Annotated in this window: 52 protein-coding genes (1 of these 52 running past the window's edge); 6 read left to right on the top strand and 46 right to left on the bottom strand. The window is 43.7% G+C overall.

The window, feature by feature from the left end:
- From DOT_RS16780 to speD, 28 genes are all read right to left on the bottom strand, one after another.
- A protein-coding gene (locus DOT_RS16780) for an AsnC family transcriptional regulator (protein WP_009621209.1) crosses the window boundary here: on the bottom strand, positions 1–899 show its 5' portion. Its footprint begins 124 nt before the window's first position; 899 of the gene's 1,023 nt are visible here — the first part of the coding sequence; its start codon is at positions 897–899; its stop codon lies beyond the left edge, outside the window.
- A 1-nt stretch (position 900) separates the two neighbouring features.
- Positions 901–1,896 (bottom strand): putative heme d1 biosynthesis radical SAM protein NirJ2, encoded by a 996-nt coding sequence (gene nirJ2 / locus DOT_RS16775; protein WP_009621208.1) that lies wholly within the window; start codon positions 1,894–1,896, stop codon positions 901–903.
- Complete coding sequence (hemB, locus tag DOT_RS16770) at positions 1,893–2,876, bottom strand: porphobilinogen synthase (protein ID WP_040412556.1); 984 nt, start codon at positions 2,874–2,876, stop codon at positions 1,893–1,895. Before hemB ends, nirJ2 begins: the two co-directional genes overlap by 4 nt.
- Positions 2,877–2,901: 25 nt before the next feature.
- Entirely contained in the window at positions 2,902–4,077 is a 1,176-nt protein-coding gene (gene nirJ1, locus DOT_RS16765; RefSeq protein WP_009621206.1) for a putative heme d1 biosynthesis radical SAM protein NirJ1, read from the bottom strand.
- Positions 4,074–5,588, bottom strand: a complete 1,515-nt coding sequence (gene cobA / locus DOT_RS16760) for a uroporphyrinogen-III C-methyltransferase (protein ID WP_009621205.1) — start codon at positions 5,586–5,588, stop codon at positions 4,074–4,076. Before cobA ends, nirJ1 begins: the two co-directional genes overlap by 4 nt.
- Before the next feature lie 311 nt (positions 5,589–5,899).
- Positions 5,900–6,100, bottom strand: coding sequence for a hypothetical protein (locus DOT_RS29815; RefSeq protein WP_139024235.1), 201 nt, complete (start codon positions 6,098–6,100; stop codon positions 5,900–5,902).
- Between the two features lie 9 nt (positions 6,101–6,109).
- Entirely contained in the window at positions 6,110–7,024 is a 915-nt protein-coding gene (hemC, locus tag DOT_RS16755) for a hydroxymethylbilane synthase (RefSeq protein ID WP_009621204.1), read from the bottom strand.
- Positions 7,021–8,361, bottom strand: coding sequence for a glutamyl-tRNA reductase (gene hemA, locus DOT_RS16750; RefSeq protein ID WP_009621203.1), 1,341 nt, complete (start codon positions 8,359–8,361; stop codon positions 7,021–7,023). The genes hemC and hemA overlap by 4 nt, the downstream gene beginning before the upstream one ends.
- On the bottom strand, positions 8,337–8,975 hold the full coding sequence (locus DOT_RS16745) for a bifunctional precorrin-2 dehydrogenase/sirohydrochlorin ferrochelatase (protein WP_009621202.1): 639 nt from the start codon (positions 8,973–8,975) through the stop codon (positions 8,337–8,339). The genes hemA and DOT_RS16745 overlap by 25 nt, the downstream gene beginning before the upstream one ends.
- A 130-nt stretch (positions 8,976–9,105) precedes the next feature.
- Positions 9,106–9,957 (bottom strand): c-type cytochrome biogenesis protein CcsB, encoded by an 852-nt coding sequence (gene ccsB, locus DOT_RS16740; RefSeq protein WP_009621201.1) that lies wholly within the window; start codon positions 9,955–9,957, stop codon positions 9,106–9,108.
- A 15-nt stretch (positions 9,958–9,972) separates the two neighbouring features.
- The gene (locus DOT_RS16735; RefSeq protein WP_040412553.1) at positions 9,973–11,286 is read right to left on the bottom strand and encodes a cytochrome c biogenesis protein ResB; all 1,314 of its coding nucleotides are present in this window, start codon (positions 11,284–11,286) and stop codon (positions 9,973–9,975) included.
- A gap of 93 nt (positions 11,287–11,379) precedes the next feature.
- Positions 11,380–11,970, bottom strand: a complete 591-nt coding sequence (locus DOT_RS16730) for a TetR/AcrR family transcriptional regulator (RefSeq protein ID WP_009621199.1) — start codon at positions 11,968–11,970, stop codon at positions 11,380–11,382.
- A gap of 297 nt (positions 11,971–12,267) precedes the next feature.
- Positions 12,268–14,064, bottom strand: a complete 1,797-nt coding sequence (locus DOT_RS16725; RefSeq protein WP_009621198.1) for an Ig-like domain-containing protein — start codon at positions 14,062–14,064, stop codon at positions 12,268–12,270.
- A 64-nt stretch (positions 14,065–14,128) separates the two neighbouring features.
- Positions 14,129–15,412 carry a cytochrome c3 family protein gene (locus DOT_RS16720; RefSeq protein ID WP_009621197.1) on the bottom strand — a complete coding sequence of 428 codons (1,284 nt, stop codon included), beginning with the start codon at positions 15,410–15,412 and terminating at the stop codon, positions 14,129–14,131.
- Between the two features lie 144 nt (positions 15,413–15,556).
- The gene (locus DOT_RS16715; protein ID WP_009621196.1) at positions 15,557–16,588 is read right to left on the bottom strand and encodes a 6-bladed beta-propeller; all 1,032 of its coding nucleotides are present in this window, start codon (positions 16,586–16,588) and stop codon (positions 15,557–15,559) included.
- Between the two features lie 228 nt (positions 16,589–16,816).
- A complete protein-coding gene (locus tag DOT_RS16710) occupies positions 16,817–18,556 on the bottom strand; it encodes a cytochrome c3 family protein (RefSeq protein WP_009621195.1) in 1,740 nt (579 codons plus the stop codon).
- A gap of 113 nt (positions 18,557–18,669) precedes the next feature.
- On the bottom strand, positions 18,670–19,653 hold the full coding sequence (locus DOT_RS16705) for a 6-bladed beta-propeller (RefSeq protein WP_139024234.1): 984 nt from the start codon (positions 19,651–19,653) through the stop codon (positions 18,670–18,672).
- An 18-nt stretch (positions 19,654–19,671) separates the two neighbouring features.
- Positions 19,672–20,376 (bottom strand): tetratricopeptide repeat protein, encoded by a 705-nt coding sequence (locus DOT_RS16700; RefSeq protein ID WP_009621193.1) that lies wholly within the window; start codon positions 20,374–20,376, stop codon positions 19,672–19,674.
- Between the two features lie 33 nt (positions 20,377–20,409).
- Positions 20,410–21,624: a NapC/NirT family cytochrome c gene (locus DOT_RS16695; protein WP_009621192.1), complete on the bottom strand. Its 1,215-nt coding sequence runs from the start codon at positions 21,622–21,624 to the stop codon at positions 20,410–20,412.
- 187 nt (positions 21,625–21,811) lie between these two features.
- Positions 21,812–23,065 carry a NapC/NirT family cytochrome c gene (locus tag DOT_RS16690; protein WP_009621191.1) on the bottom strand — a complete coding sequence of 418 codons (1,254 nt, stop codon included), beginning with the start codon at positions 23,063–23,065 and terminating at the stop codon, positions 21,812–21,814.
- 223 nt (positions 23,066–23,288) lie between these two features.
- Complete coding sequence (locus tag DOT_RS16685) at positions 23,289–24,257, bottom strand: polyprenyl synthetase family protein (RefSeq protein ID WP_009621190.1); 969 nt, start codon at positions 24,255–24,257, stop codon at positions 23,289–23,291.
- A gap of 7 nt (positions 24,258–24,264) precedes the next feature.
- Positions 24,265–24,627, bottom strand: a complete 363-nt coding sequence (locus DOT_RS16680) for a twin-arginine translocase TatA/TatE family subunit (RefSeq protein ID WP_009621189.1) — start codon at positions 24,625–24,627, stop codon at positions 24,265–24,267.
- Between the two features lie 13 nt (positions 24,628–24,640).
- A complete protein-coding gene (gene tatC / locus DOT_RS16675; RefSeq protein ID WP_040412548.1) occupies positions 24,641–25,405 on the bottom strand; it encodes a twin-arginine translocase subunit TatC in 765 nt (254 codons plus the stop codon).
- A gap of 4 nt (positions 25,406–25,409) precedes the next feature.
- Complete coding sequence (gene mqnC / locus DOT_RS16670) at positions 25,410–26,492, bottom strand: cyclic dehypoxanthinyl futalosine synthase (RefSeq protein WP_009621187.1); 1,083 nt, start codon at positions 26,490–26,492, stop codon at positions 25,410–25,412.
- Between the two features lie 156 nt (positions 26,493–26,648).
- Entirely contained in the window at positions 26,649–27,326 is a 678-nt protein-coding gene (locus DOT_RS16665) for an FO synthase (protein WP_009621186.1), read from the bottom strand.
- 22 nt (positions 27,327–27,348) lie between these two features.
- Positions 27,349–28,200, bottom strand: a complete 852-nt coding sequence (locus tag DOT_RS16660; RefSeq protein WP_009621185.1) for a UbiA-like polyprenyltransferase — start codon at positions 28,198–28,200, stop codon at positions 27,349–27,351.
- Positions 28,201–28,221: 21 nt separating this feature from the next.
- Positions 28,222–29,019: a polyprenyl synthetase family protein gene (locus DOT_RS16655; RefSeq protein ID WP_242833857.1), complete on the bottom strand. Its 798-nt coding sequence runs from the start codon at positions 29,017–29,019 to the stop codon at positions 28,222–28,224.
- A 224-nt stretch (positions 29,020–29,243) separates the two neighbouring features.
- Positions 29,244–29,621, bottom strand: a complete 378-nt coding sequence (speD, locus tag DOT_RS16650) for an adenosylmethionine decarboxylase (RefSeq protein WP_009621183.1) — start codon at positions 29,619–29,621, stop codon at positions 29,244–29,246.
- Between the two features lie 584 nt (positions 29,622–30,205).
- Here speD and DOT_RS16645 point away from each other — a divergent pair.
- The 5 genes from DOT_RS16645 (at position 30,206) to DOT_RS16625 (ending at position 35,717) form a co-directional block, all read left to right on the top strand.
- Positions 30,206–32,182: a heterodisulfide reductase-related iron-sulfur binding cluster gene (locus DOT_RS16645; RefSeq protein ID WP_040412542.1), complete on the top strand. Its 1,977-nt coding sequence runs from the start codon at positions 30,206–30,208 to the stop codon at positions 32,180–32,182.
- A gap of 117 nt (positions 32,183–32,299) precedes the next feature.
- Positions 32,300–33,220 carry a helix-turn-helix transcriptional regulator gene (locus tag DOT_RS16640; RefSeq protein WP_009621181.1) on the top strand — a complete coding sequence of 307 codons (921 nt, stop codon included), beginning with the start codon at positions 32,300–32,302 and terminating at the stop codon, positions 33,218–33,220.
- A gap of 92 nt (positions 33,221–33,312) precedes the next feature.
- A complete protein-coding gene (locus DOT_RS16635; RefSeq protein WP_009621180.1) occupies positions 33,313–34,221 on the top strand; it encodes a substrate-binding domain-containing protein in 909 nt (302 codons plus the stop codon).
- Positions 34,222–34,270: 49 nt separating this feature from the next.
- Positions 34,271–34,972, top strand: coding sequence for an ABC transporter permease (locus tag DOT_RS16630; protein ID WP_009621179.1), 702 nt, complete (start codon positions 34,271–34,273; stop codon positions 34,970–34,972).
- A gap of 1 nt (position 34,973) precedes the next feature.
- A complete protein-coding gene (locus tag DOT_RS16625; RefSeq protein ID WP_009621178.1) occupies positions 34,974–35,717 on the top strand; it encodes an ATP-binding cassette domain-containing protein in 744 nt (247 codons plus the stop codon).
- A 178-nt stretch (positions 35,718–35,895) separates the two neighbouring features.
- On the opposite strand, the gene DOT_RS16620 is transcribed toward DOT_RS16625, so the two are convergent.
- From DOT_RS16620 to DOT_RS16565, 13 genes are all read right to left on the bottom strand, one after another.
- The gene (locus DOT_RS16620; RefSeq protein ID WP_009621177.1) at positions 35,896–37,059 is read right to left on the bottom strand and encodes an iron-containing alcohol dehydrogenase; all 1,164 of its coding nucleotides are present in this window, start codon (positions 37,057–37,059) and stop codon (positions 35,896–35,898) included.
- A 504-nt stretch (positions 37,060–37,563) separates the two neighbouring features.
- A complete protein-coding gene (locus DOT_RS16615) occupies positions 37,564–37,836 on the bottom strand; it encodes a nickel-binding protein (protein WP_009621175.1) in 273 nt (90 codons plus the stop codon).
- 463 nt (positions 37,837–38,299) lie between these two features.
- Positions 38,300–38,920, bottom strand: a complete 621-nt coding sequence (cobC, locus tag DOT_RS16610) for an alpha-ribazole phosphatase (RefSeq protein ID WP_009621174.1) — start codon at positions 38,918–38,920, stop codon at positions 38,300–38,302.
- Between the two features lie 12 nt (positions 38,921–38,932).
- Positions 38,933–40,045, bottom strand: coding sequence for an XdhC/CoxI family protein (locus tag DOT_RS16605; protein WP_009621173.1), 1,113 nt, complete (start codon positions 40,043–40,045; stop codon positions 38,933–38,935).
- Positions 40,045–41,199 (bottom strand): DVU_1551 family NTP transferase, encoded by a 1,155-nt coding sequence (locus tag DOT_RS16600; RefSeq protein WP_009621172.1) that lies wholly within the window; start codon positions 41,197–41,199, stop codon positions 40,045–40,047. The genes DOT_RS16605 and DOT_RS16600 overlap by 1 nt, the downstream gene beginning before the upstream one ends.
- 1 nt (position 41,200) lies before the next feature.
- Entirely contained in the window at positions 41,201–42,544 is a 1,344-nt protein-coding gene (locus DOT_RS16595; RefSeq protein WP_009621171.1) for a DVU_1553 family AMP-dependent CoA ligase, read from the bottom strand.
- 3 nt (positions 42,545–42,547) lie between these two features.
- The gene (gene trsS / locus DOT_RS16590) at positions 42,548–43,882 is read right to left on the bottom strand and encodes a radical SAM (seleno)protein TrsS (RefSeq protein WP_009621170.1); all 1,335 of its coding nucleotides are present in this window, start codon (positions 43,880–43,882) and stop codon (positions 42,548–42,550) included.
- 23 nt (positions 43,883–43,905) lie between these two features.
- Positions 43,906–44,637 carry a DVU_1556 family methyltransferase gene (gene trsM / locus DOT_RS16585; protein WP_139024233.1) on the bottom strand — a complete coding sequence of 244 codons (732 nt, stop codon included), beginning with the start codon at positions 44,635–44,637 and terminating at the stop codon, positions 43,906–43,908.
- Between the two features lie 84 nt (positions 44,638–44,721).
- Complete coding sequence (locus tag DOT_RS16580; RefSeq protein WP_009621168.1) at positions 44,722–45,168, bottom strand: DVU_1555 family C-GCAxxG-C-C protein; 447 nt, start codon at positions 45,166–45,168, stop codon at positions 44,722–44,724.
- 12 nt (positions 45,169–45,180) lie between these two features.
- On the bottom strand, positions 45,181–45,393 hold the full coding sequence (locus tag DOT_RS16575) for a DVU_1557 family redox protein (RefSeq protein ID WP_040412538.1): 213 nt from the start codon (positions 45,391–45,393) through the stop codon (positions 45,181–45,183).
- A complete protein-coding gene (locus DOT_RS16570) occupies positions 45,386–47,782 on the bottom strand; it encodes a pyridine nucleotide-disulfide oxidoreductase/dicluster-binding protein (protein ID WP_009621166.1) in 2,397 nt (798 codons plus the stop codon). The genes DOT_RS16575 and DOT_RS16570 overlap by 8 nt, the downstream gene beginning before the upstream one ends.
- A 74-nt stretch (positions 47,783–47,856) precedes the next feature.
- Positions 47,857–48,135, bottom strand: coding sequence for a hypothetical protein (locus DOT_RS30600; protein ID WP_157998479.1), 279 nt, complete (start codon positions 48,133–48,135; stop codon positions 47,857–47,859).
- A 143-nt stretch (positions 48,136–48,278) separates the two neighbouring features.
- Positions 48,279–50,999, bottom strand: a complete 2,721-nt coding sequence (locus DOT_RS16565; protein WP_009621164.1) for a molybdopterin-dependent aldehyde oxidoreductase — start codon at positions 50,997–50,999, stop codon at positions 48,279–48,281.
- A 501-nt stretch (positions 51,000–51,500) separates the two neighbouring features.
- Between DOT_RS16565 and DOT_RS16560 the strand changes: the two genes are divergently transcribed.
- On the top strand, positions 51,501–52,523 hold the full coding sequence (locus tag DOT_RS16560; protein WP_009621163.1) for a molybdopterin-binding protein: 1,023 nt from the start codon (positions 51,501–51,503) through the stop codon (positions 52,521–52,523).
- Between the two features lie 93 nt (positions 52,524–52,616).
- Here DOT_RS16560 and DOT_RS16555 read toward each other — a convergent pair whose 3' ends face one another.
- The 5 genes from DOT_RS16555 to DOT_RS16535 all read right to left on the bottom strand — a co-directional run.
- Entirely contained in the window at positions 52,617–54,524 is a 1,908-nt protein-coding gene (locus DOT_RS16555) for a molybdopterin biosynthesis protein (RefSeq protein ID WP_009621162.1), read from the bottom strand.
- 86 nt (positions 54,525–54,610) lie between these two features.
- Complete coding sequence (glp, locus tag DOT_RS16550) at positions 54,611–55,852, bottom strand: gephyrin-like molybdotransferase Glp (protein ID WP_009621161.1); 1,242 nt, start codon at positions 55,850–55,852, stop codon at positions 54,611–54,613.
- A 32-nt stretch (positions 55,853–55,884) separates the two neighbouring features.
- A complete protein-coding gene (locus DOT_RS16545; RefSeq protein WP_009621160.1) occupies positions 55,885–56,571 on the bottom strand; it encodes a HesA/MoeB/ThiF family protein in 687 nt (228 codons plus the stop codon).
- Positions 56,572–56,814, bottom strand: a complete 243-nt coding sequence (locus tag DOT_RS16540) for a MoaD/ThiS family protein (RefSeq protein WP_083824147.1) — start codon at positions 56,812–56,814, stop codon at positions 56,572–56,574.
- 97 nt (positions 56,815–56,911) lie between these two features.
- On the bottom strand, positions 56,912–57,671 hold a 760-nt coding region (locus DOT_RS16535), incomplete at its 5' end, for an aldehyde ferredoxin oxidoreductase family protein (protein WP_009621157.1).

Genomic DNA, 57,671 nt, shown 5'->3' with positions numbered 1-57,671 from the left:
TCCTCCGCGGTACGGCCATGGATCATAGTAAAGAGGTTGTACTGCCAATCGGGAAGGGTGGGTCGTTGGTAACAGTGACTAACTTCCTTAAATCGGGCCATAATTTCTCCTACCTCAGCTGCCCGTTCCGGATCGACCTGCCAAACCCCCATGGCATTAGCCACAAAGCCTGCTTTCTGATGGCGTAAAACTGCACCAAAACGGCGAGTTACTTCCGCATTTAGGAGATGATTGGCACAAGAAATCACTTTATCAACTGGCCACTGGAGGTTCTCGGCCAGTATGGTGAAAGGAGTTGGGGAATCCGGCAGATTCCCCTGGAGCACACGAATCAAGGCAATGTCTTCGTTCGTTAAATCATAAGAAGAGACGTTCTCCTTTTGTGCGCCCCGTAGATTACTCTCTCCGAGGGTATCTATTCCTTCTTCAGAAAGAGATTCTTCATCAGATAGATCGAAATCGAAATTGACATTTATTTTAAAAAGTCGAGTTGCTGGAAGACTAAAGACGTCCGCCACTCCTATGACTTCACGAATGTGTTGAAGGATATTCTCGACAACAGTCTGCGAACGGGCAATAAGGGTAAACCAGACATTATATTCGTGGTTTCGAATATAATTGTGAGTCACTCCTGGGATACCCTCGAGCAGTTTAGCTAAGATGGAAATCTTTTCTTCGGGAACTTTGCCTGCACATAGAGTACTATAGTATCCTAAACGTCGAGAATCAAAGACACCGCCCAGACGGCGAATGATTCCCTCTTGTCGAAGACGTTGAATCCGTCTAAAGGCATCGTCCTCCGTTGTTCCTACTGCTTCGCCCAGAATTTGATAAGGATGAACAGCAATCGGAAAACGATCTTGGATGGCATTCAGCAGGGCACGATCAATTGAATCCATTCTAAACCCCCTTCCTTCCGTGGTATAAGCACCACGGCTCCTCCGCCATGTAATCCCCTTCATTGTAGTAGGCAGCACGTGCACGACAACCTCCACAGGCGCGCTTATACTCACACGTTCCGCACCCATCCTTATAATCGAGTGTTCGCAGGGTATTAAAAACTTCATGATTACGCCAAATTTCATCAAACGGTGTCTTTCGAACATCCCCTAATGGTATATTTAAATACGCACAGGGTTGGACTTGCCCTTTCGGTCCGATGATGCAGTAGTGGGTTCCCGCTAAACAACCGCGACTATAGCGCATATTGATACCCATTTGTTTAGCAATACGCATAAACTGAGGGGCACAAGTTGGCTTGAGTTCAATATCGACAGTTTGTTGTTTTTTCATAATTCGAGTCAAGATATCCTCATAAGCCTCTGCTTTAAGGGTCTCTTCCTCTATCGAAACTGCCCGGCCAGTAGGAACGAGGAAAAAGAAATGGTGGGCAACCGCACCCATCTCGACTGCAAAATCCGTAATAGCTTCCACTTCGTCCGCATTCCAATCCATGATTGTCGTGTGAATTTGAAAGGGAAGTCCGACTTCGCGACAAATTTTCATTCCCCGTACGGCCCCATCCCAGGCGCCGGGAAATTTGCGGAATTCATCGTGCTTTTCCTTGTCGAGAGAATCCAAGGAAATACCCATTCCCATGGTGCCAGCCTCTTTAAGTTGCTGTGCTAATTCTAAGGTGAGCAGAGTACCATTGGTTCCAAAAACAGGCCGTAAACCTAGAAAGGTTGCATGTGCCACCAATTCTACGATATCCGTCCTCATCAAGGGCTCTCCCCCACTGAAGATCATGATTTTAAAACCTGCTTTAGCAATCTGCTCTAGTAACGTTTTTGCTTCGGCTGTACTAAGTTCGTCTTCGGCTTTGCACCCGGCCTCACGGTAGCAATGATCACAAAACATATTACAGGCGTTTGTCGTATTCCAGGAAACTATCATACTTGTCCCCCCTCTCTGAGCCAGCGCGCTACATCCAAGGCATGATAGGTGATCAGCAGGTCTGCGCCCGCACGTTTCATACTCACTAGGGCTTCCATGACAATACGCTGCTCATCAATCCAACCATTTGCTGCAGCTGCTTTTACCATCGAATACTCACCACTAACGTTATACGCAACAACGGGCACTCCAAATTTTTCTTTCGTGCGATAGGTAATATCGCCATAAGCCAAGGCTGGCTTCACGATAATTAAGTCGGCTCCCTCTTCAATATCCAGCGCCGTTTCCAGCATGGCTTCGTTCCCATTCGCCGGGTCCATCTGATACGTTCTACGATCGCCAAACTGAGGAGTCGACCCCGCTGCTTCACGGAACGGGCCGTAAAATCCGGAGGCTACTTTGGCAGAATAGGCCATAATCGGGATATGAGAGAAGCCTTCTTCATCTAATGCTTCCCTGATCGCCGCAACTCTCCCATCCATCATGTCTGACGGTGCGACCATATCCGCACCGGCACGCGCATGAGAAACAGCAGTCTGGGCAAGTAAATCAAGCGTTGGGTCGTTCAGAATTTGCCCATTCTCAATCAAACCACAATGCCCGTGGTCGGTATATTCACACAGACAGACATCAGTGATGACATAAAGTTGCGGGAATTGTTTTTTAGCCAGACGCACGGCTTCTTGCACAATCCCATGCTCATGATAAGCACCTGCCCCGACGCTATCTTTGCTCTCAGGAATTCCAAATAACAAAATTGCAGGAATCCCTAATTCTACGACCTGTTGAAGTTGCAAGATAAATTCATCCAGAGAAAAGTTGTAAACGCCAGGCATAGAAGAAATCTCGATCTTCTTTTTTTCTCCTGGCATAACAATCATTGGGTAAATTAACTCCTCAACTCTGACATGGTTTTCCCGGACCATGCTCCTAATAATTTCATTGGCCCGTAAACGGCGCGGGCGCCTTTTAAGTTCCATTATATCAACCTCCAATACTATATTCCTATTTCAAGCCTATCTCTTCATCGGTTAAATAACAGGCCGGGTCTGATTCCCAGAAATCCCCGGTGACTGCTTCCGCACGAGTCCGGAAATTTCCGTTACACATATCCAGGTATTGACAGGCAGCACAACGTCCTTTGAGCAAGGCCTTGCGGTCTTTGAGTCCTGCCAGGGTTGGATGTGACAGATCAGTCCAGATCTCGGCTATTTTTCGTTCGCGGACATTTCCAAATGAGATATGCTGAGTGAATTGGTCAGGATGCACGTCTCCCATTGGGTCAACTTCTCCAAAGGCAATACCTGAACGGTTTCCGCCGTTTAAACCAATGAGACCCTTGATTCGTTCAGCTCTAGCAGGATCTTCTTTTAACGCCTGCAAGTACATATACACGCCATCGCAATGATTATCGACTGTCAAGATTTCCTTTTTCAAGCCTCGTGCTTCAAAATCCCGAGTTCGGCGAATAATCGTATCCATCGCCTGACGGGACTCTTCCGGCGTCACATCCTCGGCAATCATTTGGTTGCCACGACCCGAATAGACCAAGTGGTAGAAGCAAACACGATCGATATTTTCCGCTTCAATAAAATCAAAGATTTTATCTAATTCTTTGATATTGTGATGATTAATTGTAAAACGAAGTCCAACTCTTTGATCTACAGCTACACAATTTTGAATTCCATGCATCGCCGCCTGAAAGGCTCCCTCTTTACCCCGAAACTTGTCATTGACATCTTCAAGACCATCGAGTGAGATTCCAACATAGGACACTCCAATTTCTTTAAGACGCTTGGCCACTTCAGGGGTAATCAATGTGCCATTCGTGGAAAGTGTAACCCGTAACCCTTTGGAGATTGCGTATTCTGCTAATTCGAAAAAATCGGGACGGATTAACGGTTCCCCACCAGAGAAAAGTAGCACAGGAGATTTAAAATCAGCTAAATCATCAATGAAGTGCTTTGCTTCTTCGGTGGTCATTTCTCCTTGATATTTTTGAGAATCCGACTCCATATAACAGTGGGCACATTTCAAGTTGCACGTCTTAGTCGAATTCCATACGACAACGGGCCCAGAATCAACGGTTGTTCCATTTCGAGCACCATGAGACCCTTTGTTATAACGTAGGGAATCTCCAAAATAGTCTGTATCGAATAAAAGCTTGGTTACACTGATCATGTTTTATTTCCCTCCAGTAATGTTTCTACCAATCCACTAATAGTATACTGCGCTGCTTCTTTGTAAATCGTGAAACCAAGTTCTTGAGCTGTGGTACTCGTGATCGGTCCAATAGAATAGAGCGAAACATTGTCTACTAAAGAAACATCTCCATCGATTAAGGCGAAAAAATTACGCACTGTTGAAGAACTTGTGAAGGTGACTGAATGGAACTCTTTATTTCGGAGCATGCTTTTCAATTCGTCACGGTTTGCTCCACCAATGACCGTTTTATAGACCGGCACATCCCAGACATCCACACCCATGGCTTCAAGAGCTTTTGGTAAGACATCTCTTGCTTCTTCAGCCCTTGCCAGTAATGCTTTCTGACCAGATGATATACGACTTGACAAACCTTCAACGATTTTCTCCGCCCGAAATTCTTCTGGTACATAGGCAACACGTAGTCCTCTTTGCTCAATGGCCACTTTCGTAGCAGGGCCAATGGCAACAATCTCAAGGCCAACCAGATCTCGAACATCTCGTTTTTGCCGCTTTAGTTCCGCAAAAAAGGCTTCGACCCCGTTGACACTGGTAAAGATCAGCCATTGGAATTCTTTAAGATTGTCTAAGGCTTTATGCAAATAAGAGTTGTCCGAGGGAGGGGCAATTTCAATCATCGGAAATTCCCAAGCTTCCCCTCCTAAAGCTTCAATAGCCTGAGACAATTCACTCGCTTGATGACGTGCGCGGGTTACAACGATTCGTTGTCCGAACAGGGGTTTCTTTTCAAACCACTGGAGTTTTTCCCGCATTGTGACAACTTCACCGACAATAATAATGGAAGGGTTCGTAAAGCCCTGTTCTTTTACCTCTGTGGCAATAGTGTCCAGCTGCCCTACGAGCGTACGTTGCTCTGGCCGAGTTCCCCATTGGATGATTCCAACTGGGGTTGTGGGCTTTTTGCCATTTTCCATTAGTTTCCGAGCGATTATCGGAAGATTTTCCATTCCCATCAGGAAAACAAGCGTCCCGTGCGATTGCGCCAGGTGATCCCAGTGAATGGTTGTTTCATTTTTGGTCGGGTCTTCATGGCCAGTGATGACGGCAAACGAAGTTGTAAAATCTCGATGCGTTACTGGAATACCTGCATAAGCAGGAACGGCGATCGCGGAGGTAATGCCTGGTACGACCTCAAACTGAATACCTGCCTTGAGCAACTCTTCTGCTTCTTCGCCACCTCGACCAAATACAAAAGGGTCTCCTCCTTTTAGGCGAGTCACAATTTTTCCTTCTAGACTTTTATCCACGAGGACTTGATTTATTTCCTCTTGTCTAAGGGTGTGACGGTCCGGTGATTTTCCCACATAGATCAGTTCGCAATCCGGACGGGCTAACTTTAGAAGACGCCGCGAAGCTAAGCGGTCATAAACCAAGACATCTGCTTTGGCAATACATTCCGAACCCTTGATGGTTATTAACTTTGGATCTCCTGGACCAGCACCCACTAAATATACATATCCCTTAGTCAAACTGAACACTCCTATCCAATCATCTCACCATGCTTTATTATATATATTTGCCTGAAATATCTTAAAATGGCGAACCCTCTCTGATGGTGTGGCTCATCAAACTCTGTTCAACCGGTGCTTGCATTAACGTGGCGGAACACGTTGTGTTCCCTCGTCCTCCAAGACAGCTCTCCTGCTACTCCCTTGCCGTCTACGATGATGTTCTTACCTTGAACGAAAGTTTGTTATTTATGCAACCAAGAACCGTTCCCGCTTGCATACGCTTGCACGCCCGTTCCCTCGTTCTCACGTTCTAAGCCCAGGACGCAGTGTCACACAGGCGTGACGTCTTTACGTAAACAGAATAGCAAACTCAGTGAAAGCGACCGACCCAAAACTCGGGGCAGCGCACAAGGACGTGCGCTGCCGCCAATGCGCCAAGGACGGCGCATTTGGCGGGTACCCCGCTCCCCAGAGACAGGAGCTTGAACTGTTAGTTTGCTCTGCGTCGTAAGCACCGAACGCTGTGTCACACAAGTCCCCTATCGTATTTCTGCTAGTATGTCGTTGGCCCCTAGGGCAATCAGACGACCTGCAGCATCATGGCCCACTTCATCAGGATCGACACCTTTGGCTTCCGCTTTGATCAAGCGCTCCCCGTCTAAGCTTGCCACCATCCCTCGCAGAATAATCTGGCCTTCCATAACTTGTGCTAAAGCTCCAATGGGGACTTGACAGCCACCCTCAAGTTTGCGCATTAATGCACGCTCGGCACATACCGCTTGTTCTGTATCACTATGATTCAAGTGCGATAACAGCTCATGGATGTCCGAACGATTTTCACCAATTTCTATAGCTATTGACCCTTGGCCAACTGCCGAAAGCATCATGTCTTCAGACAGGATTTGAGTGATTCGTTCTTCCCAACCCAGCCGTTTCACACCGGCTGCGGCAAGAACAATTCCCTCCATGTCGGACTCAAGCAACTTTTTCCAACGCGTTTGAAGATTCCCGCGCAGATCCATAAAGTTAAGATCCGGTCGATAGTGTTTTAGTTGCGATTTCCGGCGCAGGCTACTTGTACCGATGATCGACCCTGAAGGCAATTCCTCAAGACGGATTCCACTTTTACTTAAATAAACGTCCCTTGGTTCCTCCCGTTCACAATAAGCACTTATCATTAACCCTGTTGGTAATAAGGTTGGCATATCTTTAAGGCTATGAACAGCCATGTCAAGTTCATTATTTATAAGTCCGTGTTCCAGTTCCTTAGTAAATAAACCTTTATCTCCAATTCTAGAAAGGGGAACATCTAAAATCTTATCCCCTTTGGTTTTCATAGGGACAAGTTCAAACTTAAGTTGCGGATAAAACATAGTTAGTTGACTTTGTACCCACTCGGCTTGCCACATTGCTAATTGGCTGTCCCGAGTTCCAATACGGATATTATTCTTCATTCTGCCCTCCTATGATGGTGCACTTGCCCCGAAGTTTCATTGACTTTCAAAATATGTCCTTTAGCCTCTTCTCCAACATCCAAATCAAACAGGTTTTGCAAGATTTCAGTGTAGAGATGGCCTTGGCTTGTATTGGCATACTCTTTGAGGTTCGTAATGGGTAAATGCAAGAGATGGTTAACGATGGAATTAGCCATTGAGGAAACGATTTTTTCTTGATTCGGTGTCAACCCTCTTAAACGCTCGAGTGCACGATTAAGCAGCGCATCTTTTATCGTTTTCCCTTTTTCTTGTAAAGCTAAAATTGTTGGGACAACCGATAAGGAATTATGCCATTTGAGGAACAGGAGCATTTCTTCTTCAACTATCTTTTCTGCGTTGGCAGCTGCTACTTCACGTTCTTGATGATGGCGGTCAACAACCCCGCGCAAATCATCAATATCGAATAACGTTATGTGAGGAATCCCCCCCACATCCGGGTGAATATCACGCGGTACCGCAATATCAATGAGCAGCATTGGACATCCCTTTCGCTTGGTCATGATCTCCTGCATGCGTTCCGGTAGGAGGACAAAATGGGTCGAAGCCGTTGCCGAAATTACAATATCCACTTCCTCAAGGTGCTGATCCATATCATCAAAACGTACTGCTTGTCCAGAACATTCCTCTGCCAATTTAACGGCTTTTTCATAAGAGCGGTTAGACACCAAGACAGTTGTAGCCCCTGCGGCAACCAAGTGTTTAGCGGTCAGGGTGCTCATTTCTCCGGCGCCCATAATTAAAATTCCTTTGCCACGGAGTTCGCCAAAATGTTGTTTAGCAAGTTCTACCGCCGTATAACTAATGGAAACAGGGTGCTGGTCAATCAATGTATCCGTGCGTACGCGTTTACCCACCGCTAAAGCCGTCTGAAAAAGCACATTGATTGTCTTGTTCGTGACCTCTGCGTCATTCGCTTGTTGATAAGCATTACCAACCTGTCCAAGGATTTGAGTCTCGCCCCGAACCATTGAATCTAAGCCAGAAACTACACGAAACAAGTGACGCACAGCTTCATATAGGGTATGAACATGCAAGTACTGTTCAAATGCTTTTTCTTCGACTCTATGGTGGTTAGCGAGAAAATCCTTAATAGAACGAATCCCAATTTCAACATCTGTTGTTGCCGCATAAACCTCAGTTCGGTTACAGGTGCTAAGAATCACAACTCCTTCGAGTCCCGGATAACTTTTAAGTTCTCTTAAAATATGGGGCATTTGGGAGGGATGAAAGCTCATTTTTTCTCGAATTTCGACTGGCGCACTTCGATGATTTAATCCAATAGCGACAGGAAACACTTCTCAACCACTCCTTCTGCTTCAGTTAATTGCTGGTTCTTGATGAGTTTCCTCACTTCGCCGTCTGTGGCCCTACCCCAAAAGATACTTCTTTTTTCAGGCGACAAGCTAAACTTAGCTTTATTTCGCCAAGTTTTCAGTAGAGTAAGATATTCTGCCATTTCTTGGCCATATTGAGCTTGCAGCTCTGCGCGGACTTGCCTGGCTACAATGGGACTGCTGCCTCCAGTGGATACAGCAATTTTCAAATCGCCTTGTTCCATGATCGACGGAACAATAAAACTACATTTTTCAGGATCATCAACGACATTGACTGGTCGATGGAGGGCTTTAGCATCGCTGGACACTTTAGCATTAACTTCCTCTTTTTCAGTACATGAAAAAACTAAGATAGCCTCTTGAATATCATCTATCGAGTATTCCTTTTCTGACCAAAGACAAGAATTATCATTGATCAGTGCCTTCAATTCCGGAATGAGCTGTGGGGAGACAATATGAACTTTGGCCCCATGATCCATGAGGGTCTGAACTTTTCTTAAAGCTATACTTCCACCCCCAACAACCAAAACTGGCTGAGCTTCTACATCCATAAATAAGGGATAATACTTTGGCATGAAAAATAGTCACCTTCTCTAACTTTCATACTTGTTCGACTCATTATTCTAACATTTTCCCTATTATAATTAAAATATCTACCTGGTTATAAATTAATAAATAAATACTACCTGTTCTGCCAAATTTAAATTATTGGGCGTATGAGTGTAATCCTGGTAAGAAGTAGTTAACTCCAAAGAACGTAAATAATACTGCTGCGAAACCAAAGACAGCCATCCACGCAGCTCTTTTTCCTTTCCAGCCATACATCAACCGAGCATGCAAGTAACCTGCATAAATAATCCAGGTGATCAAAGACCAGGTTTCTTTGGGGTCCCAAGACCAGTAGGTTCCCCAAGCATAATTTGCCCATATTGCGCCGGTAATAATGCAGAGCGTCAAAAGCGGGAAGGCAAATCCAACAACTTTATAGGCCAGTTCATCTAGTATTTCTAACGCAGGGAAACGCGAGACAATCCCCTGCGGGCTGGCTTTTTTTCCGGTGTCTTCTTTACTAAGTTTAAGCAGATACATAATCCCCAACCCGAAAGATACAGCAAAGGCACCGTAGGCAAACATTGCCGTGATCACATGAAATGTGAGCCATTGGCTCTTCAGTGCTGGAGGCACGGCTTGAGCAATTCTTTCTTCAGGCCCCATACTCATAATAATGAACATCAAAAGCAGGAAAGGAATAGGCATAACAAAGGCGCCAAGGGACCTGAGTTTATAGCGAAATTCAGCGTACAGATAAACAGCCATAATTCCCAAACAAAACGTCAAGAGGAATTCATAGCCATTGGAAAGTGGCGGATGACCTGACGTGATCATCCTAAGGATGATGGCAACAGTGCTGGCGATTACTGCAATGATCGTAAGAGACGTTGCTAAACGCCCAACAAATTCTTTTTTAGTGCCTAACCAAACCCAGTACAACACCATACATAAGGTACAAGCCATTACTAAAATATAAAACATACTTGTTTCGAGGCTCTCTAACATACCGTACCCTCCTCGTTATCTCAACATTTTTGTGACAGAACTAACAAATTGTTCTAAAGCTTCGCGGGTACTAACTGTCGCCTTACCAGATAAAACTCCCACTGTTAAGGTTCCTTTTATTTCGTTTTCGGATTGAAGAATCCCCGAAAGAACCACGGGTTGCCAGTAAAAGGAAAGCAGTAATCCTCCCAGCAACAGCCCACAACCTAGCCAAATAACAGCAACACCCGGATCCTTCTTGACTTGTAACCCGGTAAATCCGGCTAAACCATTAAACGTTAATTTATATTTTCCTTGCACATCGACCGTTTGCCCGGACGAAAGCTTTCCAGATTGGATCGGGTCTGCTCCGCTACCTTTATATATTTGAAAAAGAACGTCTGCCTTTTGTGAAGACGAACTCGGATCAATTGCGGTTACGAGATATAGGTCAGTTCCTGGCGCCTGATAATAACCCTGTCCCTGATCCTGTAAAATGACCGGAGTTTTTTGACCATTCATATCTGCCGTAAAGCTGGCACCATTGGCAAAATTCGCTTGATAGAAGGTAACTCCCTTATAAGCAAAGGGATGGTTCACCGACAAGGTCTTTCTTGCCACTTCTTGTCCATTTTCTAGAATGCTCATATCCGTATACCAATTATCGCGTTCACCGTTAGGCAACATCCGATCCTCAGCAGAATTAATGCGAACACTAAATGTATCTGTGACCTGCCCCTTGGATAGCTGAATTGCTTGAATCGAGAGAGTATTACCAGCCCCCGCCATGAAGTATCCTTTAAATCCTAAGATAGAACCTAACAAGGCTCCAATGACTAAAACTACAAACGAAAGATGGGTGATGAACGATCCCCAGTTCCCTAAGCGACGTTTTACGGCAATGAAACTCCAAGAATTGCCTTGGTCGTTAAGCGTCAAACGATATCCTTTTTGTTTTAAGACTTCCTGGACCGATTCCCGCAATGGGACCAACTCACCTTGAACCACTTTTCTCGTTTTTTGCGGAACTCGGGCCAGATTAGATGGCGGCGTTAGTTTAAACGTCCGACGATAAATACCACCCAGTCGCTGAAGACTACACACAATGAGATTGATACATAAAAAGCCCAACAACAAGCGAAACCAAAAGGTATTATAAAGATGTGTAAACCCCATCGTTTGCCATAGTTGGCCCACAGCTTTAGCTTTTTCAGGATCTTGCTCGGTCTGGGGTATTAATGTTCCTATTCCTGCGACAAAAGCAATAATGCCCAACAAGGCTAGCCCGAGCTTCATTGAACTAAAGGCTCCCCAGAGCCGGTCTGTTAAACTCTTCGAATCTTCAACCATCATTTGCCCTCCTAAGTCTAAGACCTATCGTTGTATTATTTGCACAACTTTATCGTTATATGCGATATTCAATCAATACCCTTAACTAGCCTCTTACTTCTTAATAACACCTTCTAAGAGTAAAGAAAGTTTATGATTGATATTTTCCATAAAGGGAAGTTCCAGGTTACTGCCCATTGTAGACTGAAGAATTCCTGAAAACATCTCATTAATTATAGAAGGGGGGATGTCTCGCCTGAGCTCATTATTAGCTTGTCCTTCTAAGATGATACTGGATAGGATCTCTTTAAATCTAAGACCATGAGGTGCCTTTCTATCAACATTTTCACTATTTCGGTAAAAGTTCATATATAAACCTATTAGTGGCTGGTTTTCTTCATAGGTTTTTCCTACGACTTGTAGCATTTGGGATATTTTTTTGGTTGCGTTAGCACCTGAAGTATAAATATCTTCAAGGGTTTGTTGAGCATTGGCAACTCTTTCAGCAAGGCAGTATTTCAGAATCGCTTCCTTGGACTCGAAGTAATTATAAAAAGTACCCGTTCCAAGGTCTGCTTCCTCCATTATCTCTGCTACAGTCGTTTCATTTAGTCCTTTTTTGTAAAATAATTTTAAAGACATTTCAGAGATAGTCTTTTTGGTCTTTAATTTTTTCCTCTCACGTCTACTAATTTCTTGCTGCATTTTACCACCACCCGAAGATTTTTTTCTCCCAAGAATATGAACGAACTCAAATACTGAATATGTTCATTTTTATTATATTTACAAGTACTGAGAGTGTCAATGACAACAGCCCCATGAATGCATTCATTTTAATAATTTATTCATTAATTTTAAAGACATATAGAAAGAGGCTACACTTTGGTAAGGGTAGTCCTCTTAAAAAATCAGAACTGACTCATTGAAAAAATCGCTGTTTTCAACAGCTTTGCCCTAAAAGCTAAATTTTTCTTATAAAACACATGTGACAGAGCAACTATCTCACGCTCCAGAATCATAAATTGGCTCGTTTACAGGTTCAGGTATGTGACAAGACGTTGTACATGAGACATGCTGCCACAGACCAGTCTCTGCGCCACTATCAATGTCTGTAATCTTGTTGTTTTCACCAACTAAAGGATTATTATCATTGGTAGAGCCGACCAACCCTTTCCTGAAATATCCATGGGATACTAATACATGACATGAAGAACAATCAAGTCCCACATGCCCTCCAGAACTGCCTGAAAAGTTATGGAGATTTGGTTGCAAAGCGTTCGAGAAACCAGAAGAGGTATTATCTGATTGACTCGGAGTTCCATATTGGGTTGAGGCATGACATTTAAAACACAACTCATTGCCTGGACTTAATGTAATATTACCAGTTGTGAGTGTATGAGGGTCATGACAATTGGCACACTCAGCCTGGTGGCGATACGTTTGTGAAAAGTCAATCTTGACAGTTGTATGGCAACTCAAACATTGATTATTAGCTGATTGGACGTTCAAATTTGGATTAGCTGAACTGTGTGAGGCATGACAAGTACTGCAATCAATTCCCTGATCATAATGAATTGATGACTTAAAAGCAGATTTATCCCATCCCTTGGAATCCTTTGAGTTATGGCAGACGATACAGAAGTCGACCCCTTGATAAGCGGTCGTCGTGCCGTCTGAAGCACGAAGTAAGTTTGGATAATCCTCTCCCTGCTTATTTTGATCACCATGCGGATTATGGCAATCTGTACACTGCAGTGTACTTGGAACGTTAGGGTTTCCGGTATCCATAATCGGATGATAACTTTGAGTCTTGCTGAGCGACTCTATGGATGGATTCATTATTTGCCTGATGTTAGTACTGCTTCCAGAACCATCATGACAGGTATAACATACTTGGGTCTGGGTACTTTTGTTTAGAAGTCCCTTGCCTTCAGCTGTGTGGGTTTGATGACAAGATTTGCAGGCAGCACTATTGGCGATGTAGTTACCATGCGGACTAAAATAAGGGGTCGTACCGGTTGTGAATGACCAATTGAAATCCTGGGCTAGCGGTATTTCATTTCCATTTATATCTTTATTTGTTTCTTTAACATCTTTGGTAATCATCACTTGATAGTTTTCATTGGGTTTTAGATTTGTCGTTGGTGTAAATTTAGCCGTTCGAGTTTGTAGGTCATATGAAATGCTTTGTGCAGCTACTGGATTGCCCACTGAATCTTTAAGGACAAAGGTAGAATTATTAATAGTTCTTGAGTCCATATCATGATTAAAACTAGCTTGAATGAGCTTGCTCAAGCTAACCATAGAATCCCCAGGCAATGGCGTCGTCAAAATAACGGAAGGAACTACAGCTTGCGGAGAATCAGCCGTTTTAAAGGACCAAGTATAATCTTGAACCAAAGGAGTATTATTACTATCCTGTACACCCGTTGTTAGAATGACCTGATAATCTGTCGATAACTTGAGTGGAGCTGCTGGAATCAGCACAGCTATAGGATTCGACGGGTTAGTATTCGTAGGGTTTGTAGCCTCATAGTGAATACTTAATAGATTAACTTGTTGTGTAGAATTTTTAACTGTTAACTTGCAATTTGCCGGTGTAAAGGTTGCTGGATCCATGGCCAGGTCAAACGTAACATAAATAGCGCTCTCAGGGTCTACCTGCGTTTGTCCAGAGGCTGGGAGAGTGGAGATTACGGTTGCTGTTCCCGATGTCGCATAGACAGGAGAAGGAGAGTTAATTAGAATAATTATTAGAGTTGTAATTAAGGTAATGCTAAAATAATTTTTAGCGCTCACTTCATTCCCCCCTCTCACTAACAGGGCCAGTATTTTTGCTTCATAATTGCTCTTATAATAATCCTCATTTTTTATGGCAGTCTTCACACACCTTCATGCCATCCATTCTTTTTAAATCAGTTGATACGGTCGTTTGAAGGCTTGTTCCATCACCTGTCACTACGGTAGAAACATTAGCATCTTTAACCGTTGAACCATGGGAATAGTGGCAAGTAAGACACGTCATTTTATCCGTATTGTCCCTGGCTGTTCCTTCCAGAGGCAGCGTTGTCGTTAAAGATTTATCAGCTGGTGCAATATTTACAGGATGGCGATACACTCCGGGCGTACTATACTGTGATGCGGTCGGTGCCGCTGGGCCACTCCCACCAGCTCCAGCAGCGGCAGTATAGTCAGAGTGACAACTCTGGCAAAGACTTTCTATCCCGGAGATATACACTGGAGTCTCACCTGAACTTGGATCGTTAGCCTTGGCGCCCGCAACCACACTAACATTGACTGGAGTCAAGATATTCGGCGCACTAGGAACAGAAATAGTATTTCTCAGCATGCGGTAGTTACCCGTAGCATGCCCACTGTGGCAAGTTGTACAACCCATAGGTTGACTGGCGTTCATCCCACCCGGTGCTGAAACAGCCGTAGTCTCATCGACGTTATGGGTAGATGTCGTTGACCCACCTGCCCAAACATCTCCATCAATTCCATTATGCCCAAACGATCCACCTAAAGAACGTGCAACACCATCTGCAGTCTTAGTATAGCCATTGACCACATCATATTTGGAATTTGTTAACCCCTCATGGCAAGTAAGACATAAGGCTGATGCCGTCGGCACATTGAGGAGTTGTTCTGTTTTTCCATTGTGCGTAATATGACACGTCTTACAGAGATTCGTATTACTCATATAGTTGTCATGAACATTAATGTCCGGAGGGAAGACATTAACCGGCCTGCTATAAGCGCTGATTGTAGTAGTTTCTCCCACGGTCTCTTTGCTCCGGAGGCGATATATGATGTTAGTATAATTCGGCACCCCTTGACCAACATTATTATCTGTCCAGTTTGCTGCAGTAATATTAGCCAACAACACAAACGTTAATCCACCGTCGGTACTCTTTTCAATATCGTAGCTAATAACTCCACCGTTGACTGGCGACACCGCTGGCCAAGCTAGTGAGATCCGACTCGTATTAAGCGGCTGGTTTTCCGGTGCCGCAATGTCGACTGAGACATTGTTGATGCCTTGTAAAACATCGGCTCTAACTACTTGATTGGACCAAGAGGAAGACAGACATATAAAAACAGCAAAAAAGAGAATTCCCAGACAGAGCTTTGAAAAGATACCCATTATTTACCACGACCTTTTTGAATAAATAATGCCCTTTGGACGCATGCGTTCTTCTTTCACTCAAAAGCCAATAGATAACCTGTTACAATAACCTGTTACAATACTCTGTTCAAAATTTATGAAAGAGGCGTAGGTTTTCTATCCTTAGTAGCCGAAAACCTGCACCCGGTTATTTTCTCGATCAGTTATATAAATTCTTCCGTCAGTATCAACGCATAGTCCATTAGGGAAGTTAAACTGCCCGTTACCACTGCCCATCCCACCGAAGGTCCATAACTCAGAACCAGTCTCATCATAAGCTCTAACACTATGCATAAAAACATCGACAACCAAAACAAAACCTGAATCGGTGACTGCCAAACCTCTTGGCAAAGCCAGCGGACCATTTTTCCCTTGTGATCCAGTAATCTTAGACAAAAAATGTCCTTGCTGATCAAAGATCTGAATCCGGCCGTTATTAGAGTCTGACACATAAACCGTGTCATTTTTCCCTACGTATAAGGCATTAGGATATTGAAATTTACCGGCTGTCGTCCCTGCTCCACCAAAATATCGCAGAATTTTTCCGCTAGTATCCATGACTAACACCACCTGATTGCCCACATCCGCCACATACATAAGGTTATTAGCCCCGACCTGAACTGCTGTCGGACGAATAATTTCACCCTGTTTACCAGTCGTTAATTGCAACCTTTGCTTATTTAGCAGCGGCTTCTGCTCATTACCTTTAGCATCAAAAACAAAGAGTTCCATTAAGTTGGAATCAGCAACATATAGCATATTATTACTGAAAGTGAGTGCAAAGGGATAATTCAACTTCCCATATCCCCAAGTAGCGACCCATTTACCATTACGGCTATAGACCTGTACCTGCGAGTGTCCAGTATCCGCTACAAAGACACGGTCAGCGGAAACTGCGACAGCTAACGGACCCTTGAGTGAATTGCCCGAATTGGCGGGATTGTATGAATTATTTCTTCCATCAATCGTATATAGGTAATGAGGTAGACCAGCTTTTACAGTTTCAGCAGTTAAGGGAGCAACCGGGAAGCGAGAATGAACTTTCCACCAGTATCCTCCGATTCCGATAACAACCAACAATATTAAAACAGCAATTAAGCGGTATTTCTTAGAAAAAAATTTCCGTGTGAATCGGGCGAATCGTGAAAAAGCCATATCTTTAACCTTCTTCCCCAGTACAAGGCGGACAATTTTTCTTAAGCGGTCCGCGTGTATCTGGTGTACTTTCAGATTAGTTTATCCATTACATAACCCCTCCATGTAATTATTTAACCGAATAAGAGGTCTGCCTCAAATCTAGTTAGGGGGTTTTTAGAGAAACCACCTGCACTAGGCAGGTGGTTTCTGTTGGTTTAGACGTTTATTTCTACTTCTTGGTTATAATTATTTAGTACCGTAAGGGAGAGTAGTTGCATTAGGATCTACCCAACCAGTAGGAAGGTTTGTACCACCAGTGCTATACTCAGTAGAAGCATTAACACCGGAGCTGACGCCTCCTTGTACCCATTCGTTGTTGATAAAGTCTCCGGAGTGGGAGCTGGTATGGCACTTCCAGCAAACTGACATGTTCGTGTAACGTTTGAGAGCTGAAGATGGGTTCACATCGAGCATGTAGTTTGTTGCGGCTGCCACATCACCGGCAAATTGTCCTCCTGGCGCACTCAATGTTGCAACTGATTGATCTTTGGAATCGAGCATTACAGTAGCGTCTGTACCATGAGCGAAGTGACACTTCAAGCAGGTATAGGTGTCGCTAGTTGTGGTGTGACGGAATGCTTGAGACCATACACCTGTTTGAGTTCCGGATTTAGCAAGGTAATCCGTGTGGCAAGCGGCACAGAAATTAGCAATTTGCGCACCATACCCAGCCTTAGCGTAGCTATTGATATCGACTTGTTTAACTGGTATACCATTAAAGTTTCCTTCATCAATTGAGCTGAAGTCAAATTTAACAACGACTGCTCGAGAAATGTCTACTGTTGCAACTTTAGTAAGACCGGTTGCAAGACCGTCTTTAGCATATGCATATCCAAGCTTAAGGATTAGATCAGTGCTTGTGGTGGGGTTTGGAGAGTATGAAAGTTTCGCTTTGCTAGTATCATAGAAGTTGGTAAATGTTGTATACTTACCACTACCCGCGGAGTCATTAATCCATGGAGTTATATCACGAACCCAAGTTGTACCACTTTTTTTCATCAAAACAATAACTGGAACGCTTGAAGCTTCCTGGGAAACAGGATTTGCTCCCAAAGAAGCATCTCCGGCCGTCGTTCTATAGGCAATGACGTCAACGGGTACGGCAGTAGTCGCTGGCAAAGTAGTGTATACTGTTCCCCCAACTAATTTCAGACCACCGCTTTTTACCGGAACATTGCCAGTAGACGGAGTTCCGTCTGCATTTAAATAAGTTCCAACTGTTTTTTCGAAATACATATCAGTGCTACCGATACCGTTCGGGTTGTAGTTAAGCAAACGATCACTGTATGAACCGTGTGGAGAATGGCAGCTTGCACAGTTGAATTCTGAGTTCCAGCCTGTTCCTCCATCGACATTTGCGCTTGTATCCTGATGGTTACCACCAGGCGCCGCTTTGGTTTCCATAGCACCTGTCGATAAATGCATTGATGCGTTTCCGGCCTTGTTGCCACCAAAGGTTCCAGCTGTAGAACCATCAAAAACGTTTAAGACGCCAAGTGTACCATCATGACAGGCAATACAGGTATCATACACACCATCTTTAAAGAGTAAGTTATCTCCTGCCGCGGTGTGTGTTTGGTGACAGCTTGCACAGGAGTCAGTGTTGTTTTGGTACTCCCCGTGAACTCTCTCATTAGGTTTGACTTTAGCTACTGAAGTGGCTGTTGTACTATCATTAGTTCCTACACCTACCCCAGTTTGGTTGGCATTAAATAGACCATTGTCATGAGCGGCGTCTGTCGTGGAAATAGTAGTTGTGAGATCATTTCCCGGTACCTGATCACCAACAGGATATTGAATAGGATAAGTTCCTCCAGCGGTGTTAGTGCCATCACCACTAGTATTGGCTGCGAAAGCTACGCCTACTATGGATAATGATAATACCATAGTGAGCCCAAGTACGGAGCCTAAAAATCTTTTCTTCATCTAATCTGTTACCCTCCTTCTTTTTGCGCAGAACAATTTCCTTCTTCCTATATGCCTTATCTAGCCTTGCCTATAGGACCCCCCCTCTCGATAATCCCATTGATGAATCCATATTACTTATACACAGCTACTCTCTGGTTCGAGGAATCGGTAATGTAGACGTTGTCGTTTTCGTCTACAAAGAGTCCGTTCGGCAGAGAAAACTGTGTATTGGATTCCCCGTTGCCACCAAAAGTAAAAAGTTTCTTGTCAGACTTGTCACTAATATCAAACCCATAGACAAAATGGGTAAGATTACTTACAACGTAGAGGATACCTCGGGAGTCAATCCCAATCCCTCGGGGGTTCACGAATATAGAATCACCAACGCCATTTGCAGACCCGTTAATGGCGCGTACATATTTGTAATCTTTGTCAAAGACCTGTACTCTTTGATTGCCAGTATCCACTACATACAGGTTGCCGTCTTTATCGACCGTAAGCGCGTTTGGTGCCTGAAACTGCCCTGCTTTCTGGCCTAGCCCTCCAATTTCCTTGAGAAGCTTTCCTTCTAGATCGAAGACAAGCACTTTACTTTTCTTGATATCTGTAACATAAAGTTTGTCACCGAAAATCCTCAGACTACCAGGTGCTTCGATGATCTTTTCATTGGGACCCTTCTCAGCAAAATACTTTATAAATTTCCCTTTGCTATCAAATACGGAGATACAACCATTGTAGAGATCGGAAACATAAACTTGGCCTTGTTTATCCCCAGCAATCCCATAAGGAAATTTAAATTCTCCTTTTCCTGTCCCTTCTTTGCCAAATTTGAAGAAAGGTGTTCCCCCTAGGTCAAAGACCTGAACTCGTTTATTATTAGTGTCTGTTACATAGATAAATTGGTCTATTACAGCAACATCCATGGGTTTGTTGAGGGCGTCGTCACCGAAACCGCCGTAGATCATCTCGCTAAAGACTGGTTGAGCCTTACTATTGACCACCTTCTGAACCTGCGCCGATAAGTTGGTGTCTTTCCATAGGAAGAAATAGCAAAACACTGTGGTTACTAGAACAAATGTTGCTAACATACTAAAATACACTTTATTTTTTTTCATTATCTCACTCCATCCCTATTACTTGAGACGCTCTAAAGCTGCGATGGCGGGTTTGTAAAGTGGATCGTACGAGAGAACTTGTTTGTAGATCTGGGTAGCTTCATCTTTTTGCCCTTGAGCTTCTGCTACCATACCAATCTCATAGATAATATCGGTATTTGCCGGCATCAGCTTATTAGCTTGACTTAACGAATCTGTCGCTTCTTTATACATTTTCAGGTTTCGATAGACTATCCCCTTTTGGAAAGGCACCTTGTAGTCCCGAGGTGAAAGTTCACCTGCTTTACTTAACTTTTGTAAGGCCTCGTTGTATCTTTTTTCTTTAATCAAAACCAAGCTTAAGTTGTAATAGGCATCGAAATCCTTAGGATCAATAACTAATACTTGGTTAAATTCTTGAATCGCCTGACCATCGTTTCCCTTAAGGAAGTAGGTGTATCCGAGATTTACTCTTGCTTCGGTGTTATTAGGTTCCGTCTGCACTTTTTGTTTGTAAAATTCCAACTGGGCATTGACTCTCTTCATGTCAAGATCGCTCCAGAAGAAATATTTTCCGACACCGTACCATCCTCCTACACTTACTACCAGAGTTAAGAGAATTAAAATTGCGCTGGTCAAAGGTGTGAAGCTATCCTTTCGAGATTTAGGAGACTTAATAGAAGGCGGCTGTTGTACCCTGATGGTTCCAACTTTATTATTTAAAACCAAGTTATTTTCAATCATTTTGATTCCTCCCAATTTTTAAAAGGTTCAATTTTATTTTTTACTTGATGAATGACATTTCCCGCACGTATTTTCGCTGTGACAGGTATAACAGAACTCAGTTACTTGCGGTTTTTCCGGTAAGGGAACTGGATGGCTCCGTTGCCAGGGAATTTTATTGTGAATCGACGGGTGACAGGAAGCACAAGTAACCTTCGTTACCGGGGAATCCCCTCGTGGATTGTTGTCATGACAGGTAAAACACCTATCTTTATTTTGCTCCGCCAAACCCCCATGAGTCTGCTTGAAATCTTCTATATGACTTGGAGGACGTTTTTGGTGACAATCCTTACAGAACGTGTTAGCTTTGGCATAGTCACTTGCTGATATGATCGACGACTTTCCATTGTCCTTAGCAAGAAACTGTTGAAAAGCACCATCATTCTCTTTGGAAACTGCTACTGGCTCCTTACTCATATAGGAGTGACATGAATCGCAACTCTTAATATCCTTGCTTGCCAGTTCTCCATGTCCCCCGTTAATAAAGGTTTCAGCCTTATGCGAACTCGGGGTCATCGAGGTTGTGTGACAAGCACTACAATTTAAGGGTTCGTTTCGTACTTTATGGCAATTTATACAGACATCCATGTTCGGTCGAATACTTGACACATCTGACATGAAGTTTTTTCCTGTTGATTCGTCCCATTTTCCGTAATCTGTTACGAAGGTCGCCCGTTTCTCTGCTATATTTCCATGAGCAACCCCAGTATGGCATTCAGTACAACTGACCCCCGCTTGGGTGTGGTTGCTATGCGGGATAATAAGATCTCCGGAAGGAGTCACCTTCCGTGTATTCATGTCATGACATTGAGTACATGTTGCATCTGGGATCGGTGTTGTCGATGTAATCGCAATCCCATAATTACCCGTAAGAGTGGCAAACAGCTCCTCTACGGTAATAAGCTTATACTTGACTTTGGTCATGATACCCGGCTCAACATGGCAGGCAACGCATTCTAACTGACTGTGCGATGAAGCTTGCAAGGTATAAAATTCAGGTTTCATTAGATGACACGATGAACAATAAGAAGTCTCGGATGTCTTCTGAAATGTTCCCCAGAAGAGGGCTGCTAAGCCAACTAGTATAAAAAGAACAATTAGTAAAAATTTCTTCTTGGTTTTAAACAATTTGACGCTTATAACGCAGCCCTCCTCTCCACTATTACTGGGGTATATAACATTACTCCGGTCAATCCTGGTTAAATTCATGACGCATTGTTGCAAACTTCACAATCTGGTGCGCAAAAAACGTTTCGTAGTACAGGAGAAAATATGGCAGTGTAAGCAGACCTCACTACGAACCGGATATCTGATCTCTACCGGTAGAAGATAGCCTCTTACACTGCTCATTAATAATCTTTAGTGGGTTTTAACCTATTAACGTTATAATCCAACTTTAGTTGACCTTATTGTTTTTGAACCAGTGACATTGATTACAGTTAACCGGGTTAGGACTAGAAAGCGCTTGTCCTGGAAGCTGGTTTTGTGGTGATTGAGGCTGAGGGGTTGGCTTGTCAATATCATGACAAGTTAGACAACCGTCAGATCCTTTAGACTGTATGACCACAGGATGGGCCGGCAACCATTCTTCTTTGCCGGCTAAGTGCCCTTCAGGCCGCTTGGCATGACAATCTGCGCAAAATGTGTTGCTACGAGCATAATCTTGTACCTTGGTATTCTTGGTAACCAGAACACGCTCTTTTTCCCGTGAATGGCAGGATGCACAATAAGTGACATCTTGGCTGGCAGTAATTCCGTGAGTTGTTTTCCAATCGTCCTTTTGATGAGAATCAGGGGTCTTGATTGCTGTGTGACACGCACTGCAATTCATGGGAGGGTGCAATCCGCTGATATTGGTGGGCGTTACGGATTGGGCGGGCTCAGAAAGCTTACCGGTAGCATTGGCTGCCACTTGTTTCAGTTGTCCCTGTTCCTCCGCTCGCTGCTTTTCCGTCTGCCCTTGGCCTTGGTTCTCTAACCAGGGCTTCTTCCCTTCGTTTACTTGTTCGTGACAGTTAAGGCATACTTCCATTGCCAGTTTTGTATCATCAAAGGTGCTTACTGTTTCGGCTTTAGTTGCCGTCCAAGTCGAATCATCTTTTTTCGCCGTTAAACCCCGTTCGACAACATAACCGTGAACCACACCAGCGTGACAGGCTACACAAGCAATCCCTTGTTGGAGATGTTTGTCATGAGGAATGATGATATCCCCCGATGCCGTCACTTTACGCGCAGTACTATGACATTCTTCGCACACTTCATTTTTTATCGGGTCAGGCATAACGATTGTTTCTGGGATTTTCCCCGTAAGATGTAAATATAATTGTTTAAGCGAACTCATCTTATGCGTAACCAAACTCACGGCACCCGGTTCTATGTGACAAGTGACACATGCAATCTTAGAATGAGAACTGGTTTCCCAAGTAGCGTATTCTGGGGACATTTCATGGCAGCTGCTACAGAATTGTGGCGTCGATGTTACCTTTAAAGCCACCCCAGTTAGCAGAGAAATCGCTACAACACCGCCTAAACCGACTAACAACAGTTGTTTGCGGTTAAAGCTTAACAACTTCTTCTTGCTGCCGGTAATAAAGCGCCCTACCTTAGCGAACGATTGTTTGACCCTGCTCCCCATTCTCTTGAAAATCATTAGGTTGACCTCCGTCTTTTAGGCGTTAATTCGATATTATTCGACATAATAACATATATATTTCATAAATATCACAAATTATTCACAAATTCGACTTCATTTTAACATAAGTCATTTGATTTGAATATAGTTTCATTTACCCAATATATGGAACAAAAAAAGGAACCTGTAATTCATGTAATTACAAGGTTCCTTTTAATTGTCTAAATCTTCAAATGGGAACTTAAAACTTTCGAACTCTAATAAACTCAGCTAACTCTTCTAAAGCTTTACGAGTTGGAACCAAGGGGAGTTCCTGAAGATGTTTTTTAGCTTTCTTCACATATAAGTCGACCAGATTCATAGATTCATCGATAGCTCCGGTGCTCTTGATAAGTTCAATAGTCTCGGACACTTCATCATTCGTTTTTTCCATTTTTCCTAGCAATACCTTTAAGCGAGAGGGCTCCTGTGATAATTGAAGGGCTAGAATCATGGGTAACGTCATAATACCTTGGCGCAAATCTCCCCCGATCGGTTTTCCGAATTCAGAAGCCTTGGCCGTTATATCCAAAACATCATCGACAATCTGGAAGGCCATTCCCAGTGAATGCCCATATGCACCCAATGCCCAAACCTGACGCTGAGGAGCTCCCGTAACCAAAGCCCCTATTCTGCAACAAGCAGAGATCAACAAGGCAGTTTTACGTTTTATACGGTAGTAATACTGCTTTAGATTTTGTTCTACATCGAAGGAGGATTTAATCTGCTGAATTTCTCCCTGGCACATTTCAACACTAATTTCTGCTAAGATACGCGAAACTTCTGGATGATCTATCTTAGCTATAAGTACCAATGATTTAGCAAATAAATAGTCTCCCGTCTCCACGGAAACTATATTACCCCAGTTAGCCTTAACCGTTGGACGCCCTCTTCTAGTCATTGATGCATCCACGACATCATCATGGACTAGTGAAGACATATGAATGAGCTCTAAGGCCATAGCCACGGGCATCAACTTTTCCAAGGAATAACCGTAGAACTTTCCAGCTAAGAGCGTAAATGCCGGACGCAATCGTTTCCCCCCGGCAGTCAATAAATGGACAGCCGAATCATGGAGAATTGGGTAATCCGTCTCCACGAATTTTGTCAGTTCCTTTTCAACCCGTTGTAGATCTGAATTTATCTGATTGAAGAGCCAGAGTTGTTTCAAAAGCGGTTCACCTGCTTGCACCCTTTTCTTCATAAGATACCATATCTAATGGTAGTTCCGCCAGTGGATCATCCGGTTTTTCGTCCTCATACGTCAACAATTTCTCGTCATTACTAATATCTTCCGCTTCTTTTGGTAGTATGACTGTTTCCTGCTCAGAAGTTTTTGACGAAATCGTCTGTTCAAATGCTTTATTTAGAACATTTGCTGGGGTATCTAAAGAACTTTGAAACTCTTTAGTTAACTCATTAGTTGCTTTGCGAATTTCAAAAACTACTTTACCCAACGTCCGAGCGATATCCGGCAGATCCTCCGGCCCAAATAAAATAAGAGCAATAACCAAAATTAAGATGATTTCTGTCAAACCCATGTCTTCGCCCCCCTTATTTCAACGCTAGGTCAGTTTCTCTTCTCCGAGCGACCAGATACCCCAGCCAAATGCTAATTTCATAGAGGAGATACATTGGTCCAGCCATGAGGAGTTGGGTAGGCAAATCTGGTGTCGGGGAAACCACGGCAGCCATAATGATGATCGCTAATACCGCCCAACGCCTTTTTTTGGCTAAGGTCTTGGGGGACAATATTCCTATGCGAATTAAGATCAACAAAACTATTGGTAGTTGAAATACCAATCCAAACGTTACGAGAAAGGTTAGAAGAAAACTTAAGTAAGACGTTTTCGTCACAAATGGCGTCGATTGAACACCCCCGCCACCTGCAAACATTAAAAACTTAATTCCGACAGGAAGTACCAGGTAAAAACATAAAGCAGCCCCGCCAATAAAGAGAAGTACCGAGCTAGGAACAATAATATATAAATACTTCCGTTCATTTTGCTTCAATGCTGGTAGCACAAAACTCCATATCTGCCACATAATGATCGGAAGCGAAAGCGCAACACCAATAAACAGAGAGACTTTCAGCTTGACCAACATTGGTTCCATTGGAGTTGTAGTGATGAAATTAATAGTTTTTAACTGGGTCACTGGACGTGCTAAATAGGCGAAAGCTTGATCACTAATGAACCATCCAATAATGGTTCCAAGCGCAATAGAATAAGCTGCTATAACTAGTACTTTGCGTAGGGCTTTAATATGTTCCATTAACGGCAAATTGCCCTCATCGAGCTGTCGCTTACGCCTGCGCATTCACCTACACTTCCTTCCCGTACTCCTTTAACCACTCATAGTGCGTATTGCGTTGGACAGCCTGATAACCGGCATCGTCAATACAACGTATAATTTCTTGTAACGGGACACGCGTTTGCACACCAGCAGCCCGAACTACATTTTCTTCTAACATAGTGCTCCCGAAATCATTAGCCCCAAAACGCAAAGCCACCTGTGCCATTTTTGCCCCTTGAGTAACCCAGGATGCTTGGATATTGGGCACATTATCGAGCATCAGACGTGCTACAGCGAGAGTTCGCAGGTACTCAACCCCTGTACTTCCCTCTCCTCCAAGTTCTGTGTTCGTTGGTGCGAAACTCCAAGGGATGAAAGCTGTAAATCCACTCGTTTGATCCTGGGCCTCACGCACACGAATCATGTGCAGAACCCGTTCTTCAAACGTCTCCACATGCCCAAACATCATTGTCGCGGTGGATTTCATACCTAACTTATGTGCTGTGGTCATAACGTCCATCCATTGTTGCCAACTTATTTTATTGGGGCTAATTAGATGACGTACACGATCATCGAGGATTTCAGCCCCTCCTCCAGGAATAGAATCTAAGCCTGCATCTCTGAGGCGACGAATGACTTCCTCAAGACTCAGCTGGGATTTGTTCGCTAGATCCCATATTTCTGGAGGACTAAAGGAGTGAACGTGGATGCTGTAATGGGCTTTAATATCGCGCAGGAGATTCTCAAAGTATACTAGATCCAAATCAGGATGCAATCCCCCTTGAATCAAGAGCTGAGTTCCCCCTACCGAAATTGTTTCTTCAATCTTAGCATGTAATTCATCGCTTGACAAAATATATCCCTCTGGATCTTCGGGCTTACAGTAAAAGGCACAAAACTTACATTGACATGAACAAACATTGGTATAGTTAATATTCCGGTCAATCACAAACGTGACGACTTTTTCCGGGTGCATCTGACCTCGAACGAGATCCGCTCCTTGGCCTAAAGAAAGAAGATCGGCATCTTGTAATAGTTTTACCCCATCCGCGAGGGATAAACGTTCGCCGGATAACCGTCGCTCGATGATCTTCAAGGTATCTGGTTGCATATACTTCTCCCCTTCCTGTACTATCAGAAAGTATAAACTTGCGTTATATACTTTCTAAGCATAAGGGCAACTAGGCAGCCGCCTTCGCCAAAGGCTGCAAGATGGCTAATACGTGCGAAGTCAGTGACTTCGGGCGCCAGCCAAGTTTTCTTTATCCTAATGAGTTCTAAGGACACGATAGAGAATATCTCGTTCCACCGCATCTCGTCCGGCTGTTTTAATCATGTGGATCAAGGCCCGTTTACTCATTCCTAAATTCGTTTCAGCCTCGGCTGAGGAAACAATTGCTTCCTCCACAACGATACCATCTAAATCATCCACCCCAAAAGCCTGCGAAACTTGAGCTAATTTGGGGCCGAGCATCATCCAAAACGCTTTAATATGATCAAAATTATCGAGAAGAATCCGTGAAAGTGCAAACATTTTCAGGTCTTCAAATCCCGTTGTATTTTTCACACCCATTATTCCCTCAAATTGCGTGTTCTTGGGGTCACAGGGAAGTGGAATGAACGCTAGAAACTCGCTTTTCCTGTCCTGAAGCGCTCGTAGCTGTATCAAATGGTCAATTCGGTCCTCGGGCCTTGCAACGTGCCCGTAGATCATCGTCGCGTTTAAGCGATCAGTACAAACATTTGTATGGTTAATAGGATTATTGACCATGAAATAGGTATTGTTGCCGTTTTTTCGTTCACGGACAACATTAGCCATATACCCAAGGGCCAAGAGGTCTTGACTGTTCATCATGCGAACACCGGCGTCAAAACCTAATCGTTCGTCATTTTCTACTTTCTCCACTAGGTCACTGAGTTCGCTTTGAGCAAACAGTGCGTGCATAATGTCCCCCTCCTCCACTTTATCATAATAAGACTAAATCCAAGACGGAAAATACAAATAGTAAGATACTCAGATACCCATTAAGGTCGAAAAAGGCAACGCCAATCTTAGAAAAGTCATCGGCAGTGACTAGGCGATGCTGGCGAAAGAGTAAGGCAATGGCAATGGCAACACCAACATAAAAAAGCCAACTCATAGACATAACCACTCCAACGGCAATAAAGAACAGCGGTGCGAGTATATGCAGAAACGACGAAATTTCCAAACCTCTTTGCACCCCAAAAATTGCTGGAATCGAGTGCAGCCCTTCTTTGCGGTCGAATTCTACATCTTGGCAAGCATAAACGACATCAAAACCTGCAACCCAAGTCATGACCCCAAAACCTAAAAGAATAGGTGCTAAAGCCCAATGACCTGTTACTCCGATCCAGGCCCCTGCCGGGGCCAAGCCCAAGGAAATCCCTAAGGTAAGATGGCATGCCCATGTAAACCGTTTGGTATACGAATATAAAACAAGGAAGAAAACGGCAATTGGCATTAACCACAAAGCCAAAAAATTGAGTTTGTACGCCGAATAGCCAAGTAACAGAAAAGAAAGGACCGTGTAAAGGTAAACTTCATTCACCTTAAGCTGGCCTGCCGGCAGTGCCCTTTGAGCCGTCCGAGGGTTACGCGCATCAATATGCCGATCAATCAATCGGTTCAAAGACATTGCCGCTGTCCTGGCTCCTATCATGGCTAAGGTAATCCAGAAAAGTTTCGATCCTGATGGAACACCATTTGATGCTAAGAAAGCGCCTAAATATGCAAAAGGCAGGGCAAAAAGCGTGTGCTCAAATTTAATCATTTCAAAGAAAACTTTTAGTTTATGCATACTCTAACTCTACTCCGTTCATCACGATCCTGCCTCAAGAGGATTATAATCTGTGTTTAGCTGCTTGGCTATGTAATGCAACACCTCAAGGAGAGGTTGTAACTGAAGCTGTGATCCAGACGAAATTTCATCCAGGATATTGTTAGCCCGCTGAAGGATCGATTGAACTAATGTCTTCTCCAAACGTTCCTTCCATACACCCCATGCTAATCCCAATTCCCAGCCAAACGCTTCAAGCCGACGCTGTAGAGGCAGAGAAACGCCAGCAAGTTCAGCACTAAGACGGGCCGCTAAGGCGGTTAGAGACGCACTTTCCATTTCAATTATTTGAAGCCATTCATCCTTATTAAGTTTTGAGTCCCGGGAAAGCCATCGAGATATCCCCCCCTCGCTCATTGTTCCTATAACCTGAGCTAGAGGGTCTAGAAAGGGCAGTAGTTTCTCACGGCAGAGCTCTAAAAAGAACTTTCCATATAATAAATCTCCAACAAGCACCGGAAACTGTCGGAGCTCCTCCGCGATATCCAGATCATCTTTCATTAACTCATGAACCCTATTAGCCATAAAAACAAATTGTACAATGGTCGCCAAGGCCTCAGGTTTTTGCCCATTATCGCCACAGGCCCCACTTACGGCTAAAACAATCGCCGGAAAAACCGTTCGATCAAGTTCATCCATATCCAGCTTAACCAATTCTTCAAAATCTGCTGGCTTAAAATTCATTTCTGTGCGCAAACGCGCCTGTACCATGTTCAGTTTCTCTATGAAGCTGAAATCTACCGGAACCATCTTATCGCTCCTTGTCATCCATTCAGACATTAACCTATTATATATTCGAGATACTTACTCAAAGTCCTGCACTTTTTATATAATCTACTCTGATAATATGACATTATTATTGCAATAGTATGTAAACAACCTGAAATACAATAGACCCTGCAACTTCTTCAGTCACAAGGTCTATCAAGTACAGTTTAAAAAGTATAACCCTTGGATTTCTTTTTCCGCACTTGTCTTAGTCCGGAGTAAAATAAATATCCCTCCTAAATATTTACCGCTTCCTTTGGATCCTCAACAATTCCCCGCTTTATTTCCGTTGCGGTCATATGACCTGCTTTGAAATGATCCGTTAAATAGTTACAGGCATCCCAGGGATTGACACGGTCCCCGCAAGTAAAGACGTCTACAGCTGCATATCCGAGTTCTGGCCACGTGTGGATGGCTAGGTGCGATTCAGAAATTACAACTACACCACTCACCCCTTGAGGACTAAACTTATGAAAAACTACCTCACGTACCTCGGCACCAGCTTCTAAAGCTGCATTGACCATAAGCATTTCGACTTTTTCTCGATCGTTTAAAATGTCGAAACTACACCCATAAATTTCAGCCAACACATGACGTCCAAGAGAATTTGCCAATTGTGATCGTTGCCCCCTTTTCTACTCAAAAAATAGGAAAGAATCTGAGCCGGTCGTCTCTGCCTCCGGTTAACCCCAAATTTCCATCAGGTTAAATTTTAGCACAAAGTTCAGTGTTGTCAATAAAAAAATATATTTTTCCTTGATATCCTTGGATAGTTTGTAATTTTTCTAGGATGAGGTATGCTTAGGTCCGTTTTCCTCTGTATTGCTTATCTATTCACCTCGTTATAACCATTATATGAAAAAAACGGTTCGTTTGAACTTAGTCCACGCCGTTATCTGGCCCACTATAATGTATCTGCTGTTTCTGATAAAGGCTATTGTTTGTCTTAAGAAACTATCCTTTTTCTAGAAATCTGTTCAAGCCCTATGCTATAATTCAAAACGATTAATGCGTTAGAAAAGAAAATGTTGAATAACCTTCCTTTGCTAAGAGTTAGCGCCTAAGGTTTTTGAAAATCTTCAAAACTTCTAAGGGATTTAAACTGAAAATACCGCTTCAGATGATACAATGACGTGTGGATTCTGCGACAGTAAATCTGTTTCAAGGGAACTATGGGATAATAAATGGAGGTTTTTCAATGGAGGCAACTAGGCAGTTATTTTGGAATGCCAGTGGTAAGAGCATTATGTATTTCTTCGCCCTAATATCATTCGTTGTCTTTATAATAGGTTTCAGCACGAGAATTTGGAGCTGGCAGCAAGGACGGCATTTCTATTATGATAGCTTGGGTTGGAGATTAAAAATCTTTTTTTCATCAATAATGCGCCATGATAAAGAAATTTTTAAAGGGACCTTCCGTCGATATATGCACCTTGGTGTATTTTATGGGTTTATAATTTTAACATTAGGGACTTTGGTTATAGCCATTCAGGATCATTTTGGTATTCAGCTATTCTATGGAAAGAAGTACTTAATACTTAGCCTATTGATGGATCTGTTTGGTCTAATAACCATGATTGGAATAGGAATGGCCACCTATAAACGATATATTAGTAAACCGGACCATGAAGATTACACGTTCGATGATGCTTTTTTACTTATTCTCGTTTTTATAATTCCTTTTACTGGATTCATATTAGAGGGTTTAAGGATTTACATCACTGGTGATTTTTGGGCACGCTGGACACCTGTAGGTCTATTTTTCGCGATCCTAACTCAAAAAACGGGTTTGTCAGTTGTAACAGCCCTAACTGTTCATGCCGTTTTATGGTACTTTCATATGTTGTTGGCCTTTGGGTTTATTGCCTATATCCCTTATTCTAAGTTATTTCATATGGTTGCATCAGGACTAAATATTTTTTTAAGACCTTTTTCATCTATAGGCGGATTAACTCCAGTGGATATAACTTCCAAAGAACTAACTAATATTGGGGTTGCTCGTCTCGAAGACTTTAGTAAGAAACAGCTTCTCGAATTAGATGCTTGTATCTCCTGCAAAAGGTGTCAAAAAGGCTGCCCTGCCTATATGAGTGGAGCTCCCTTATCGCCCATAGCAGTAATTCAAAGCTTGAAAAGGCACTCAATCGCGAAGAATTCTCTTTTCAAGGACAGAGGCCAGGTATTTGACCACTCTATACTTGACAAGATAATATCTAAAGAGACATTATGGTCTTGTACTACGTGTGGACTTTGCGAAGACAAATGCCCAATCCATATTGAACATGTTAAACGAATCGTTGATATGAGACGAAGCCCGTCTTCCGCTTCGAGCTATCCTCTTGAAATTCAAAAGGTATTCAAAAATATCTCAGATAAGGGGAATCCAAGGGGCCTAAGTTTAGATAGCAAGTTTTATTTGGCAAAAGAATTGCATGTTCCTCTTATAAGTGAGAAAAATCAGACGGATATCCTGTATTGGGTAGGATGTCATGGTTCTTATGAATCTCGTAATAAGAATGTCTCACTGGTAATGTTTAAGCTATTTGAAAAGGCGGGTGTTGATTATGCCCTATTGGGTATGGACGAGAAATGTTGTGGGAACTCTGTAAGACGTCTCGGTAATGAGAAACTCTTTCAGCAGTTAGCACATGAAAATATTAAGACTTTAAATCATTATGATTTCAAGACAATAGTGACTAATTGTCCTCACTGTTACGATACTCTTAAAAATGAGTATCCTCAGTTCGGAGGGCACTATCATGTTTTGCACCATTCTGAGTATATTTTAGAACTTATCAGATCCTCTAAAATTAAACCAAAGGCAACAAATTTCAAAGTCACTTTTCACGATCCATGTTATTTGGGAAGATATAACTCTGTTTATGATGCCCCAAGAGACGTTCTGACCTCAATCCCAGGACTCGAGTTGATAGAGATGAAAAATAATCGATCGAGAGCCTTTTGTTGTGGAGCTGGTGGTGGACGAATATGGATGGAAGATATTGAACAGACAAAAATTAATAGCATTCTACTAAGTAAAGCCCTTAAAACCGAGTCAGAAATTCTTGCCAGCGCCTGCTCATTGTGCCTATCAACGTTATCGGAAGCTGTAAACAATTCGGACACAGACATAAGAAGCATGGACATTGCAGAAATTGTTTACAATACTCTATAGCATCGAGGTCGATTAATTATATTCACTAATCCTGTCGTTACAAAGCTTACTTTGACTTGAATGATCCTTATTCTGTCCTCACTAAGTGTGCAAAAAAATAGAATGGAGGTGAACTACTTGAGCTTAACCTTGACTGCTGCGGAGGCAGCAAAAATCTTAAAAATTTCAAAATATACCTTTTATGAACTTGTAAAACGAGGAGAAATTCCAGCTCACCACATTGGTAGACAGCTTCGCATTGACCCAGCTGTCCTAGAGCAATATCTCCATGGAACTCTTAGTGTCAAAAACAACACCACTCCTTCAATTATGCCCTCTTACCCTTCGGGGTTGCGAGTTCTTCGCTTCATTGGGAGCCACGATCCTGTTGTAGAGCTTCTTTTCGAATTTCTTAGGCATGCAAAGACACCTGTCGAGTCCTCGATTTCTTTTAAAGGAAGCATGGATGGACTCATTGCGCTTTATCGCCAGGAAGCAGACGTTTCAGGAGTGCATCTTTGGGATAACGTGTCTAAAGACTATAACATTTCTTACGTCCAACATGTTATCCCTGACGAATCTGCTTGTATAATCAATTTAGTCCAACGAGAACAAGGTTTCATTGTAGCACCGGCCAACCCTCTTCATCTACATGCCTGGGAGGATATCACTAAAGAAGGCGTGCGTTTTATCAATCGCCAGAAAGGTTCTGGCACCCGCCTGCGGCTTGATGCCTACCTCCAAGCAGAAAATATTTCTCACCAGCAGATCTTAGGCTATACAAATGAAGAAACCACACACTCAGGCGTCGCTTGCCTCGTAGCTAACGGACAAGCCGATGTTGGTATCGGAGTAAAAGCTGCAGCCCAACGACTTGGTCTTGGTTTTGTTCCTCTGTTCCAAGAAAGATATGATTTAGTTTGTTTAGGGCAAACTGCTAAAACCCCTGCTTGGCAACAACTTGTAGGTATTTTAAGGTCACCAGGATTTATTCAAGCCATTAATCAACAAGATGGTTATGATACTTCTCTGACTGGAAAAATTCTGTTGAATTCCTGAGACGGGTTAATGAACTGGTTTGATCACGTTACTGAGCGTAAGAACGCGATATAAAGCGTTTTTATATAAAAAAATATTAGGAGGAAAAAAGAATGAAAAAGAAACTGAGACTTCGCCTTAATTTTGGGTTCGCGCTCCTGATGATCACCGTTATGGTGATTGTCGTTGGGTGTGGAACTGCTGCAACTCCAACAACTCCTACGCCACAGACAACCGAAGCTCCGAAGCCTACAAATCCTGACCTGATTTTAGCGACCACTACAAGTACACAAGACAGCGGTTTACTCGATGTACTTATCCCAGATTTCGAGAAGAAAACTGGTTATAAGGTCAAAACAGTAGCCGTTGGCACAGGGGCTGCTTTAGCTATGGGGGAAAAAGGCGAAGCTGATGTTCTACTAGTACATGCTCCAGCCTCAGAGAAAAAATTGGTTGACAACCAAACCGGGATAAACTATCAACTTGTGATGCATAACGATTTCATCCTTGTAGGACCATCAGCTGATCCTGCTAAAGTCAAAGCAACCAAAACATCCGTTGATGCCTTAAAGGCCATTTATGCTAGCCCTGCAATATTCGTTTCCCGCGGAGATGATTCGGGAACAGATAAAATGGAAAAAGCATTATGGAAAAAAGCTAATCTCACCCCTACTGGAAGTAAGTATCAGGAGAGTGGTCAGGGCATGGGACAAACACTCACCATTGCCTCAGACAAAGAAGGGTATACCCTGACAGATCGCGCCACCTACCTGGCGACGAAGAAAAACTTAAAACTGGATATTGTTCTTGAAGGAGATGCTTCCCTCTTAAACATTTATCATGTAATGCAAGTAAACCCAGAAAAATTCCCTAAAGTCAATGCAGATGGCGCCAAAGCCTTTGTCGACTATATGATTAATGCTGACACTCAAAAACTCATTGAAACATTCGGCAAAGATAAGTTCGGCCAGGCTCTTTTCTTCCCAGATGCAGGCAAAAAGATGGAAGACCTGGGCAAGTAATTTAGTCCAAATCACTTGAATCCCCACATTTAAAAGGGCAGGTAACTGTATGGAAATGATCTGGCAAGGAGTCCTAGCCGCCATTCACCTCCTTATAACTGGTGATCCCGAGGTAGTTAATATTACGCTCCTTACGCTTAAAATATCCGTTACAGGAACGCTAATAAGCCTACTTATTGGGATTCCGTTCGGTACACTCTTGGCTCTCAAACCTTTCCCAGGGCGTCGACTTGTCTTAAGCGTCGTTAATACAGGAATGGGGTTACCCCCTGTGGTAGTGGGGCTTTGGGTCTCAATCTTTCTTTGGCGCTCTGGCCCTTTTGGCTTCTTAAACATTATGTATACACCAACAGCTATTATCATTGCCCAAGCAATCATTGCCTCTCCTATTATCGCAGCTTTAACTTGTGCCGCTCTTCAACAAACCAATCCTAAACTTAGGCTTCAAATCCGAGCACTAGGTGCAACTCGCCTTCAGTATACTTGGCTACTTCTTAAAGAAGTCCGTTTTTCCCTACTCGCCGCAATTATTGCGGGTTTTGGGGCCATCGTTTCGGAGATTGGGGCGTCTATAGCGGTAGGGGGAAATATTAAAGGGCAGACTCGTGTTCTAACGACTGCTACTGTCTTGGAAGTTTCCAAAGGTAACTTCGACATCGCTATTGCTTTAAGTATTATTTTATGTTTACTCGCCTATGCAGCTACATTAGGCCTAACCATCCTCCAACAGAAACAGCAAGGAGGGTCATAAGGTGCTTGAAGCTCAGGGGATAACCTGGATAAAGGAACAGAAAACTATATTGCAAAATATTCACTTTCATCTGTTGCCTAGAGAATGCGTAGGGCTGATCGGACCGAACGGATCTGGTAAAAGCAGTTTGTTGAAAATCCTCTCTTTTTTAGAAGTTCCAACATTGGGTCAGCTGTATTTCCAGGGGCAGCCCATGCCAAAGACTGTTCCGCTTCCTATTCGTCGTAGAATCGCTATTGTATTTCAGGAACCTCTTTTATTAAACACCCGAGTTTTTGACAATGTTGCCATCGGATTAAGAATCCGAGGCATCACTAAGGGGAAAATACGGGAACGGGTGAACTATTGGCTGGAACAATTCGGAGTAATTCATCTTTCTAAACAATTGGCACTATCACTCTCCGGCGGAGAAGCTCAACGCGTAAGCCTAGCACGAGCCTTTGCCCTGGAACCAGACGTTCTGTTTTTGGATGAGCCGTTTTCAGCCCTAGATGCTCCAACCAAAGAGAGCCTACGCACTGACCTGGCTCATGTTTTCAAATCTACTCAAACGACAACTGTCCTCGTTAGCCATGATTTTAAGGATATCGAACATTTAACAAACCGAGCCTTGATTCTCCTTAATGGACAAGTAGTGGCTGATGGATCTCCATCCGATCTACTGAGAAACCCTCCAAAAGGAGAGGTCGAACGTTTTATCGCTCACTTTGCTTCTCCCCCTCCATTTGTTCAGCCTAGGCTATAATGGGGCCTAGGTTCCTGTTGAACTCAAGAAAGAACCGCCCCCTGCTTGTGTGAAAGCAGGGGCGGTTCTTTGCTATGGTACCTACCCACATCATCTAGTGGATGGCACACCTAGAAAAGGCTCTCGGGGATACCCCCAAGAGCCTTTTCTTTGTATATCTATTCTGCAAAGAATTAGATTACATTGCGTTCTTATAGATTTGGATAACTTGTTCAAGTGTTGCAGTACGAGGATTGGTGAATTGGCAAGCATCTAATTTAGCATTTCCAGCCATCAAAGCTAAATCTTCTTCTTTTACGTTCAGTTCGTTTAATCCGGAAGGAATTCCAACATCAGTGGACAGGGTGGCGATTGCAGTTAGGCACTTCTCAGCAGCTTCTCTGGCAGAAAGTCCATCAACGTTTTCTCCCATTGCTACAGCGATGTCTACAAAACGATCGAGGTTGCCAATCATGTTAAAGCGGCAAACGTGTGGGAGAAGGATGGCATTACATACACCGTGAGGTAAATTGTAGAATCCACCTAATTGATGAGCCATTGCATGAACATAACCTAAGCTAGCGTTATTAAAAGCCATACCAGCTAATAATTGAGCATAAGCCATTTGTTCACGTGCTTCAAAATCATCGCCATTGGCAACAGCGCGACGCAGATATTTAGGAATTATTTTAAATGCCATTAAGGCAGCTGAATCGGTTACTGGAGTAGCGATTGTGGAAACATACGCTTCTACAGCATGGGTAAGTGCATCCATTCCTGTGGCAGCAGTTAAGCTAGGAGGTTGTTTCATCATCAACAAGGGATCATTGATGGAGACATTTGGGGTCACATGCCAGTCAACGATAGCCATTTTAATATGACGTGCTACATCTGTGATGATACAGAATCTTGTCATTTCAGCAGCAGTACCAGCGGTGGTGTTAATAGCAATCATCGGAGCCATCGGCAATGGAGATTTATCTACACCTTCATAGTCGTTAATTCTTCCGCCATTACCTGCAACAAGGCCAATACCTTTAGCGCAGTCATGTGAAGATCCTCCACCCATAGATACAATCAGGTCACAGCCTTCTTTAGTATAGATGTCAAAGCCATCATGTACGTTTTTATCGGTAGGGTTTGGTTCAGCACCGCTATAGATAACAGTTGGGATACCTTCTTTTACTATAATGTCAGCAATTTCTTGAGCCATGCCAATTTTTTCAAGGTAGGCATCGGTCACCAATAGTACTTTTTTTCCACCCAATAATTTGGCTTGTTTACCTGTTTCTTGAGCTGCACCGGCTCCCATGAGGTTTACTGTAGGCATGAAATACCCATATACTTGATGAACAACTGACATTTTCGTTTCCTCCCATTTCTTGGCGCTAGCCTTAATTTGTTTTTCAATAGTGACACGATACTTTTTCCCTAATCAGCTTTGTCACTTTTGGTTATCTTTATACATTGCAAGAATCACGCCAACAATTAGAATATTTAAATATTCTTTAATATTTTCAAATATATTTAAATATTTCTCAAATTTTTCCCTTAAACTGCTTACTAGCTCGCTCAAAGGGACCCTCTGGGTTATATTTTAACCCTTTGTTTCCCTATGAATTCGTTTTACTGCCCTAGTTTGACGCACTTTGCTCGGAACAGCGTTTCATTTCGGAACACTTCCCTTGTAATAATTAGTACAATATAGGCAAAATAAGGGGGATAATGTAATAAAAGCACTATCCGACCTGGTATTGACCCCACAGTGTTGATAAAGCTTGCTTAAACAATAATTAGGACCAGAGCCTTAAAAAGCCCTGGTCCTCGGTTAATCGTGCTTAACCTACTTGTGTGATATTCCACGATACTATTCAGCACTGATTGGGTCAATTATTGATTTTACTTCTTCGACGCTGTCAGCTGGGAATCCCCCCATCCGGGCATGTTCTCGAATGATTTCCGCATTAGGAGCAATATAGACGCAATAAATTTTATCTCCAGTAACATAACTCTGTACCCACTGGATCTCCGGGCCTAATTTACTTAAAACTTCTCGGGATTTTTGCGATATACCCTGCAATTCGGTCTGGGATAGTGCACCAGCCCCTGGTATCGCTCGCTCAATAACATATTTAGGCATAAACATTCCCCTTTCAAACCCTTACATTCAACTATTCCAGCTAGAAATTTGAATTTACCCAGCAAAAATTGCTAGATCTATATTTAATGTGCAATAATTGCGCCATAAAACTGACTATTCTGGATTAACGCCAAAAAACTTGTCTATAACTTAATAGAACGCCCCTGCACGCCGCATAAAGAAAACTTGGCTGGCGCCCACGACGCGAAGACAGTGTCTTCGCACGAATTAGCCTTTCTTGAAGACACTGTCTTCGCACGGGTTAGCCCTTCTTGCAGTATACAACCCACAAGTTTATACTTTCTGAGAGTACGAAAAAAAGGCTCTGGATAATCCCAAGAGCCTTTCTCTATTCCCTAATAATCAGAGACAAATTTTTGTGAATTAGGTCTATTGTTGAATCTCTTTCGTGTAGTGGCACGGGGAGTTGGGAAAGGGGGGAGACGGTTGCGTTAAACGCAACTCATTGGTCTAGGATACCTCTAGTGGCTGTACGGTTTAGATATTTCAGGCGGTAATTGGAACCCTCTCTGCAAATTAAATTTAAACAACCATAACTTTGTTCGAAACGAAAGACGTTTCCCAAAGGTATCCCTAGGATATGACATAAAATCACTCTGTTTGCACCCGCATGCCCGATAATTAGAATAGTTGTCCCATCGGATTGGGCCAGGCTTTCAAATACCGGAATCACTCTTTTGTAACAGACTGAAAAGCTTTCCCCTTTCGGTGGGCTGTAATTGGCGATATCTTCACCACGCAGTTTAAATTCCATAGGATGCTTCGTTTTAATACTAGAAAACAATTCACCATCCCAATCACCCATATTTAATTCTCGTAGACCCACATGAGCTACGGGAACAATTTGGTGGACAGAAGCAATGATGTGTGCTGTTTGTTGCGATCTCTTTAAATCACTGCAATATATATTGTCTAAGGGCACTTGACAAAAGAAATTCTTCAACGCCTTAGCCTGCTCTTCTCCTTGAGCACTTAACGGAAGGTCCAACCGACCAATGTAGCGTTTCTCTTTACCTATACCAATGTCGCCGTGTCTGGCTAAATAAATCAACTTCTTATCCATTATACTTGAGGATCATTTCGTCTTGCCGTTCTGATCCAACTCCCTTTGCACTTTAATCAACTCACTCAGAATGCTTACGGCTATTTCTTCAGGTGTTTCTGCCCCAATTTTAAGACCGATCGGCGAATACAACTTCTCTAACAGTTCACTCGAAACTCCTTCTTCCTCTAATTCGGCGATTAATGCTTTAACCCTTTTGCGACTCCCGATCATGCCAATATATGAAGCTGGTCGGTCAATTACTTTCCGCAGGCATGCTTTATCATAACGATGCCCTCTAGTAATAATCACAACAAATGTTTGCGGATTGATATTTATGGCATCTATGGCATGTTCAAAATCATTGCATATAACTGTATCTGCTGTGCTAAAACGAGCAGAATTGGCGAAGGAGGGGCGATCATCGACTACTGTAACCTCATAGCCAACCATTTTGGCCATAGAGGCTAGCGGGCGGGCAATATGTCCTGCCCCTAAAATCAACAGTTGTACCACTGTTGTTGGAGGCTCTATCAGCAATCGGTAAGCCGCTTTCGCCGCTGAAGAGATGCATGGCTCAAACTCAAAATCTAAGCTAACTAGAGAAGGTTTGCATCGTTTCCCCTCTGTTTCGGCACTCTCTCGCGCAACTCTATTAAGTTCATCTAAACCAAGATCCCCTACGAGTTCTTCGTTATTTTTTATAAACAGCTTCTTACCTATTAATCCTTCCTCAGTTGCTTCAATCACAGTTACTAGTATGGGGTTATTATACCTCTCTAAAGCAGACAGATATTCTTTTGTAAGATCTGTCTGTTCCACAGCGCTTTGAGAACCTAAATAATCAATAAATAATCCCATAATACCTCCGCAAACCATTCCTTCCTCTTGAGCAACGTCTGCGGTCATATTCAAGAAATGAATCTTAGGAGTGTGCGATAATAAAACATTGAGCGCCTCTCGTCTTGCCTCAGCTTCGCCGCATCCACCGCCGATGGTTCCAACGGTTGTTCCGTCAGCAAAAACTAGCATTTTAGCTCCAGGTTTACGGGGAACAGACCCTAGCACACTCGTTACAGTAATTAGAGCCGCCTCCAAGTTTTGATCATATACCTTTTTAAGTCCTAGGTATACTTCATTATCCATTAGCTTTGCCCCCCTAGATCAGCCTTCAGTATTTCCTGTAAAGGCATTTTAATTATTTGTTCTATTCTTGTCTGAATTTTTTCAGCGTTACAAAATCGTTGCATAATCTTTGTGAAGACCTCTTGATTATTTTTATGTTGCTCAAGGGGACCTGCAAATCTGTCCTGAAGTGGAACAGTCTGATCGTTCATGACTAGTTTATCTGCTAGATAGACAATTTCTTTTTCTGTTATAGGCTGGTCAGGAGCCAGACAAATGTCCATGTGTTCGGCTACAATTTCCGCTACTTCTGGGAAATTCACGAGCATTTGGGCTCCAACTAGGGCATGTTGGGATTGACCTTTGGCCAAATCATGCAGCAACGCAGCCGTTCTGATTAATTGCAGGTTTAATTGGCAGCCCGACCTGATTAAATAGCTACCTAGCGCACAGCTTAACCGGGCAACCTGTTCACAGTGCTTAATCACCCTTACTGATGTGTTGGCACGTTTGATTATAGCATAACATTCTTCTTCCGAGGGTACCTGAATATCACCACAATACTTCAGCATCTGATGATAGTCCTCTGGTGTATCCATGTCGAGCAAAATACCCGGATCAACAACCTCAACTTCGCTCACATCATATTCATACTGTTCCAGTAAAGCTCTCATTCCTCCAGGTTTGTTCCAATTCAATACATTTTTCACATACTGATAAGAAATTAAGGGGGGGTGTCCCCTCATTCCCTGATAAGTTGGATATACAATCCCGAATTCCGTAGAAAAAAAAGTCGTCTGAAGTTTATCCAAGGTATCTCGTTTAACGATTGGATTATCGACTGGCAATAGAAAAAAACCATTTGTCTCTGGCCCTAGGCTCTTAACCCCTGCGACAACTGAGGAGAACATTCCTTCGGAAAAATTTGTATTAAGTATACTCTTAACCCCTAGTCTGTCTAAGAAAGGTAACAATTCGCTCGCTCGATGCCCAACCACCACCCGGATATCCCTGATTCCGGCATTCTTAAAACTGTGGACAGCCTTTTCTAATACTGTGCTTCCACCCAACGCTAAAAGTGGCTTAAAACGTTTCATTCGAAAAGAGTATCCTGCGGCAACGATAATTGCTGCTAGGGAATCCGTCCCCTGATTCTTCTCTGTTCCAGCAAACACTTTAGGCACTCCCTCTCTTGTCTTGAATCTGTCTTTTAGCTGTACCTTTTCTAGATATCACTCCAGAACCTGCTTCAAGATAAAAGAACGCCCTCAAGCTACCGTTCTGTTTAGCATCCTTTACGAGCGTAATTTTATCTAAGGCCTGCATCACATTTCTTTTCGCTTCCCAAGTAACATGTCCCTTTAACTGAACATCAAGTTGTAAATAGTTTTCATTTTCTTGCATACCATCGGTTAGGGTTACCTGAAAATCAAGAATATCGTCAAGCTCAAACAAAACCTCATCGAAGTCCGCCATCGTTAGGTAATCAGTTTGCGTCAGATAGACTCGGTCTCTGGATTTTATCAGATCCAGTCGTTTCAATACGGTATTGCACGCACAGAGTCCTGGAATAAACCGTGACCTGTCACCCGTGCGATAACGAATTAAAGGCATAGCGGATCGAGTCAACGTAGTTATTACTACTTCCCCTGATTGCCCATCCAAAACGGGCCGTTCTGAAGTAGGATCGATGATTTCGAAATAGAGATCTGCTTCCCGGAGGTGGTATCCACAAAAACCCTCGCATTCTAGTCCACCACCCAACCCCATCTCAGTCATACCATAGTGATTAAACACCTTACAGCTCCACGCTCTTTCAAGTTCTTGCACAATAGCCAGGGGTACATAATCTGTACTTAATAAAACACTTCTCATGTTCAGGGAGACAGAGAGGCCCTTAGAATCTTTAAACCGAGCTAAACTCAAGACTTGAGTAGGTATTCCGACTAAGACGTTGATGTTTTCCCGTTTAATTTGCTCCAGAGTTGCCTCTGGGTCGGTAACCAAACCGTGGACAACCCCAGTTGCGCCTGCACGTTCTAGACCTAAGCGCAGCAAATCCCCGACACTTCCCGGTATTTCCCCAGGTAACATGATCAAGACTCTATCTTTGGGCTGTATCAAGGTTAACATTCCATGATGAAAAAAATCAATGGTCAATTCTTGATCGGCTTCACTAAAGAACAGGCGCTTAGGCTTTCCCGTTGTGCCGGAACTCTGTAATGTGACGATTCTGCTGATATCATTTTGGGAAACACACAAAAAATCCAGTGGGTTGTTTTTTAAATCTTCGGGCGTAGTAAAAGGCAGTTTCAAGAAATCTTGGAAACTAGCTATCTTACCATCGATTCCTGAGTAGAGACGTTTATAGAAGCGACTTTGGCTAGTTACCAAGTTAATGGTTTCCTGAATTTTGGTTAACTGATGATCCTCTATCTGCTTTCTGGTTAAGCCTCCTGAACTATCTGTGCCAATTTTGCTCTTTATCCAAGGCTCAAGCGAGGTGGTTGCGATACCCAAACCCTATCTCTCCCTCCGATAAATTGAGTGCCCTTGTTTGTCAGTGAGGTTATAAGCACAGAAAGGAATTAACGTACCTTCAGGACTTACGACATGAATACAACAGTTTTTTAAGCGTTCGATATCGACATTCCACACGTCTTGAAAAGCCATGCCGCTGATCGAGAAAGCATAGGTCTTTAACTGTTGGATTAGATTATCCCAGGAGTTCGAGCAGGGAGCCTGAATACTGAACTTTTCTGCCCCTGACCACTGCCGAGCCACAAAAGTTCGCGTTTTTCTAGCTAACTCATCCGCTCGCTCTGGTCCGTTACAACACGAACTGTTGACAATAGGCTTCAGACTTCCATCCAGTTGTCTATTAAAATTGCCACTAAAAGAGCAGCGACCATTGTGAGGTTTCAAGTTATCCGCTTTGATCAGGCCATCCGTTTGTTCCTCGATCGCTTGAATAACTTCTGGGAGAGTAATCCGATCTTGATCCGAGGGTTCTTGAGGAATTCTTCCAAAATAACTTACGGGTTGAAAGTGAACCCCTCGGACGGTCGGATTATTTTCTAAGGCAAACTTAATGATCCCTCCGATATTATGAGTGTTTATGCCTGGGATCAGGGTCGGTACTAAGACAACTCCGATTCCATGTTCACCACAGTTTCCTATCGCTTTAACCTTAAGATCAAAGAGACTTCGTCCTCTGATTGACTGATAAATTTGGTCCTCAGTACCATCAAATTGTAAAAACACGGAACTAAGTCCCGCCTCTTTCAACTGACTCAAAAAGATAGGATCTTCAGCCAATCGCAGGCCATTTGTATTAAGTTGGATAAACTTAAAACCTAGTTTTCTCCCCATATCCAAGATTTCAGGCAGATCGTTCCTGAGGGTTGGCTCACCGCCCGATAACTGGATATTAACTGGTCCACTAGCAACCAGTACGTTTTTGTACCACCCTTCGATGACCTCTAAGGAAGGTTCGTCAAGCTCGGATCCTGCATTGGCAAAACAATACCGGCAGTTTAGATTGCAACGCTGGGTAACCTCAAGCAGAGCCGTACAAGTCGTCTTGTAATGGTCTTCACATAAACCACAATCGAAGGGGCACCCTTTCTCAACATGGGTAAAACATTCCTTAGGAGGCGTCGGAATTGTAGGCCTAACCCATGAATCCCATTGAGGGTTTCCCCTCCAAAGCAGGGTTCGATATTCACCATGTTCGGGGCAACGTTTCACAAGATAGACCTTGTCATCTTTAACCACTCTTTGAGCCGAAGTGAGTCTCAAGCATTCCGGACACAAGCTCTGTGTCTCAGAAAGTAATGTTGAGTCTATTATTTCCATTTATTTTCCCTCTCTAACTGCAGTTAGCAACCTTTTCGGGCAATTAGTTGAAAATATCCCATCTTCGCTTGCTTAATCGCAGCTTGAGCAAGGATGGGATCAACTGAGCACGAAGAAGACTTAAGCCAAAACTCGGTCATTGAGCCATGAGTCATGATCAGGTTAACCGTTAGTTGGGTCAGTAGATTGGTATGATCGCTCCAATGAACAATTTCAAACCCTTGTCCGTTAAGTTTATTAATTAATTGCTCTTTAGGCAGCGCTCTACGTATGCATGAATCAAAATTAAGTTCTTGGAGGGATTTCAGACCCTCAGGATTTCTAGCATAGACATCATTAATGACCAACCTTCCATCCGGTTTGAGCACCCTAAAAACCTCTTTTATCACCTGATCAGGGTCAAACATTACGGACAATGCACACTCAGCGAAGACCCCATCCACGTGGTTAATCGGAAAGGGCAGATCTTCACCGCATCCTTGAATCAGGTTTAGTCCTGAATTCTTCTTTCTTCCAATCTCTAATAACACTTCTGATGGGTCTATACCGATAGCTTGGAGCTGATAATGAGAAACTAAACGCTCTACCGTTGCGCCACTGCCGCAGCCCACATCTAAGATCACAGAACCTGGGAGAAAATCACAACTTTTAACTCCCAAGTCTGTTAAGAAGTATCCCCCTGGCCGCAAAGTATCTCCGGTGGATTGCCTGAGCAGGTCACCCTCATATAATTTAAAAACATCGTTTTTCACAATTTATCCACTTCCAAGACTCCCAGCGGTTTCTTATTTTTGAATACTGGCTTATAAACTTTAGACTTCCAGCTTTTGACCTCTGTACTAGTCCTCATCCGTTAACTCTGAGTCTTCTGAATAAGTTGCCAAAATTTCTTGCACTTTGCTTAAGGTTGCTGAAACAATATTACCACACTGTACAGGATATTCATTGCCTTCATCCAAGGAGTGATCTAAGATCCCCTCACAATCGATACTACCATGAGTGTATTCAAACCACTCCATCAAGTCATTGATCATGAGATTGATCTTGGGATGACCCAATTCGCTGGGTGTTCCTTTCCCAACATTTAAACCAATTAGACATGCCCCGCCGGTAAGGGCTCCACAGGTTTTTCCAGATCGTCCTATGCCTCCACAGAGACCTTGCATTGCTTTAATTAAGTCCGGGTTTTCTTTTCCTAGTTCATCTAAGCCTAGAATTAAGATAATTTGGCTGCAGCAAAACCCCTGTGTGGCCAATTGAAACATTCGAAAAGCATCGGCGGCCATTTTTCTCCTCCTCTATTTATCCTCAAGACTTTGTTCTACTTCGAACATTTTCCCTAAAGCCAGTTCCTCATCAATTAACACCAAACCACAGTTAAGACATTTTAGTTCTTCTACCTCGAAATCATTGCCCAAATATGACGCCTTAACCGAACCACGCTTAAGTTCTCCCCCACATTTTCCGCACTTCCAAAGGGGCTTCGGCGTCTGTTTCAGTGTGTTACTCATGGCTTTCCTCCACAATTTCCATTCGATGGCTATAAACATTTAGAACCACAAAACCCTGCTCTTGTGCTTGATATTCAACCCAATAGGTTACCTTAACAGGGCGGAAATGAGCTAAACTGTGTCCATTGTCCGGATTGATGAACTTTCTTCCTGTTCGCTCGGCAAATTCTATGACCTGTTGAATATCTTCGATAAGAATACGCCGCTCCTCCATAATCTCCTGTACTTTTTCGTTTAATAGAAGGTTAATGTTACGATACGCTCCTTCCCTTTCCGGTGGAGTTTCTTTCCACAGTGATTCTAATAACTTTCTTTTTAGTTTAGCTCGATTCTCTTGACGATAAGAAAATCCAGCACTAGGCCTGACAGAGGCCTCTTCGAGGTTAACTCCGAATAGTAAATCTAATAAATGAAACGTACGCTTGCCTTTAGATGCAAAGTTATCTCTGCACATAGCACAGTAAGCTGCATAGTCTGTTGTGCTTTCACTGATTCGATCTTCGACGATCTTTTTAGCCAACTCAGGATTGGCAAAGGAGGTCAGCCCTCCAAAACCACAACACTTGGTCCGTTCTTTACTGTAGGGCAATTCTTCAATGTCAAAACCCTGCCTGGTTAAAATGTTTCGTACAGCGTCCAGGATAACCGGTTCATGTCGCGCAGTGCAAGCATCCTGCACTGCGACTTGTTTACCCCTCACTCTGATTGCTTGACTAGGAAGATCTAAATCAGCCATCAACTCCCACAAAGAGACTAGCTCAGGGAACTTATCTCGGAACATGCTGTGACAAGTTGGACAGGCGACGATGATCTTCGGTTTGCCTAGGCTTTCCCATTCCCGAACCAAATCGTCCAAATTGCTGCGGTATAAGTTTTGTTCTCCTGCCCAATCTGCCGGAGCACCACAGCAACGTAACATGAGAGCTACTCCTCCAGAAAGCTTTTCAGTTAAATAAGCATAAACCATTTCCACCTGCTCAGGTGACGAAGCGCTTAATTGACACCCCGGAAAGAAAACATACTTACTGGAATTATTGCCTGGTTGATGTCTGGACAAAACAAAGGCATCACTGTTACTAAAAGCCATATCTCTTAGTGCAAAATCATGGGCTGAAGGGGGCATTTTTCCTTTGTTCACCATGCTCTCCCGAGTTGCTTTACAAGTCTCTCCAAGGTCTAGTCCTTGAGGACAAACTTCTGCACACAATCCACAGAGAGAACAGGAATTGATCATTTTATTTCCGTGGCGCATACCCATCACGATTGAATCATTATTGTATATTTGTCGTAAATATTTTTTGGGGTAACTACCGTAGTTTTCTAAGTATTTGCAGGCCTTCACACATTCGAGACATTGACAATCTAGGCACCTACTTGCTTCCTGAAGAGCTTCCTCAGCAGTATAACCTCCAAGCTCGTCACTTATTGGCACTACTGGTAAAGGGGTGATCCCCTTAGTATTGACAAATAACTTGGTGCCGTGAGCCCCTTCACCTTCCCGTGAAGCTGTTAAGGAAACACCCTGTAAATATCTATCTATAGAGACTGCCGCCTTCCGGCCATCAGCAACAGCCATAATGGGCGAGTCATTGCCTATAAGGGATCCGCTAAATATTCCTGTGATCGGAGTGGCACAGGTTACAGGGTCGACCTCGTCTTGTTGGCCTAAGAGTTCTAAAACTTCTTTTGATTGATCTGCAAAACCAAGATACACTACATTGAATTTTTTTTGAAGTGTAGCTAAATCCTGCTGGTTTATTGCCTTGTTTAGCTCTATTTGAACGTTAAGTCGGTTTAAAACGGACAGTTCCTCGACTATAACCTCTGGGGGTAGCTGGTGCTCAGAAAAACTCCACAGGTTTCCGCCAAGACGATCTGCTTTCTCAAACAGACTAACCTTATATCCTTTTTTAGCCAAGTCATAAGCTGCAGTTAGGCCTCGAAGACCTGAACCAACTACCGTAACGGTCTGACTTTTTGGGGGGACTTTCATTACTTTTGCTATTTTTACAGATTGGTCTTGCACACAATATCTCTCTAGAGCCGAAATAGCGATAGGCGATCCAACATCTTGGCGTTTACAGACATTCTCACAAGGATGATCACAAATTCTCCCAATGATTCCAGGAAAAGGCTGCTTTTTCTGAAGTGTTGCTAAGGCGCTTTTTAAGTCCTGATTTTTAATGTCCCGCATCAATTTCCGAGCATCTACGTGGATTGGACAACCAGCAGTACAGGCAGGGGGATTCTCTTGAGTACATTTATCTTCTTGTCTTTTTAGTTCGTCCTGTTCCATCTGCACACCCACTTCCTTAAAGTTATTGCCTGCGAGTAAAGAAAACTTAGCTAGCGCCCACACGAAGACACTGTCTTCGCACGTATTAATCATTCTGTCAGCCCTAGCGAAGGCGATTGCCAAGTTGTACTTATGCGCCAGCCATGACTCGGACAGGACGTCCGAGGTTAAAAACCGACTTTGATGGCAATGCGCCGCAATGGCGAGAAGGGACCGCTGGCCATGACTCGAACAAGGATGTTCGAGGTTAGAACACCGCTATGACGATAAGCGGACGAGCTTATCGCCACACTGCAACTCATTACGCATACTCCTGCAGTGTGGATTGGCATGGTGTCGTGATTGCCGAGTGTCCCTGTAGCCAAAACTCGAACAGGACGTTCGAGGTTAGAGCGCCGCCCGAAGACACTGTCTTCGCACGTATTAGCCTTCTTGCAGGATGGCATGGCACCGTGATGGCGAGAAGGAACCCACCCAAAACTTTTACCTTCTGACGCGGTATATACAAACGTAGGGAACCTAAAATTGGCTTTACCAATTTTAGGTTCCAGTTTTCGATTCTGTGGGGCAAAAGTGGAATTTATTATTACTAAGCTTTTAATCCAGCGAGTACTTTTTCCGGACGAGCTGGTAAGTGAGTGACCCGTACTCCGCAAGCATTGTAAATTGCATTAATGATTGAAGCATGAGGAGATGTCAGTGGCAATTCTCCCGAACCAGCAGCTCCGTAAGGACCTTCAGGTCTTGGAGTTTCTACATACAGGAGTTCCATATCGTCTGGGGCATCTTTGATAAATGGTAGTCCGCAGCCGATTAAATCTGTGTGTTTCTTCAGATCCTCGAAATCTTCGCTCAGAGCTAGACCAAGACCTTGAATCAATCCACCATAGAGTTGTCCGTCGACAACTAATTTATTGATAATTGTACCAACATCGGCAACCATTGTCATTTTGGCGACTTCAGTTTTACCCGTTGTGATGTCGACTTCAACTTGAGACAAGAAGGCTCCATACATATAGACAGCAAACGGATTACCTTGTCCGGTCGTTACGTCGCACTCTTTAGCGGGAGCAGTCCAAGAACCTTCGAAATAGGTCGGTATTTTTTCTGCAACCATCTCTTCGTAGGTGCGGTAGGTTCCATCCGCTTTCGTGACAGCTTTTAATAACATTTCGCAAGCAACCCTCGTGGCATTACCGCACATTACATTGGAACGACTTCCACCGGCAGGTCCACTGTTTGGAGTTAATGCCATGTCACACATAACCAGTTTAATCTCTTCCGGTTTAATTCCTAACGGACGTAAAGTTTCATGAGCAATGGTTAAGGTTCCCATGTCAGCACCTTGACCATGATCTTCCCAGGAAGAATAAATTGTAACACCCGTTGCAGTTAGCTCAGCATTGACCGCAGAACTGTCCGCTCCATCTAGGCCTGAGCCATAGATACCGATGGACATTCCGAATCCACGTTTCTTATCAGGACCTGACGCTGGTTGTTTAGCCCATTCTTTTGCTTTATCGTAGGCTGGTTTAAGTTTATCCATGATATCAACCATGCAGTAAACTTCTGGTTCACAGCCAGTCGGTGTGGTATCACCAGGTCTGTAAACATTTTTGTAACGCAGTTCAAATGGATCCATACCTAGTTTTTCAGCGAGTTCATCCATCAGTACTTCAGAGGAAAAAGTACTTTGCGGAGATCCGTAGCCACGGAAAGCAGAACCCCAAGCGTGGTTGGTACATACAGTACGTCCTTCACCGCGAATATTGGGGATGTTATAGCCGCATCCAATGAACTGGGTGCCTCGCATGGTGAGCAAATCACCAAATTCAGAGTAGGGACCGTGGTCTACTGACCAATCGGATTCCATCGCAAGCAATTTGCCTTCTTTAGTAGCCCCAAATTTAAGATTGATAAAGAATGGCGAACGTTTTCCGGTATACGTCGTTTGTTGGAAATAGTCAAACTCGAGATATACGGGTCTGCCTGTAGCTACGGCCGCTACCCCTAACAAGGCTTCAATCGTTGGACTAAACTTATAACCAAAAGTTCCGCCAGTTGGATTTTGGACCAAAATCAGTTTATCAGATTCAATCCCAATCCCGGCACAAATCATTGCCTGATGGAGGTGAATTCCAATACTCTTAGAATGGATGATCAATTTACCATCATCATCAAAGAAAGCAAAACCAACATCTGGCTCAATTGGCAGATGAGGCTGACGTCCAACATAGAAATCGTCTTCGACTACGACATCTGCTTTTTCCATAATAGGTGCAGTATCGTCACCCTTGACAACCTGAGTTTCAAAATAAACGTTGGGCGTTCCTGGATGAATTTCAATGGCGTCATCTGCCATAGCTGCAGGTGCACTCATATATTCTGGCAGCAATTCAAGTTCCACTTTTACTTTTTCCACGGCAGCTTGAGCATGCGCAGCTGTATCGGCTGCAACAATGGCTATGGCATCCCCAAATTGGAACACTTTTTTCTCGCAAAGGATGGGACGATCCCAGCCATCCCCTTTGTTGGTCGGGAAAGTAATTAAACCAGTGATTTGGTTTTTGCCGACAACATCTTTATAGGTGATGATTTTGTAGACACCAGGCATTTTTTCAGCCTCTGATGTATCGATCGAAAGGATATTCGCATGCGAAACCTTTGCTTGAACCAGTTTCAGTTGCAAAGTTTCTTCAGGCATTTTAAGTCCTAAATCAGCACCGAATTCCCAAGTACCGGTAACTTTAGCAGTAGCGGACGGACGAATGAATTCGCTGCCGAGAATTTTGCCATCTGCAGGTAATTTTACAAATAATTCTTCAACCGTAACTTCGCCTCGGATCAGCCTTGCTGCTTCCATGACGGCGTCAACTAAAGGTTTATACCCTGTGCAACGACAAGCATTCCTGTGTTTTTGGAACCAATCACGGACATCCTCTCTAGTAGGATTCACATTTTCTTCTAACAGTTGTTTTGCTGAAACGATAAATCCGGGCGTACAGAAACCACATTGAGCGGCTCCATGAATCATCCAAGCAAGCTGCAATGGATGTAAATGTTCCTTGGTACCTACTCCTTCGATGGTCGTGATATCAGCATTATCGGCAACCCGTTTCATTTTCGTGACACAGGAACGGATGACTTTTCCATTTATAATGACGGAACACGCACCGCATTGAGCCTTTCCACATCCTACTTTAGTTCCTGTCATGTGTAGTTGTCCTCGTAACACATTAGATAGGATGGCTTCCCCATCGACAAGTAACGTTTGGGGAACACCGTTGATTACTACATTTTTCTTAATCAATTTGTTCTCGCTCCTTTTTGATTAATTTGCTAAGGCTTTAATCTTGGTCGCCAGTAAAGCAATTTCCCCGCCTATCCTAAAATGAACAACTGGCAAATTTGTTCCTCCCATTCTTCTTTATGATTGCCAGAATTTGTTTTACTATAATTGAGTTTTGTTTACTTTGATTGGCTTTGCTTTACTTGGCTTGTAGTAATACTACTGCAAGTTTCATGCCAATAATTCACACTATTTGAATTTTACTAATCAACTCAAATTCCTGACTTAAACAGCATTTTCATTTTAAGATATTTTTATCCATAATTTCGTTACTAAGTCTATTCAAATCTTCCACGCGGAGAGTGACCCAGATCTTGACCTCTTGTTTAGAATACGATACCATGCAAGAAGGAGCAGATTGTTTTCCCCCCTCAGTCTGTCCATGAACCGCTGGCAGTTTTCAATCCCGCCGGGGTGTGTAGAATGGAACACACCTTACATGATGTATTGGAGGCTATCCCCATGGAAAAAATCAAAGTGAAGGATTCTGTCGGTGCCGTATTAATCCATGACATGACACAAATTATTCCAGGTGTCATTAAAGGTCCTCGATTTCGCAAGGGGCATATTGTCCGAGAAGAAGATATTCCGGTTCTCCTGAGTATGGGAAAAGAACATGTTTACGTATGGGACCCAACGCCCGGCCAGATTCATGAAAATGAAGCTGCGGAGCGCCTTGCCCAAGCTGTGTCCGGTTCTGGGCTAATCTTTGACGAACCAAAAGAAGGAAAAGTCACCATAACTGCTGCCCACGATGGACTACTCTATGCCTCAGAAGACGGTATCTGGGCCTTAAATGATTTAGAAAATATTATTTTAGCCACACTTCACAATTATTACCCTGTCAAAAAAGGAGATAAGGTCGCCGGCACCCGTGTTGTGCCTCTCATGATTGATGAAAAAGTGATCCTCGACGCTGAACGGATTGCCCAAACGTTTTCTAACTCCATTCTGGATGTGCGGCCTCTCAAGCAGTTGAAGGTTGGGATCGTTACAACTGGAAGTGAAGTCTATCATGGACGAATCAAAGATAAATTCGGCCCCGTTCTACGCACCAAAATTACGGACTGGGGTTCTGTCGTTATAGGCCAATCGTTTGCCAACGATGAGATATCCCTGATTCAAACCTGCATTCAAGATCATCTGAATCAAGGAGCTGAAATGATCTTAGTTAGTGGCGGCATGTCCGTAGACCCCGACGACGTCACCCCCACGGCCATCAAAGAGATGGGGGCTAAACTCATCACTTACGGAGCACCGGTTTTACCTGGAGCAATGTTTTTGTTAGCCTACATTGGAGATGTTCCTATTATGGGGTTACCAGGGTGCGTCATGTATTCTAAAACCACTGTATTTGATCTAATAGTCCCGCGCCTGCTTACAGGCGAACGACTAACGCGACGTGATATTACTAAATTAGGGCTTGGTGGTCTTTGCCTCGATTGCCCAGTCTGCACTTACCCTCGTTGCTCTTTCGGCAAGTAAATGATTCATTCGCATAATAAAATAATAAGACAAATAGAAAAAGCACCTCCCCGTTATTTGGGTAGGTGCTTTTCTATTTATGGCATTTCCTCCCTAAGCATAAAACATCCCTGTCTCGCGGACATCATACCCACCAAGGGCCAGAACATCCTCCTGGAAAGCCTTACTTTGAATGACAGAAATCATAGCTTTCATCCGGGGTTCCTCCAGATATTCTCGCGGAATCGCCAAATCGTAACGTTCTTCGCCGATAAAAATGAAATCCAGTCCCAGAGCCTCCGCTGCACTTTGAATACCCAGCCCCACATCCGCTGATCCCGAGGCGACCGCGACTGCGATGCCTAAGTGCGTAAATTCTTCCCGGTCGTAACCCAGTATCTGCTCTTTACCCAGATCTTGCTTTTGAAGCAAATAATCCAGAAGTACTCTTGTTCCAGACCCGCCCTGACGATTTATGAATCGTATCCCTGACCGAGCTAGATCTACAAGAGTCTTAATATTAAGGGGATTCCCTTTCGGTACAAGAAGACCTTGTGTTCTATAGACTAAATTCATCAGAGCGATATCTCGTTCCGGCAGAAAACGTTGTAAATACGAGTGATTGTACTCCCCTGTGTCGGGATCGAGTAAGTGAATCCCAGCGAAATGGGCTTCCTTTTTGCGTAAGGACAGAATTCCAGCTAGGCTTCCGACATGAGCTGAGGCAATGCCCCCATGCCCACCTCTGGCCTTCATATGGCTGCTTAAAACATCCAACGTCAAATCATGAGATCCAATGCATACTAAGGTTTCTTCTAACTCTGAAACAGGCCTTAAGAGTTCAACCGGAACCGTTTCTCCCTCATGAAATCCTTCCTGGAGGCGCGGAACCCGCAGCATACCATCGGCTCTAACCAAGCTCATCGTCACGCCAGCGCCGCGGCTCAAAGGAGCCGCAACCCAACGCTCTCCAACTTTGCCCACTTTCACCCGGACAAATTCTTCACTTCCTAACGAAGAAAAGACTTTCTTGCTAATTACGGCTTCTAGTGTATTCGGTAACCCTTTACTTAAACCCTGCAAAGTCCGGACCCAAGGCTCTAAAAACAAGTGTGCCGTTAGAAATGAGGACACTGGATAGCCTGGGATTCCGACCGTGGGTTTTCCTTGAACCTCACCTAGGGCCACTGGCTTACCTGGCTTTATCGCGACTCCATGCAGAAAAAGTGTGCCGTGTTTCTCAATCATTTGAGATGTATAATCATCCCGTCCTTGGGATGATCCTGCTATGATGACTAGAATATCCTGAGACGCTGCCATCTTCAGAATAGCCTCTTCTAACTGCTTCGGTTGATCTGGCGTTATCGGCCAAATCGTTGCTGATCCGCCCCATTCTTCCACTAAGGAAGCAAGGACTGTGGAATTGCTATCCACAATATCTCCCACCTGAAGGAGAGCTTCTGGGGGACGAATTTCATCTCCCGTCGGCAAAATTCCCACTTTCGGTTTGCAGCGAACTTCTACCTCCAAAACTCCAGCCGCCAGTAACGCTCCCTGATCTTGAGGGCGTATACGATGATGAATGGGGAGGAGCACTTCTCCTTCAACAATATCCTCTCCTACTGGTCGAACATTATTCCAGGGTACGACCGGAGCCTGAAGTAAGATTCCGCGCTCACCCAATTCCAAGACATCTTCAAGCATGACGACGGCATCCATCCCCTCTGGGATAGGATCCCCAGTGTCGACTTGAATCGCTTGAACTCCAAGTTCTAACCAACGAGGCTCCCGCTCCGATAGACCATGAGTTTCCTGGGCTCGTATGGCATATCCGTCCATCGCCGAAGCCGCAAAATGAGGAGAACTTCGTTCGGCTCGTATAATCGCCCCTGTAACTCTATGAAGCGACGAACGGACATCCACAGACTCATTTTTCGGAATACATCGTCCTGCAAGCTTTTCCATCATCAAAGCTAAACCCTCTTGCCAAGCCTTGTTTTCAAGATATATTTGGCGTTCCACGTTCCTTTGCCTCCCTATTTCCACAGTTATCCGATGAGCGCTCCTAAGACTTCCATATCTTAAGTGGTCGCTAAATGGTGCCTATCTTAACGCAAAAGCTGGAAAGAAACTTCTCTCCCTGCTTCTATGCCCTCAGTATCTAATTGAATGTGCACTATAGCCTCAGCCAAGACCATTGTCCGAATTAAACCCGATTTCCCTCGAATTGGTTCAACCAGCCACCCTTCTCCGTTAGGGATTATCCGTACACGTATATATTCTTCTCGACCACTTCCGGAGTATATATTTTGGGTTAACGTTCCCTTCGGCTGAGGATCTGTTTGTGGTTGTACCACTGACGCATCCAACCATGGGCGGACAATCGCGTCAAAGACAACCATAGCCGAGGCTGGATGCCCAGGAAGCCCAAAAATCAGCTTGCCATCTATAACTCCGCCAATCGTAGGCTTACCAGGTCTAAGGGCTAAACCATGAAAGAGCAGTCCTGGATCCCCAAGTTCGCCAATAAGCTGTGCGGACAGGTCACGTGACCCTACCGAGCTCCCTCCGGAAAGCAAAACTATGTCGTTTTCGATTAACATTTGTTTAAGGACTGAGCGCAGTTTTTCCAAATCGTCTTTTACAATCCCATAATGCCGAGCATCAGCGCCACTCGCCAGTGCCTGCCCAAGTAAGGTGTAGCCATTAATATCTCTTGATTGTCCAAGTGCTGGTTCTTGCTCAGGCGGAATAATTTCATCCCCTGTCGAAAGAATTCCGACGCGAAACCGGGGCAATACCGGGACCTGACTTAGTCCAAGAGCTGCTAGGAGTCCCATTTCCTGCGCTCTAATTCGTGTAAATTGGGGAAGAATACTCTCTCCTACAGTCAAATCCTCTCCAATGTCGATAAGATTTTCCCCCGGAGCGACAGCCTTGGTCACACCATAGAGCGTCTCGCCAAAGTGTTCGAGATGTTCAACCATCACGACAGCGTCAGCTCCCGCTGGAAGCATTCCTCCTGTCGGCATCAAGATTCCTATACCCTGCCCCAATGGTTCAGTTGGAGCCTCTCCCATTCTTACTTCCCCATGACATTGAATCAACGCTGGCATACTTTCACTGGCACCAAATGTATCTGCAGCTCGAACAGCCATCCCATCTACTGTGGATTTACGAAAATGAGGTAAGGCGCGTATCGCTAGGATATCCTGGGTAACTATACGCCCCAGTGAATCAACTAAAGGGACCTTCTCCACGCGCTGATAAAATGGGAGAACATAGGGCTTCAATGAATCGATCGCTTCAGTCAGCGTTTTTACCTTAAATAGTTCGCTACCGCTTCCCATGTTCCACTACACCTTTCGTGGTCTTTATTTTATTAGAGGATCTCAAATCGTTCGAACTCCATAGTTAACAAATCTACCTGCAGCCAAGCATGACGCAAGGAGGGCTTAAGCCCAACCACTAGTTTTACAGCCTCAGCCACACTTAGACTAGCTAAGACAGCAGGTGTAAATGCAGGGTTTCCCCAGGCCTTCTCCACACCCTGTTCACCGCGCCCAAATAAGCGTGAAACACTAAAATCTCCCGGCAAACTTACCCCAATTTGGCCAAACCAACCTGCAATACTTGCAAAAACCAGCGGTAGATTCATTTCGTGACAGACCCGCTCCAGCACGACACGCGCTTCCCTCGAATCAAGGGCGTCGCATACTAAGTCAACATTCTGAAATAGTTCAGGACCCTTATCCTCCTCAAACCAACCTCTAACTACTTCGATATTCACCTCAGAATTCACACTATGCAGTCTATCACGTGCAGCTTCCACTTTCCACTGCCCTATATTAAGTTCTGTCGCCATAATCTGGCGGTTAAGATTACTCACTTCCAGACGATCACCGTCAATAAGAACTAGGCGACCGACCCCGATCCGAGCTAGCTCTTCTGCAATGTAGCCTCCAAGTCCTCCACACCCCACGATAGCGACACAAGAAGTAGCCAGCTTCAGTTGATCCTCATCAGACAAAGTTTTCTTATTCCGCCCATAACGACCTTCTAATTTCATTTAACCTCCTCCAACTGGTGGAAAGAGTGCCAGGGTATCTCCATCCTTTAACACACTATTTTCATTAGCGTCCTTCCCATTGATAAAGCAAATGGCAATTTCCTCCGGTTTTATACTCAGCGGTTGGAGGACATTAAAAACGCAACTCCCTTCCGGAAGATCCCTCTCTTCAACCTTGAAACGGCCATCCCGAAACGTCGCGAATAATTTAATGGTCACACGCACTCCTATCCCTCCCGTCATTTCTGCCAAAGTATCGAACGGGGGACCTTAAAAGGTCCCCCATTGATAACTTTATCACTATTTTCTATTTTTGCCAATTTAAGATTAGATGCTTTGACTAGATTCCCAGATTTTTTAGACATTCAGCTGTTGGAACACCCGCTTCGTCCCAGCCGCGCTCAACATAGTACGCAGGGAGAAGTTCCGCTAACCTGTGAACACTTCCTTTTGAAGGTCCTGCAGGAATTGCATCTTTCAATAAACGTTTAGGAAGTGTGTCATCTGCAGTGGTCATGCCAGTCCGTAAATTTTGCAAACGTTCAACGTTCCAAATTCGGTCTCCGCAAGCCAATAGTTCCGCATCGGTATAATCAGAACCCGTTACGGCGTTGACAATCGCTGTGTAGTCAGAAAGACCAAGCGCAAACGAAGTAAATAAACACATTCCTAGGGCATCAATGACAGCCGTTAGGTCTTGGAAAATCTTAACCCAGGTTACCTTTCCCTCAAGGGAGTCTTTATCAAGTTTTTGAGGAAGCCCCAAGATTTCTGGAGAAACCATATACCCACGTACGTGACAACCGCCACGGTTACTGGTTGCATATTGAAGGCCGTGACCTTGTATGCCTCGAGGGTCATAAGCGGGGATCTCAAGTTTTTTCACTGACATGGACAATTCTGGAGCACCATAGCTCTCAGCCAATCGATAAGAGCCCTGTGCCATTTTTGCTCCAAGTCCTTCAGCGTAAGCTATTTTGCGGACCCATTCTACCATTCCTTTGGCATTTCCGAACTCAAGTGGTGTCCCGTCAAGTTCTTCTGGCTTAATATATCCGCGCTGAACTAGTTCCATACCTGCAGCAACTGTACAACCTACT

Origin of the sequence: Desulfosporosinus sp. OT (assembly GCF_000224515.1) — a bacterium.
In the GTDB taxonomy this organism is placed as follows: Bacteria; Bacillota; Desulfitobacteriia; order Desulfitobacteriales; family Desulfitobacteriaceae; genus Desulfosporosinus.
The sequence above is the reverse complement of the archived record's forward strand: the minus strand, read 5'-3'. Positions and strand labels throughout refer to the sequence as shown.

Bases quoted from the DNA above. Each gene is read 5' to 3' on its own strand.
- nirJ2 (WP_009621208.1), bottom strand. From the start codon at position 1,896: ATGATAGTTTCCTGGAATACGACAAACGCCTGTAATATGTTTTGTGAT.
- hemB (WP_040412556.1), bottom strand. From the start codon at position 2,876: ATGGAACTTAAAAGGCGCCCGCGCCGTTTACGGGCCAATGAAATTATT.
- nirJ1 (WP_009621206.1), bottom strand. From the start codon at position 4,077: ATGATCAGTGTAACCAAGCTTTTATTCGATACAGACTATTTTGGAGAT.
- hemC (WP_009621204.1), bottom strand. From the start codon at position 7,024: ATGAAGAATAATATCCGTATTGGAACTCGGGACAGCCAATTAGCAATG.
- DOT_RS16745 (WP_009621202.1), bottom strand. From the start codon at position 8,975: ATGCCAAAGTATTATCCCTTATTTATGGATGTAGAAGCTCAGCCAGTT.
- ccsB (WP_009621201.1), bottom strand. From the start codon at position 9,957: ATGTTAGAGAGCCTCGAAACAAGTATGTTTTATATTTTAGTAATGGCT.
- DOT_RS16735 (WP_040412553.1), bottom strand. From the start codon at position 11,286: ATGGTTGAAGATTCGAAGAGTTTAACAGACCGGCTCTGGGGAGCCTTT.
- DOT_RS16730 (WP_009621199.1), bottom strand. From the start codon at position 11,970: ATGCAGCAAGAAATTAGTAGACGTGAGAGGAAAAAATTAAAGACCAAA.
- DOT_RS16720 (WP_009621197.1), bottom strand. From the start codon at position 15,412: ATGGGTATCTTTTCAAAGCTCTGTCTGGGAATTCTCTTTTTTGCTGTT.
- DOT_RS16715 (WP_009621196.1), bottom strand. From the start codon at position 16,588: ATGGCTTTTTCACGATTCGCCCGATTCACACGGAAATTTTTTTCTAAG.
- DOT_RS16710 (WP_009621195.1), bottom strand. From the start codon at position 18,556: ATGAAGAAAAGATTTTTAGGCTCCGTACTTGGGCTCACTATGGTATTA.
- DOT_RS16705 (WP_139024234.1), bottom strand. From the start codon at position 19,653: ATGAAAAAAAATAAAGTGTATTTTAGTATGTTAGCAACATTTGTTCTA.
- DOT_RS16700 (WP_009621193.1), bottom strand. From the start codon at position 20,376: ATGATTGAAAATAACTTGGTTTTAAATAATAAAGTTGGAACCATCAGG.
- DOT_RS16695 (WP_009621192.1), bottom strand. From the start codon at position 21,624: ATGAATTTAACCAGGATTGACCGGAGTAATGTTATATACCCCAGTAAT.
- DOT_RS16690 (WP_009621191.1), bottom strand. From the start codon at position 23,065: ATGATTTTCAAGAGAATGGGGAGCAGGGTCAAACAATCGTTCGCTAAG.
- DOT_RS16680 (WP_009621189.1), bottom strand. From the start codon at position 24,627: ATGGGTTTGACAGAAATCATCTTAATTTTGGTTATTGCTCTTATTTTA.
- tatC (WP_040412548.1), bottom strand. From the start codon at position 25,405: ATGCGCAGGCGTAAGCGACAGCTCGATGAGGGCAATTTGCCGTTAATG.
- mqnC (WP_009621187.1), bottom strand. From the start codon at position 26,492: ATGCAACCAGATACCTTGAAGATCATCGAGCGACGGTTATCCGGCGAA.
- DOT_RS16665 (WP_009621186.1), bottom strand. From the start codon at position 27,326: ATGCACGCACTGTTTGCTCAAAGCGAACTCAGTGACCTAGTGGAGAAA.
- DOT_RS16660 (WP_009621185.1), bottom strand. From the start codon at position 28,200: ATGCATAAACTAAAAGTTTTCTTTGAAATGATTAAATTTGAGCACACG.
- DOT_RS16655 (WP_242833857.1), bottom strand. From the start codon at position 29,019: ATGTCTGAATGGATGACAAGGAGCGATAAGATGGTTCCGGTAGATTTC.
- DOT_RS16645 (WP_040412542.1), top strand. From the start codon at position 30,206: ATGGAGGCAACTAGGCAGTTATTTTGGAATGCCAGTGGTAAGAGCATT.
- DOT_RS16635 (WP_009621180.1), top strand. From the start codon at position 33,313: ATGAAAAAGAAACTGAGACTTCGCCTTAATTTTGGGTTCGCGCTCCTG.
- DOT_RS16630 (WP_009621179.1), top strand. From the start codon at position 34,271: ATGGAAATGATCTGGCAAGGAGTCCTAGCCGCCATTCACCTCCTTATA.
- DOT_RS16620 (WP_009621177.1), bottom strand. From the start codon at position 37,059: ATGTCAGTTGTTCATCAAGTATATGGGTATTTCATGCCTACAGTAAAC.
- DOT_RS16615 (WP_009621175.1), bottom strand. From the start codon at position 37,836: ATGCCTAAATATGTTATTGAGCGAGCGATACCAGGGGCTGGTGCACTA.
- cobC (WP_009621174.1), bottom strand. From the start codon at position 38,920: ATGGATAAGAAGTTGATTTATTTAGCCAGACACGGCGACATTGGTATA.
- DOT_RS16605 (WP_009621173.1), bottom strand. From the start codon at position 40,045: ATGGATAATGAAGTATACCTAGGACTTAAAAAGGTATATGATCAAAAC.
- trsS (WP_009621170.1), bottom strand. From the start codon at position 43,882: ATGGAAATAATAGACTCAACATTACTTTCTGAGACACAGAGCTTGTGT.
- DOT_RS16580 (WP_009621168.1), bottom strand. From the start codon at position 45,168: ATGGCCGCCGATGCTTTTCGAATGTTTCAATTGGCCACACAGGGGTTT.
- DOT_RS16575 (WP_040412538.1), bottom strand. From the start codon at position 45,393: ATGAGTAACACACTGAAACAGACGCCGAAGCCCCTTTGGAAGTGCGGA.
- DOT_RS16570 (WP_009621166.1), bottom strand. From the start codon at position 47,782: ATGATTAATACGTGCGAAGACAGTGTCTTCGTGTGGGCGCTAGCTAAG.
- DOT_RS30600 (WP_157998479.1), bottom strand. From the start codon at position 48,135: ATGCCATCCTGCAAGAAGGCTAATACGTGCGAAGACAGTGTCTTCGGG.
- DOT_RS16560 (WP_009621163.1), top strand. From the start codon at position 51,501: ATGGAAAAAATCAAAGTGAAGGATTCTGTCGGTGCCGTATTAATCCAT.
- glp (WP_009621161.1), bottom strand. From the start codon at position 55,852: ATGGGAAGCGGTAGCGAACTATTTAAGGTAAAAACGCTGACTGAAGCG.
- DOT_RS16545 (WP_009621160.1), bottom strand. From the start codon at position 56,571: ATGAAATTAGAAGGTCGTTATGGGCGGAATAAGAAAACTTTGTCTGAT.
- DOT_RS16540 (WP_083824147.1), bottom strand. From the start codon at position 56,814: ATGACGGGAGGGATAGGAGTGCGTGTGACCATTAAATTATTCGCGACG.